Source organism: Pseudarthrobacter arbutini (genome assembly GCF_054510915.1).
In genome coordinates, this window is record NZ_JBTNDQ010000007.1 from 1 (window position 1) to 57,218 (window position 57,218).

At 64.8% G+C, this 57,218-nt stretch carries 53 protein-coding genes (1 of these 53 running past the window's edge); 29 read left to right on the plus strand and 24 right to left on the minus strand.

Annotated elements, in window-relative coordinates; genetic code table 11:
• Positions 1-149 precede the first annotated feature (149 nt).
• Positions 150-752, plus strand: coding sequence for a dihydrofolate reductase family protein (locus ACX80V_RS09305; protein ID WP_058931793.1), 603 nt, complete (start codon positions 150-152; stop codon positions 750-752).
• A 125-nt stretch (positions 753-877) separates the two neighbouring features.
• Here the strand turns inward: ACX80V_RS09305 and groL are convergent, their stop codons facing one another.
• The 3 genes from groL to ACX80V_RS09320 form a co-directional block, all read right to left on the minus strand.
• Positions 878-2,488, minus strand: a complete 1,611-nt coding sequence (gene groL, locus ACX80V_RS09310; protein WP_058931792.1) for a chaperonin GroEL — start codon at positions 2,486-2,488, stop codon at positions 878-880.
• A 77-nt stretch (positions 2,489-2,565) separates the two neighbouring features.
• Positions 2,566-2,862, minus strand: coding sequence for a co-chaperone GroES (gene groES / locus ACX80V_RS09315; protein WP_018773735.1), 297 nt, complete (start codon positions 2,860-2,862; stop codon positions 2,566-2,568).
• 209 nt (positions 2,863-3,071) lie between these two features.
• Positions 3,072-3,455: a hypothetical protein gene (locus ACX80V_RS09320; protein ID WP_485842925.1), complete on the minus strand. Its 384-nt coding sequence runs from the start codon at positions 3,453-3,455 to the stop codon at positions 3,072-3,074.
• Positions 3,456-3,510: 55 nt separating this feature from the next.
• Here ACX80V_RS09320 and ACX80V_RS09325 point away from each other — a divergent pair, with 55 nt between their 5' ends.
• The gene (locus ACX80V_RS09325) at positions 3,511-4,740 is read left to right on the plus strand and encodes a class I SAM-dependent methyltransferase (protein ID WP_056344184.1); all 1,230 of its coding nucleotides are present in this window, start codon (positions 3,511-3,513) and stop codon (positions 4,738-4,740) included.
• Positions 4,741-4,767: 27 nt separating this feature from the next.
• Here the strand turns inward: ACX80V_RS09325 and ACX80V_RS09330 are convergent, their stop codons facing one another.
• Both ACX80V_RS09330 and ACX80V_RS09335 read right to left on the minus strand, forming a co-directional pair.
• Positions 4,768-5,586 carry a shikimate 5-dehydrogenase gene (locus ACX80V_RS09330; RefSeq protein ID WP_485842926.1) on the minus strand — a complete coding sequence of 273 codons (819 nt, stop codon included), beginning with the start codon at positions 5,584-5,586 and terminating at the stop codon, positions 4,768-4,770.
• A 50-nt stretch (positions 5,587-5,636) separates the two neighbouring features.
• A complete protein-coding gene (locus ACX80V_RS09335) occupies positions 5,637-7,088 on the minus strand; it encodes a glycoside hydrolase family 3 protein (RefSeq protein ID WP_485843069.1) in 1,452 nt (483 codons plus the stop codon).
• 341 nt (positions 7,089-7,429) lie between these two features.
• Here ACX80V_RS09335 and ACX80V_RS09340 point away from each other — a divergent pair, with 341 nt between their 5' ends.
• Entirely contained in the window at positions 7,430-8,581 is a 1,152-nt protein-coding gene (locus tag ACX80V_RS09340; RefSeq protein ID WP_485842927.1) for a glutamate--cysteine ligase, read from the plus strand.
• A gap of 90 nt (positions 8,582-8,671) precedes the next feature.
• Here the strand turns inward: ACX80V_RS09340 and tsaD are convergent, their stop codons facing one another.
• From tsaD to ACX80V_RS09370, 6 genes are all read right to left on the minus strand, one after another.
• Positions 8,672-9,820, minus strand: a complete 1,149-nt coding sequence (gene tsaD / locus ACX80V_RS09345) for a tRNA (adenosine(37)-N6)-threonylcarbamoyltransferase complex transferase subunit TsaD (protein WP_485842928.1) — start codon at positions 9,818-9,820, stop codon at positions 8,672-8,674.
• Positions 9,817-10,359 carry a ribosomal protein S18-alanine N-acetyltransferase gene (gene rimI / locus ACX80V_RS09350; protein WP_485842929.1) on the minus strand — a complete coding sequence of 181 codons (543 nt, stop codon included), beginning with the start codon at positions 10,357-10,359 and terminating at the stop codon, positions 9,817-9,819. The genes tsaD and rimI overlap by 4 nt, the downstream gene beginning before the upstream one ends.
• Entirely contained in the window at positions 10,356-11,027 is a 672-nt protein-coding gene (tsaB, locus tag ACX80V_RS09355; RefSeq protein WP_058931774.1) for a tRNA (adenosine(37)-N6)-threonylcarbamoyltransferase complex dimerization subunit type 1 TsaB, read from the minus strand. Before tsaB ends, rimI begins: the two co-directional genes overlap by 4 nt.
• Positions 11,027-11,605, minus strand: a complete 579-nt coding sequence (gene tsaE, locus ACX80V_RS09360) for a tRNA (adenosine(37)-N6)-threonylcarbamoyltransferase complex ATPase subunit type 1 TsaE (RefSeq protein WP_485843070.1) — start codon at positions 11,603-11,605, stop codon at positions 11,027-11,029. The genes tsaB and tsaE overlap by 1 nt, the downstream gene beginning before the upstream one ends.
• 17 nt (positions 11,606-11,622) lie before the next feature.
• Positions 11,623-12,831, minus strand: a complete 1,209-nt coding sequence (alr, locus tag ACX80V_RS09365; RefSeq protein WP_485842930.1) for an alanine racemase — start codon at positions 12,829-12,831, stop codon at positions 11,623-11,625.
• A gap of 85 nt (positions 12,832-12,916) precedes the next feature.
• Positions 12,917-14,008, minus strand: coding sequence for a carbohydrate kinase family protein (locus ACX80V_RS09370; protein WP_485842931.1), 1,092 nt, complete (start codon positions 14,006-14,008; stop codon positions 12,917-12,919).
• A gap of 70 nt (positions 14,009-14,078) precedes the next feature.
• Between ACX80V_RS09370 and ACX80V_RS09375 the strand changes: the two genes are divergently transcribed.
• The gene (locus ACX80V_RS09375; RefSeq protein ID WP_485842932.1) at positions 14,079-15,509 is read left to right on the plus strand and encodes a family 4 glycosyl hydrolase; all 1,431 of its coding nucleotides are present in this window, start codon (positions 14,079-14,081) and stop codon (positions 15,507-15,509) included.
• Here the strand turns inward: ACX80V_RS09375 and ACX80V_RS09380 are convergent.
• The gene (locus tag ACX80V_RS09380) at positions 15,506-16,030 is read right to left on the minus strand and encodes a GNAT family N-acetyltransferase (protein WP_485842933.1); all 525 of its coding nucleotides are present in this window, start codon (positions 16,028-16,030) and stop codon (positions 15,506-15,508) included. The genes ACX80V_RS09375 and ACX80V_RS09380 overlap by 4 nt on opposite strands.
• A 119-nt stretch (positions 16,031-16,149) precedes the next feature.
• Here ACX80V_RS09380 and mshA point away from each other — a divergent pair, with 119 nt between their 5' ends.
• From mshA to ACX80V_RS09395, 3 genes are all read left to right on the plus strand, one after another.
• Positions 16,150-17,415 (plus strand): D-inositol-3-phosphate glycosyltransferase, encoded by a 1,266-nt coding sequence (mshA, locus tag ACX80V_RS09385; RefSeq protein ID WP_058931769.1) that lies wholly within the window; start codon positions 16,150-16,152, stop codon positions 17,413-17,415.
• A 54-nt stretch (positions 17,416-17,469) separates the two neighbouring features.
• Positions 17,470-19,152 (plus strand): formate--tetrahydrofolate ligase, encoded by a 1,683-nt coding sequence (locus ACX80V_RS09390; protein WP_485842934.1) that lies wholly within the window; start codon positions 17,470-17,472, stop codon positions 19,150-19,152.
• Positions 19,153-19,305: 153 nt separating this feature from the next.
• The gene (locus tag ACX80V_RS09395; protein WP_485842935.1) at positions 19,306-20,223 is read left to right on the plus strand and encodes a DUF559 domain-containing protein; all 918 of its coding nucleotides are present in this window, start codon (positions 19,306-19,308) and stop codon (positions 20,221-20,223) included.
• 84 nt (positions 20,224-20,307) lie between these two features.
• Here the strand turns inward: ACX80V_RS09395 and ACX80V_RS09400 are convergent, their stop codons facing one another.
• The 8 genes from ACX80V_RS09400 to ACX80V_RS09435 form a co-directional block, all read right to left on the minus strand.
• Positions 20,308-21,393: an inositol-3-phosphate synthase gene (locus tag ACX80V_RS09400; RefSeq protein ID WP_485842936.1), complete on the minus strand. Its 1,086-nt coding sequence runs from the start codon at positions 21,391-21,393 to the stop codon at positions 20,308-20,310.
• 158 nt (positions 21,394-21,551) lie between these two features.
• Positions 21,552-22,589 carry an L-glyceraldehyde 3-phosphate reductase gene (gene mgrA / locus ACX80V_RS09405; RefSeq protein WP_485842937.1) on the minus strand — a complete coding sequence of 346 codons (1,038 nt, stop codon included), beginning with the start codon at positions 22,587-22,589 and terminating at the stop codon, positions 21,552-21,554.
• A 50-nt stretch (positions 22,590-22,639) separates the two neighbouring features.
• Complete coding sequence (locus ACX80V_RS09410; RefSeq protein WP_485842938.1) at positions 22,640-25,288, minus strand: hypothetical protein; 2,649 nt, start codon at positions 25,286-25,288, stop codon at positions 22,640-22,642.
• Between the two features lie 128 nt (positions 25,289-25,416).
• Positions 25,417-27,207: a malto-oligosyltrehalose trehalohydrolase gene (gene treZ, locus ACX80V_RS09415; protein ID WP_485842939.1), complete on the minus strand. Its 1,791-nt coding sequence runs from the start codon at positions 27,205-27,207 to the stop codon at positions 25,417-25,419.
• Positions 27,204-29,552: a malto-oligosyltrehalose synthase gene (gene treY, locus ACX80V_RS09420; protein ID WP_485842940.1), complete on the minus strand. Its 2,349-nt coding sequence runs from the start codon at positions 29,550-29,552 to the stop codon at positions 27,204-27,206. Before treY ends, treZ begins: the two co-directional genes overlap by 4 nt.
• Entirely contained in the window at positions 29,549-31,813 is a 2,265-nt protein-coding gene (gene glgX / locus ACX80V_RS09425) for a glycogen debranching protein GlgX (protein WP_485842941.1), read from the minus strand. Before glgX ends, treY begins: the two co-directional genes overlap by 4 nt.
• A gap of 76 nt (positions 31,814-31,889) precedes the next feature.
• Positions 31,890-33,503, minus strand: a complete 1,614-nt coding sequence (locus ACX80V_RS09430) for an NAD(P)H-hydrate epimerase (protein ID WP_485842942.1) — start codon at positions 33,501-33,503, stop codon at positions 31,890-31,892.
• Between the two features lie 37 nt (positions 33,504-33,540).
• Entirely contained in the window at positions 33,541-33,888 is a 348-nt protein-coding gene (locus tag ACX80V_RS09435) for a holo-ACP synthase (protein ID WP_058931759.1), read from the minus strand.
• A gap of 136 nt (positions 33,889-34,024) precedes the next feature.
• On the opposite strand from ACX80V_RS09435, the gene ACX80V_RS09440 reads away from it, so the two are divergent.
• The gene (locus ACX80V_RS09440) at positions 34,025-34,252 is read left to right on the plus strand and encodes a helix-turn-helix domain-containing protein (protein WP_200950725.1); all 228 of its coding nucleotides are present in this window, start codon (positions 34,025-34,027) and stop codon (positions 34,250-34,252) included.
• Positions 34,245-35,510 (plus strand): type II toxin-antitoxin system HipA family toxin, encoded by a 1,266-nt coding sequence (locus ACX80V_RS09445; protein WP_485842943.1) that lies wholly within the window; start codon positions 34,245-34,247, stop codon positions 35,508-35,510. The genes ACX80V_RS09440 and ACX80V_RS09445 overlap by 8 nt, the downstream gene beginning before the upstream one ends.
• A gap of 98 nt (positions 35,511-35,608) precedes the next feature.
• Here ACX80V_RS09445 and glmS read toward each other — a convergent pair whose 3' ends face one another.
• Complete coding sequence (gene glmS / locus ACX80V_RS09450) at positions 35,609-37,501, minus strand: glutamine--fructose-6-phosphate transaminase (isomerizing) (protein ID WP_485842944.1); 1,893 nt, start codon at positions 37,499-37,501, stop codon at positions 35,609-35,611.
• An 88-nt stretch (positions 37,502-37,589) separates the two neighbouring features.
• On the opposite strand from glmS, the gene coaA reads away from it, so the two are divergent.
• The 3 genes from coaA to mscL all read left to right on the plus strand — a co-directional run bounded on the left by coaA (position 37,590) and on the right by mscL (position 39,906).
• Positions 37,590-38,555 (plus strand): type I pantothenate kinase, encoded by a 966-nt coding sequence (gene coaA, locus ACX80V_RS09455; protein ID WP_058931756.1) that lies wholly within the window; start codon positions 37,590-37,592, stop codon positions 38,553-38,555.
• 5 nt (positions 38,556-38,560) lie between these two features.
• A complete protein-coding gene (locus ACX80V_RS09460) occupies positions 38,561-39,430 on the plus strand; it encodes a M15 family metallopeptidase (RefSeq protein ID WP_485842945.1) in 870 nt (289 codons plus the stop codon).
• Positions 39,431-39,516: 86 nt separating this feature from the next.
• On the plus strand, positions 39,517-39,906 hold the full coding sequence (gene mscL, locus ACX80V_RS09465; protein ID WP_485842946.1) for a large conductance mechanosensitive channel protein MscL: 390 nt from the start codon (positions 39,517-39,519) through the stop codon (positions 39,904-39,906).
• Between the two features lie 78 nt (positions 39,907-39,984).
• Here the strand turns inward: mscL and glmM are convergent, their stop codons facing one another.
• The 3 genes from glmM to rplM form a co-directional block, all read right to left on the minus strand.
• Entirely contained in the window at positions 39,985-41,346 is a 1,362-nt protein-coding gene (gene glmM, locus ACX80V_RS09470) for a phosphoglucosamine mutase (protein WP_485842947.1), read from the minus strand.
• A gap of 140 nt (positions 41,347-41,486) precedes the next feature.
• A complete protein-coding gene (gene rpsI, locus ACX80V_RS09475) occupies positions 41,487-41,993 on the minus strand; it encodes a 30S ribosomal protein S9 (RefSeq protein WP_056344277.1) in 507 nt (168 codons plus the stop codon).
• A 38-nt stretch (positions 41,994-42,031) separates the two neighbouring features.
• Positions 42,032-42,475 carry a 50S ribosomal protein L13 gene (rplM, locus tag ACX80V_RS09480; protein ID WP_058931751.1) on the minus strand — a complete coding sequence of 148 codons (444 nt, stop codon included), beginning with the start codon at positions 42,473-42,475 and terminating at the stop codon, positions 42,032-42,034.
• 340 nt (positions 42,476-42,815) lie between these two features.
• Between rplM and ACX80V_RS09485 the strand changes: the two genes are divergently transcribed.
• The 17 genes from ACX80V_RS09485 to ACX80V_RS09565 all read left to right on the plus strand — a co-directional run.
• Positions 42,816-43,439: a prepilin peptidase gene (locus ACX80V_RS09485; protein WP_485842948.1), complete on the plus strand. Its 624-nt coding sequence runs from the start codon at positions 42,816-42,818 to the stop codon at positions 43,437-43,439.
• Between the two features lie 279 nt (positions 43,440-43,718).
• Positions 43,719-43,913, plus strand: a complete 195-nt coding sequence (locus ACX80V_RS09490; RefSeq protein WP_254747081.1) for a Flp family type IVb pilin — start codon at positions 43,719-43,721, stop codon at positions 43,911-43,913.
• 146 nt (positions 43,914-44,059) lie between these two features.
• Complete coding sequence (locus tag ACX80V_RS09495; protein WP_485842949.1) at positions 44,060-44,263, plus strand: Flp family type IVb pilin; 204 nt, start codon at positions 44,060-44,062, stop codon at positions 44,261-44,263.
• On the plus strand, positions 44,263-44,700 hold the full coding sequence (locus ACX80V_RS09500; RefSeq protein ID WP_485842950.1) for a TadE/TadG family type IV pilus assembly protein: 438 nt from the start codon (positions 44,263-44,265) through the stop codon (positions 44,698-44,700). Before ACX80V_RS09495 ends, ACX80V_RS09500 begins: the two co-directional genes overlap by 1 nt.
• A complete protein-coding gene (locus tag ACX80V_RS09505) occupies positions 44,688-45,737 on the plus strand; it encodes a pilus assembly protein TadG-related protein (RefSeq protein WP_485842951.1) in 1,050 nt (349 codons plus the stop codon). Before ACX80V_RS09500 ends, ACX80V_RS09505 begins: the two co-directional genes overlap by 13 nt.
• A 49-nt stretch (positions 45,738-45,786) precedes the next feature.
• Positions 45,787-46,545, plus strand: a complete 759-nt coding sequence (gene cpaB, locus ACX80V_RS09510; protein ID WP_485842952.1) for a Flp pilus assembly protein CpaB — start codon at positions 45,787-45,789, stop codon at positions 46,543-46,545.
• On the plus strand, positions 46,542-47,738 hold the full coding sequence (locus ACX80V_RS09515) for a CpaE/TadZ family protein (protein WP_485842953.1): 1,197 nt from the start codon (positions 46,542-46,544) through the stop codon (positions 47,736-47,738). Before cpaB (ACX80V_RS09510) ends, ACX80V_RS09515 begins: the two co-directional genes overlap by 4 nt.
• Positions 47,739-47,875: 137 nt before the next feature.
• The gene (locus tag ACX80V_RS09520; RefSeq protein WP_485842954.1) at positions 47,876-49,180 is read left to right on the plus strand and encodes a TadA family conjugal transfer-associated ATPase; all 1,305 of its coding nucleotides are present in this window, start codon (positions 47,876-47,878) and stop codon (positions 49,178-49,180) included.
• Complete coding sequence (locus ACX80V_RS09525; RefSeq protein WP_485842955.1) at positions 49,177-50,124, plus strand: type II secretion system F family protein; 948 nt, start codon at positions 49,177-49,179, stop codon at positions 50,122-50,124. The genes ACX80V_RS09520 and ACX80V_RS09525 overlap by 4 nt, the downstream gene beginning before the upstream one ends.
• A gap of 9 nt (positions 50,125-50,133) precedes the next feature.
• Positions 50,134-51,021 carry a type II secretion system F family protein gene (locus ACX80V_RS09530; RefSeq protein WP_485842956.1) on the plus strand — a complete coding sequence of 296 codons (888 nt, stop codon included), beginning with the start codon at positions 50,134-50,136 and terminating at the stop codon, positions 51,019-51,021.
• A gap of 278 nt (positions 51,022-51,299) precedes the next feature.
• Positions 51,300-51,515, plus strand: coding sequence for a Flp family type IVb pilin (locus ACX80V_RS09535; RefSeq protein ID WP_485842957.1), 216 nt, complete (start codon positions 51,300-51,302; stop codon positions 51,513-51,515).
• 124 nt (positions 51,516-51,639) lie between these two features.
• Complete coding sequence (locus ACX80V_RS09540) at positions 51,640-52,014, plus strand: TadE/TadG family type IV pilus assembly protein (RefSeq protein ID WP_485842958.1); 375 nt, start codon at positions 51,640-51,642, stop codon at positions 52,012-52,014.
• A complete protein-coding gene (locus ACX80V_RS09545; RefSeq protein WP_485842959.1) occupies positions 52,002-53,033 on the plus strand; it encodes a pilus assembly protein TadG-related protein in 1,032 nt (343 codons plus the stop codon). Before ACX80V_RS09540 ends, ACX80V_RS09545 begins: the two co-directional genes overlap by 13 nt.
• Before the next feature lie 43 nt (positions 53,034-53,076).
• Positions 53,077-53,847, plus strand: a complete 771-nt coding sequence (gene cpaB / locus ACX80V_RS09550) for a Flp pilus assembly protein CpaB (RefSeq protein ID WP_252598385.1) — start codon at positions 53,077-53,079, stop codon at positions 53,845-53,847.
• The gene (locus ACX80V_RS09555) at positions 53,844-55,049 is read left to right on the plus strand and encodes a CpaE/TadZ family protein (protein WP_485842960.1); all 1,206 of its coding nucleotides are present in this window, start codon (positions 53,844-53,846) and stop codon (positions 55,047-55,049) included. Before cpaB (ACX80V_RS09550) ends, ACX80V_RS09555 begins: the two co-directional genes overlap by 4 nt.
• Complete coding sequence (locus ACX80V_RS09560; protein WP_485842961.1) at positions 55,046-56,611, plus strand: TadA family conjugal transfer-associated ATPase; 1,566 nt, start codon at positions 55,046-55,048, stop codon at positions 56,609-56,611. Before ACX80V_RS09555 ends, ACX80V_RS09560 begins: the two co-directional genes overlap by 4 nt.
• Positions 56,608-57,218: the 5' portion of a type II secretion system F family protein gene (locus ACX80V_RS09565; RefSeq protein ID WP_485842962.1), read on the plus strand. The gene runs 322 nt beyond the window's last position; 611 of the gene's 933 nt are visible here — the first part of the coding sequence; its start codon is at positions 56,608-56,610; its stop codon lies beyond the right edge, outside the window. Before ACX80V_RS09560 ends, ACX80V_RS09565 begins: the two co-directional genes overlap by 4 nt.

Consider the following 57,218-nt stretch of genomic DNA (forward strand, 5'->3'; position numbering starts at 1 on the left):
CAGCCCTACCCCCACCGGCGAACCGGCAGCCGCAGACACCCCGCTACGCGCGCATTACCAAATGATTCTTCGATACCCACTACGCGCGCATCTTCCATGAGTCAACGCGAAGGCTGGACAGCACCGGGACGCCGTTCCAGAATGGACGCGTGGGCATCATCGTCGCGAACCTGTTCATCACTCTCGACGGCGTCTACCAGGCGCCCGGCGGTAGCAAGGAGGACACCGAGGGCAGTTTCGCCTTCGGTGGCTGGCAGATGCCGGTGTCCGACGACGAAGCCGACGCGGCCATTGGCGCCGAGATCGCCCTCATCGACGCCCTGCTCCTCGGCCGGAAAACCTACGACATCTTCGCGGCCTACTGGCCGCACCAGTCTGACGACATCGGCGGGACACTCAACCGGGTGCCCAAATTCGTCGTCTCCGGCACCCTGACCGATCCAAGCTGGGCGGGCACCACGGTGCTCCCTGATGCCACGGCCGCGGGACGGCTCCGCGAGGAGTACAACCAGGTGCACATGTTCGGCAGCGGCGTCCTCATCCGTTCACTGCTGGCGGCAGACGTGATCGACCGCCTCCACCTCTGGCTCTATCCGATCACTCTCGGGCAGGGCAAGCGCCTCTTCGACGCCGGGACCATTCCCGCGTCCTTCCGCCTCGCCGAGCCGGCGCGCAGCTTCCCGAAGGGGGCGGTGTCGCTGGTCTACGAGCGTGCGGGCGACGTTGAAACACAGGACATGCCGGGCGCATAGTGCGGGAAAGCTCACCGCGATTGATTTGTGGCACAAAAAACCGGCCCAGCGGAAGCTGGACCGGTTCTTTGTTTGGAGACTTTGTGCGGAGGCTCTAAGCCCTCACCGTCAGGGGACGGTGGGGATTAGTGGCTGTGGCCTGCGTGCTCGTCTTCGTTTGCGGGCTTCTCCACTACGAGGGTCTCGGTGGTGAGAACCAGCGCAGCGATGGATGCCGCGTTGCGCAGGGCTGCACGGGTGACCTTGACCGGGTCGATGACACCGGCGGCGATCAGGTCCTCGTACTCGCCCGTCTTGGCGTTGAAGCCGTTGTTGGTTTCGAGCTCGGCAACCTTGGCGGTGACAACGTAGCCGTCGAAACCGGCGTTCTGGGCGATCCAGCGAAGCGGCTGGACCAGCGCGCGGCGGACGATGCCCACAGCAGCGGCGGCGTCGCCTTCGAGTGCCTTGACTGCAGGGTCCTCGTCGAGGGCCTTCAGTGCGTGGATCAGTGCGGAACCGCCACCGGCCACGATGCCCTCTTCGAGGGCGGCGCGGGTGGAGGACACCGCATCTTCGATGCGGTGCTTCTTTTCCTTCAGCTCAACTTCGGTGGCTGCGCCGACCTTGATGACACCGATGCCGCCGGCCAGCTTGGCCAGGCGCTCCTGGAGCTTTTCGCGGTCCCAGTCGGAGTCGGTGCGGGTCAGCTCGGCGCGCAGCTGGGAAACCCGGGCTGCGACGTCTTCTGCGGAACCGGCGCCGTCAACGATGGTGGTGTTGTCCTTGGTGACCGTGATGCGGCGGGCGGTACCCAGCACCTCAAGGCCAACCGAATCCAGGCTGAGGCCCAGTTCCGCGGAGATGACCTGCGCACCGGTGAGGGTGGCGATGTCCTGCAGCATGGCCTTGCGGCGGTCGCCGAAGCCCGGAGCCTTGACGGCAACAACGTTGAGCGTGCCGCGGATGCGGTTGACGATCAGCGTGGACAGGGCCTCGCCCTCAACGTCTTCGGCAATGATGAAGAGCGGCTTGGAGCTCTGCAGCGCCTTCTCCAGCAGCGGCAGGAAGTCCTGCACGGAGGAGATCTTGCCCTGGTTGATCAGGATAAGGGCGTCTTCGAGGACGGCTTCCTGGCGTTCGGAGTCGGTCACGAAGTACGGGGACAGGTAGCCCTTGTCGAACTGCATGCCTTCGGTGAGGACCAGCTCGGTCTGCGTGGTGGAGGACTCCTCGATGGTGATCACACCATCCTTGCCGACCTTGCCGAATGCCTCGGCGAGGAGCTCGCCGATTTCGTCGCTCTGGGCCGAGATTGCTGCCACGCTGGCAACCTGCGTGCCTTCAACCGGGCGTGCGTTCTCGAGCAGGCGGGCTGCAATGGCTTCTACGGAAACCTCGATGCCACGCTTGATCTGGCCCGGAGCGGCGCCCGCCGCAACGTTGCGCAGGCCTTCCTTAACCAGGGCCTGGGCGAGCACGGTGGCCGTGGTGGTGCCGTCGCCGGCAACATCGTTGGTCTTCGTGGCTACTTCCTTGGCCAGCTGCGCGCCAAGGTTTTCGTACGGGTCATCAAGCTCAATTTCGCGGGCGATGGTGACGCCGTCATTGGTGATGGTGGGTGCCCCCCACTTTTTGTCGAGGACAACGTTGCGGCCGCGGGGGCCGAGCGTCACCTTGACAGTGTTGGCGAGCTTATCGATGCCGGCTTCAAGCGACCGGCGTGCAGCGTCGTTAAACGCAAGCTGCTTTGCCATGGTTTTGTCCTTTCAAAGACAGAACCCCGCACTGTTGTTCGGTCAGGGACGGAACAGCAGTACGGGGATCCAAAGAGTTACTTTACGACGATCGCCAGAACGTCGCGGGCGGAGAGCACGAGGTACTCGGTGCCACCGGTCTTGACTTCAGTTCCGCCGTACTTGGAGTAGATAACAACGTCGCCAACGGCAACATCGATCGGAACGCGGTTGCCGTTGTCGTCAAAGCGGCCGGGGCCTACTGCAACAACTTCGCCTTCCTGCGGCTTCTCCTGTGCGGAGTCCGGGATAACCAGGCCGGAAGCCGTGGTCTGCTCGGCTTCGAGCGGGCGGACAACAATACGATCCTCAAGAGGCTTAATAGAGACCGACACTCGGACCTCTCCTTCTACGTCAGCAAATTCATGGACAGTTGAGCTGCTTCGCCGTGGCTGGCAAACCGTCGTCGCGGTGCCGGCAGCAGCCTGGCTGGCAGCTCTTCATGTGTTAGCACCCTCCTAGGGAGAGTGCTAATGATGACTCTATGTATTGGTTAGCACTCGGTCAAGGCGAGTGCCAGAATTATGTCGCCGGCGAACAGCTGTTACCGGCCGGTGAGGTCCTCGAGATCGACGTCCTCGTCGCCGTCGTCCCCTTCCTCAAGGGTGCCCCGCCGCAGGTACAGCACCACGGCGCCGCCCACGGCAGCCAGCAGCGAGACCACCAGCAAGATGATGCCGCCTATGCGCGCCCCGGCGTAGAGGCCGCGGATCTCCCCTGCCTCGTCCGTGACGTCCTGGATGTTCTTGCCGCCCACGGAGTAGACAGTGGCGTTGAACGTGTCCAGGAAGAAGATGATCACGAGCAGCGCGACGCAGACCACGGCCACTGCGGATCCTGCAATCAGCGCGGGGCGGGCGAACTTCACCAGGTCCGGGTTGCTGGCTTGGGGTAGTCCGGACGGCTGGGTGCCTGCGCTGTCTTCCATGCCTTCAACCCTAGCCGGATCTGGCCGCCGGGCTACCTCCACTAGGCTTGAACCCATGGCTCAAGCACCGCAGGACCAGATCGCCCCACTGCTCACGAGCGAAGGCTGGGAGCTCCTGGCGTCCCTGGGCCCGTACCGCGAGGACAAGTCCTTCGAGCTCAACGCGGCCCTCCGCAAGGCCGGGCACTCCCCCGCACTGGTCTCCGCCGTCCTCACCCAGTCCCGGCTCCGCACCAAGGCCGAGCTGAAGTTCGGCGAGTTCGCCCGGAGCATGCTCTTCACGCAGGCCGGGCTGGAACAGGCCACGCGCCTCACTGTTGCTGCTCGGCATGCCGAGCGCTTTGCGCAGGCCGGCGTCCGCCACGTGGCCGACCTCGGCTGCGGCCTTGCCGCGGACTCCCTGGCACTGGCATCGATGGACATCACGGTCACGGCCGTGGAAATGGACGAAACCACGGCCGCCTGCGCCACGGTCAACCTCATCCCCTTCCCCAACGCCACCGTGGTGCACTCGGACGCCACCACCGTCCCGTTGGACGGAGTCGACGGCGTCTGGCTGGATCCCGCACGCCGGGTCACCTCCACGTCGGGTACAAAACGGATCTGGGATCCTGAGGCGTTTTCGCCGCCGCTGTCCTTTGTGGAATCGCTCGCGGCCACCGGGCGCGCCGTTGGCGTCAAAATGGGCCCCGGCATGCCGCACGAGTCAGTTCCCGCCGGCTGCGAGGCGCAGTGGGTATCGGTGGGCGGCGACGTCACCGAGGTGGCCCTGTGGTTCAACTCCGTGCGCCGGCCCGGAATCCGCCGGGCGGCGCTGCTGCTCGGCCCGCAGGGTGCCGCCGAGCTGACCAGCGCTGAAGACTTCGACGGCGGTCCCGCCGCGCCGGTGGGTCCGGCAGAGGGCTACCTGTATGAGCCCGATGGCGCGGTGATCCGCGCCGGACTGGTGGCCGACGTCGCGCTTCAACTGCGCGGGCACCTGCTGGACGAGCACATCGCCTACATCTGCGCTCCGGAGCTGGTGGACACGCCGTTCGCCCGCGCCTACAAGGTCCTGGAAGTGATGCCGTACAACGTCAAGGCGCTCAAGGCCTGGGTGAAGGAGAACGGCATCACGGTGCTGGACATCAAAAAGCGCGGCACCTCAGTAACTCCGGAGGAACTGCGCAAGCAGCTGTTCGCCGGAAGCAAGGTGGCCGGGAAGAAGGCCGGACAAAAAACAGCCACCCTGGTCCTAACCCGCATTGGGGAGGACCGGGTGGCCATCTCGGTGGAACCTGTCTAAGGCAGCGAACGGTCCTGAGGCCCGGCCTTACTGGGCGCGCATAAAGTCCTCGGCGGCCCGGACCTGCTCGTCGGTGGGCCGGACACCGGTGTAGAGCACAAACTGCTCGAGCGCCTGGATGGTGGCCACTTCGGCTCCCGTGATCACCTGTTTCCCGGCGGCGCGGGCCGCCTTGATCAGCGGCGTTTCCGCAGGCAGCGCCACGACGTCGAAGACCACCTTGGCTGCCGCGATCGCAGCTTCCGGGAAGGACAGCGAGTCCACTTCCGGGCCGCCTGCCATACCGATAGGCGTGACGTTGATGATCAGGTCCGCCGTCCCGACGTCGAGCGTTGCCCGCCACTGGAACCCGTACTGCTCAGCGAGCACCCGGCCGGTGTCTTCGTTCCGGGCGATGACGGTGACATCCGTGAAGCCGGCGTCCCGCAGGGCCGCGACGGTGGCCTTGGCCATGCCGCCGGCACCTTGGACCAGCACCGAGTAGTCCGTGGGCACGGCGTTGCTTGCAAGGAGCTGCTCGATGGCGGTGTAGTCGGTGTTGTAGGCCAACAGACGCCCGTCAGTGTTCACGATGGTGTTGACCGAATCGATGGCTTTAGCGGAAGGATCCAGCTCATCGACGAGGGCCATCACGTCCTCCTTGTACGGCATGGACACCGCACAGCCGCGGATTCCCAGGCCCCTGACACCGGCGATCGCCTGGGCCAGGTCGGTGGGGGCGAAGGCCTTGTAGATCCAGTTCAGGTCCAGCTGGTCGTAGAGGTGGTTGTGGAACCGCGTCCCGTTGTTGCTGGGCCGGGCCGACAGCGAAATACACAGGGTCATGTCTTTATTCAGAATGGGCACCTGTCCATTAAACCGCCGCTGACCGATTCGGCGATGTGTTGCGGGCCAAGTTACGGGCAGCCCGTCCCGGCTGGATAGCTTCCGACGGCGGCGGGCAGCTTTCCCGGGGCAGTTGCCTTGCCTGCCAGCACGGCAACGAGGGCGTCAAAAGCGCCAGGCGTGCGGCCGTACAGCGCAATCTTCACCGGGGCAGTGGAATCCTGCAGCGGCCACGGCGCATCCAGTGCCACGGCGATATCGCCCCCAACCGGCCGACTGGCGTAACCGATGAGGCTGACCAGGGGGCCCGCCCCGGTGCCGAGCCCGGCCTTCGCTGCGGCAGCCTCAAACCGCGCCCGGTCCTGCGCTGATCCGCCGGCAATCCGGATGCTTCCCTCGACGATTGGCGCGCCGCAGTGTCCGGACAGCACCGTGACGGCGGCCGCGGAGACCCGCGCCGAGATGTCGGCGCCGCTGCCGGGGGCTGCGCTGGCGGGGGTCGACCCGGCAGGCGGCGACGTGACGCGGCCGCGCCAGGTCATCATGGTGGCCACGCGAACAGCTGCTTCGTCCAGGCGGGCCGCCGGCAGTGTTCCGGCCGCGACAGCGCTAACGATGGCTGCGTGGGCCTGCCCCACGTCCGTGGGCATCAGGAGCAGGTCCGCGCCCGCGGCGAGCGCCGCCGTTGCTGCGGAGCCACCCGGGTATTGCTGCTGGACTGCGCCCATGTTGAGGGCATCGGTCACGGCCACACCCTTGAAGCCCATGCCGCGCAGCGCAGCATAGGTGGGGCCGGACAACGACGCCGGGACGCCGGGTTCCAAGGCCGGTACGGCGATGTGCCCGGTCATGACCATGGGCATACCGGCGGCGATGGCCGCCCGGAACGGCTTCCAGTCCCGGGCTTCGAGTTCCGCGATGCCCGCGGGCTGCACCGGGAGGTCCTGGTGCGAGTCAACGGTGACGGAGCCGTGGCCGGGGAAATGCTTGACGGCGGGCAGGACTCCGGCCTCCTGCATGCCCTGGGAAAACGCCACCGCCAGCGCTCCCGCTGCGTCCGGGTTGCCGGACATTGACCGGGCACCGATGGTGGGATCTGCTGGGCCGATGGTCACGTCCGCATCGGGGGCGAAGTCCACGGTGAAGCCCAGTGACGCGATCTCCGCGGCCAGGGCGCGGCCGGCGTCCTTGGCGAGTGGCGCATTGCCGGCAGCCCCGTAGCTCAGGGCCGTTGGCCATTCGGTCAGGGGCGCACCCAGCCGCGCCACAATCCCGCCCTCCTGGTCCAGGCCGATGAGCCCGGGCCAGGGCCTGCCGTCGGCCTTGGCGGCCTGGGCCAGCCGGGCGTTGACAGCAGTCATGGCAGCCGGATCCGCCTGACCGCGCGCGTCGAGCGGGATGTTGTCGCCCATAATGATGGACCCGGCAAGATGGAGGCGCTCAATTGTGTCGGCCTGGGCTTCGGCGTCCGTGCCGGCGTACACGGGCATCAGCACCTGGCCGGCCTTCTCCTCGACCGACATCGCCGCCACGGCGGCCGCGGCGACATCCTGGTCCCGCTGCTCGGGGCCCCAGCCCAGCGGCAGCAGCCCGGGGTCAGGTGAGGGAGAAGCGGACGGAGGTGCCGTCGTCGGCCGCTCTGATTCCGGGGTTGAGGCCGGCGCAGGGCCGGAGGTCGCCGGGGCGGTGGCGGGAACCGCCGTGCAGGCAGTCAGGGCGGCCACGGCAGCGGCCGCAATAAGGAGGGTGGTTTTGTGAATACTGTCACGGGTCCAAAGGAACAAGGCCATCAAGACGATGCTACCCCTGCATTAGACTTGAATGCGGCGCGTGCCCAGGGATATCTGAACAGTTAGGGGAACGCATGAAGATTGATTTCGCTTCATCGAAGCAATCAACTCTTGGTGTGGAATGGGAGCTGGCCCTGGTGGACGGCCAGACCGGCGAACTGGCATCGGTAGCCAACGAAGTGCTCAGTGGCGTGGTTGCCAAGCACCCCGAACTCAACGAAGACGACGAACACCCGCACATCAAGCAGGAACTCCTGCTCAACACCGTGGAGCTGGTCACCGGCATCTGCGAGACTGCCGCCGAAGCCAAGGAAGACCTCAGCCGGTCCCTGGCTGCGGTGCGCGAAATCACCGATCCCATGGGCGTGGAGGTTTTCTGCGCCGGCAGCCACCCGTTCAGCCCGCCGCAGCTGCAGCCCGTGACGGACAAGGCCCGGTATGCCAAGCTGATCGACCGCACCCAGTGGTGGGGCCGGCAGATGGTCATCTACGGCGTGCACGTCCACGTGGGCCTGGACCGGCGCGAAAAGGCACTCCCCGTGCTGGACGGCCTGGTCAATTACTTCCCGCACTTCCAGGCGCTCTCGGCGTCGAGCCCGTTCTGGGGCGGCGAGGACACCGGCTACGCATCGCACCGCGCCCTGATGTTCCAGCAGCTGCCGACGGCGGGCCTGCCCTTCCAGTTCCCGTCCTGGAACGAATACGAGTCCTACGTCCAGGACATGTTCACCACCGGCGTGATCGACACACTGTCCGAGATCCGCTGGGACATCCGGCCCGTTCCCAACCTCGGCACCATCGAAATGCGCATCTGCGACGGCCTGGCCACGCTGGAGGAGGTGGGAGCGATTGCCGCGCTCACCCAGTGCCTGGTGGATGAATTCTCCACCACCCTGGACAACGGCGGCACCATCCCCACCATGCCGCCGTGGCACATCCAGGAGAACAAGTGGCGTGCCGCCCGTTACGGCATGGAGGCCATCATCATCCTCGACGCCGCCGGCAACGAACAGCTGGTCACCGACCACCTCCTGGAGACCCTGAACCGGCTTGAGCCGGTGGCCGCGAAGCTCGGCTGCCCCGACGAATTGGCCGACGTCGAGAAGATCATCCGCCGCGGCGCCGGGTACCAGCGGCAGCGCCGCGTCGCTGCAGAGCACGGCGGCGACCTGCAGGCCGTGGTGCTGGACCTGGTCAAGCAGATGCGGAACGGCCCGACGGGCTAAATCCCACCCGTTGCTCTATCAGTTGTGGTCCCTAACCCGGCGGTTTGGGGACCAGAACTGATAGAGCAAGTTGGGTTTTCGGCAGTCGGGTCAGGCGGGGAGGGAAACCGCGGTGACGGGCATCGAGGAGTCCGGGGCGAAGCGGATGCCGCTGGGCCCGATCCCGGCCATCACCAGCTGTGCACCGAGTGCCGCCACCATGGCGCCGTTGTCCGTGCACAGGTCAAGCGGTGGCACGTGGAGTCTGATTCCGGCGGACGCACAACGCTGGCCGGTGAGTTCGCGCAGCCTGGAGTTGGCCGCCACGCCCCCGCCTAAAAGAACGTCTTTTATGCCGTGCTCCCGGCAGGCCAGGACGGCCTTGGACGTGATCACATCCACCACTGCTTCCTGGAAGGCTGCGGCGATGTCGGCCACCGGCACGTCTTCGCCGCGGGCCTCGAACTGCTCGACACACCGCGCCACCGCCGTCTTCAGGCCGCTGAAGGACCAGTCGTAGCGGTGTTTTCCAGGCTCCTCGGCAGTGCCCATGTACTTGGGCTGGCTGAGGCCGCGCGGGAAACGGATGGCTTTGGCGTTGCCGGTGCGGGCCAGCCTGTCGATGGCCGGGCCGCCCGGGTAGCCAAGGCCCAGGATGCGGGCCACTTTGTCGTAGGCCTCGCCGGCGGCGTCGTCGATGGTGGAGCCGAGGAGCTGGACGTCGCTGGTGATGCTGTTGATCTTCAGGATTTCGGTATGCCCACCGGAGACCAGCAGGGCGCCCAGGTTCTCCGGGAGACGGCCACCGTGGCCGAGCCCTGCGGCCAGACTGGCGGGACGGCCGGCCCCGCGGCCGGCGGCAGCACCGCCGTCGGGGTTTCCGTCCAGCAGTCCGACGCCGACATGTGCCACCAGGTGGTTGATGGCATACAGCGGCTTGCCGGTGGCCACGGCCAGGGCCTTAGCCGCGCAGACCCCCACCATCAGGGCGCCCGCAAGCCCGGGCCCGGAGGTGACGGCAAGGGCGTCCACGTCGTCCAGCGACACGTCGGCGTCGGCCAGGGCTTGGCGCAGGGTGGGCACAAAGGCGTCAAGGTGTGCGCGAGAGGCGATTTCGGGGATCACGCCGCCGAAGCGGACGTGCTCGTCCATCGAGGAGGACACCGTGTTGGTGAGCAGCGTGGTGCCGCGGACGATGCCGACGCCGGTTTCGTCGCAGGAGGATTCGATGCCCAGCACCAGGGGCTGCGAGCGGTTCATGGCTGGCCTGCTTCTGCTGTGTGATCCTGGGCTGGTGTGTGACCTGGTGCGGCGTCGGCTGGTGCGCCTTCGGGGGCCAGCTGCAACCGCATGATGAGGGCGTCAACGCCGTCGCGGTAGTACCCGCGGCGGACGTGGATCTGTTCGAAGCCGAAACGTACATACAACTGCTGGGCCCGCGGGTTGTCGGCCCGGACCTCCAGGAGGACGTCCGCCGCCCCGCGGAGACCGGCTTCCGTGATCAGCCTGGTCAGGAGCGTAGAGCCGATGCCCCGGCCTTCGAATTCAGGCACGACGGCGATGGTCTGGACGTCCGCGATGGGCTCGATGCACATCAGCCCGGCGTAGCCCACGATGCTCCCACCGCTTTCCGCCACCAGGTAACGGCGCGTTTCCGGCTGGGACAGTTCGGACAGGAACATGTGCAGCGGCCACGCGTCCGCAGGGAACAGCCGCTGTTCGAGGGCGTCCACAGCGGGCACGTCCTCCAGGGTCATGTCCCGGAACACCACTCCGTCAGCGCTGGTCGGCATGCTCATAGGGCCCGCTTCCGTGGGCCGGGGACCTGGGCATCCGATTCCCGGAGGTACAGGGGTGTGGAGTCGAGCAGCTGCCCGCCGGCTGCCAGCCGGGCCAAGGCGAACTGTCCGAGGTAGAGGGCGTCCGGTTGTTCGTTGCTGAAGCCCGGGTCTGCGCGCAGCACGTCACTGTAGAGTCCGGCGCCGGCGCCGTAGGCCGGGAGGTCCGGAAGGTCGGCCGCGAAGCTGACGTGCGGGCCGTCCTCGAGCTGCGGCAACTGGCCGTCGGCGAGGCTGTACCGCGCCCAGTAGACCTCTTTGCGCCGGGCATCCGTGACCACCAGGAATTCGGCCGCGGCATCGGTGGACTCAGCCACTTCCAGTGCCACGGCGTCCAGGCTCATCAGCCCGTACAGCGGTTTGTCCCAGACGAAGGCGAGCGTCCGGGCGGTTGCGATCCCCGAGCGCAGGCCGGTGAACGGGCCGGGGCCCACGCCTGTCACGATCGCGTCAATGTCCTGGCCGGTGACGCCCGCAGAGGCCAGCAGGTCCTCGATGCCGGGTGCAAGCACTTCGGCGTGGCTGCGCGTGTCCTCGGTGGAGAAGCTGGCCACCACGCCTTCGAGTGCGTCGTCCGAGACGAGTGCCGCACTGGCCACGGCGGAGGTGTCGATGGCAAGAATGAGCATCACGGTGTCCCTTCGAAGGCGCCGCCGAGGACAGGCTTGGTGCTCCAGCGGGGACCAAACCCGCGCAGCACGATGGTGCGGGGCTCGTCGAAGTCCTCTGTGTCAAAGTCGAGGATTTCGGTGTGGCCGGGCATTGGTTCCGCGGCGCCTATGGCGTCCAGTCCGATCGCCCGGTGCAGGTCCACTTCCAGCCGGCTCTCGCTCAGGTGCTCCACCCGGCCGCGCCCCCATTCCACCACGGTCACGGACGAGTCCAGCGTGTTTTCCAGGTCAATATCGTCAATTTCCGACGCCGATCCCAGCCGGTACGCGTCCACGTGCACCAGATCAGGGCCACCGGGCCGCGGGCCGTCGGGCAGGTTGGGATGGATGCGGACCAGGACAAACGTGGGCGAAATAATTCCTGCGCGCACGCCCAGGCCTTCGCCGAGCCCCTGCGTGAAGGTGGTTTTCCCGGCGCCCAGCTCGCCGGTCAGCACCAACAGATCCCCGGCCTGCAGCTCGGCCCCTAAAGCGGCACCGAGCGCGTGCGTCTCATCCGCCGTCGTGACTCTCAGCGTCTGTTCCCAGGTGGGCATCTCTGCCGTGAGCACGCTCACGGCGTTGCCTGCTCGACGGCGGGACTGTCGTTGATGTACCGGCGCGGCACCCGCGGGCTGATCCGGGTCACGATCTCGTAGTTGTTGGTGCCGGCGGCGATCGCCCAGTCATCCGCCGTGGGCCCGCCGTCGTCCCCGTTGCCGAACAGCACCGCCTCGGCGCCGAAGAGCTCCGCGCCGGCGGGGCCGATGTTGCCGAGGTCGATGACCATCTGGTCCATGGCGATCCGGCCCACCACGGGATAGGTCCGGCCAGCCACCCGGACGGGACCGCCGGTGGCAATGCGGGGCACACCGTCGGCGTAGCCCAGCGGGATCAGCGCCAGGGTGCTGGGGCCGCTGGTGCGGTAGCGCAGGCCGTAGGAGACGCCTTGCCCGTCGGGGACCTGCTTGCATTGGGACACCAGGGTGCGCAGCGTCATCGCGGGCCGGAGGCCCAGTTCGGCGGACGTCTGGCCTTCGAAGGGCGAGAGACCGTAGATGCCCAGACCCACGCGGACCAGGTCAAAGTGTGTATCGGGGCGGGACAGCGTGGCGGGGGTGTTTGCCAGGTGACGGACTTCAGCGTCCACGCCGGCGTCCTCGGCCACAGCCAGCACCTCGCGGAAGGCCGCCAATTGTTCATCGGTTTCCGGCCGTTCGGGTTCATCTGCCACGGACAGGTGGGAGAAGATGCCCACCACACGCAGGAGGCCCTGGTCCTGGTACTCCATGGCTTCGCCCAGCAGCTGGTCCCAGGCATCGAGCGCTACGCCGTTCCGGCCCAGGCCCGTGTCCACTTTCAGGTGGATCCGCGCGGGACGTTCCTGGTCACGCGCGGCGGCCACAATCCGGTCCAGTTCCCAGCCGGAGCAGCCGATGTCGACGCCGGCAGCCACCGCTGCGGCGAAGTTGCTTTCCGCCGTGTGCAGCCAGGCCAGCAGGGGGGCGTCGATGCCCGCGGCCCGCAGCGCCAGCGCCTCGGAGATATGTGCGACGCCCAGCCAGGATGCGCCGGCTTCGAGGGCGGCCCGGGCCACCGGAACCGCGCCATGTCCGTAGGCGTCGGCCTTCACCACGGCCATGACCTTGGCGGGTGAGGCCGCGGCTGCCAGCCGCCGCACGTTGTGGCGGATGGCGTCCAGGTCGATGACGGCGGACCGCTCGTACAGAGGATCAGGTCCTGAGGCCGCGCTGATGTCACCGGTTGTTACGGGATAAGTCACCCTAGTGATTCTAGTGCGGGGGCTCGGGGCGGGATAATCGCGCCGCGTTCCGGGCGCACTGTCCGGGCGCCCCCCCGCGCTGCGCTCAGGCGTCGGACAGGTGCGCGATGGTGGCGGTGGCCCGGCGCTGCGCTGCCAGCGGGACGTCGCTGACAATGTCTTCCAGGAAACCGAAGCGGCGAAGCCACTGGCTGCTCTGGCGTTCCGGCCGGGAGTTGGCCCGCTTCCACCAGTCGGCGATGTCTCCCCAGCCAGGCGCCGCCAGCGATCCACCCACCTCCTGCACGGCCAGGGAGGCGCAGAGGTTGGCAAAGCGGAGCCGGTTGCCCAGCGGCCAGCCGGCCAGGCTGCCCACGATGAAGGCCGCGTCAAAGCAATCGCCGGCCCCGGTGGGATCGTAGGCGGCCACCGGCAACGACGGCACCCACTCTTCCTCCCCGGTTTCCGAGTCCACGGCCATCGCACCTTGCGCACCGAGCGTCACCACGGCCACGGGCACGCGGTCCGCCAGCGCGTACAGCGCGGACCACGGATTGTCCTTCCCCGTGAACGCCATGGCCTCACGCTGGTTGGGCAGGAAAGCATGGAAATACTGCAGGTTCTCCAGCCGCACCGGAGCCCACTCCCCGCTGGGATCCCAGCCCACGTCCCCGAACAGCTTGACCCCCGCCTGGTGCGCGGCCACCGCCCACGGCTCGATCTCAGCGTCCAATGCGGCAATGCCGGCGAGCGCCTGCGGCGGCGAACCGATCAGTTCCGACGACGTCACGGGGGCCGGGTGGCCATGCGTCACCAGCGAACGGTCGTTCTGGACGCTGAGCGAGACTGTGACCGGGGAATGCCACCCCGGGATGCGGCGGGACAGGCTCAGGTCCACGTGTTCCTGCCCGGCCAGGATCTTCCAGTTGTAGTCCCCGTAGCCGTCGTCCCCGAAGGCGGCAGCCAGCCCCGTGCGCAGTCCCAGCCTCGCCGCGGCGATGGCCTGGTTCGCGACGCCGCCGGGGCAGCTGCCCATGCCCTCGCTCCAGATTTCCGTGCCCGGCTCGGGCGCGTGCGGCAGGCCCGTGAAGATAATGTCCTGGAAAACCGTGCCGGCCAGGAGCAGGTCGAACCCGCCGTCGGACGGTGTGCGGACGGTTGAGAGCGGATCGAAGCGGCGGTCCGGAATAGCGTCCATGTCCGGCAGACTACGCCCTGCCGCGGCCCCACGGTAGGGGCGCGCCCGGCGGCGCCCTAGACTGCTGACTATGCGGCTTATGATTGCCGGCGGCGGCGGATTCCGCGTGCCGCTTGTGTACCGGGCTCTGGCGTCCGGCGCGTTTGCGGGGCTGGTCAGCGAACTGGTGCTGTTCGACGTCGACCCCGCCCGCCTCAGCGCCATCAGAGCGGTTCTGCGCGCCATGCCGGAGTCCGACGGCGGTGCTGCCGCCGGCGCCAACGCGCGTGCCCAGCCGCCCGCAGTGCGCACCACCACGTCCCTGCCGGAGGCCCTGGCGGGTACGGACCTGGTGTTCGCGGCCATCCGTCCCGGCGGCACGGCCGGCCGGATCAAGGACGAACGGGTGGCCCAGGACCTTGGCCTCCTCGGCCAGGAAACCACCGGCGCGGGCGGCATCTCCTACGCCCTGCGAACCATCCCCGAGATGCTGCATCTGGCGCGGAAGATGAAGGAGTTCTGCCCGGACGCCTGGCTGATCAACTTCACCAACCCGGCCGGCATGGTCACCGAAGCCCTGCTGCCGGTCCTTGGCCAGCGGGTCATCGGGATCTGCGATTCCGCCGGCGGGCTGGTGCACCGGGCGGCCCGCGCCGCCGGCCTGCCGCTGCCGGACGGAACGCTCGACGGCGTGGGCTACTACGGTCTGAACCATCTGGGCTGGCTCTACCGGCTGGAGGCCGGCGGCCAGGATCTGCTGCCCGCACTGCTGTCAAACGCCGCTGCCCTCATTACCTTCGAGGAAGGCCGGCTCTTCCCGCAGCCGTTCCTCAAAAACCTTGGCGCCCTGCCCAACGAATACCTCTATTACTACTACCAGCGGGAGAGCGCCGCGGAGGCCATGCGCGCCATGGCCCAGACCCGCGGCGAGTCCATCCACCACCAGCAGGCCGAGCTGTACCCGCTGCTCGCCTCAGCCGGAATGGATGCCTACAGACTGTGGGACGCCGCCCGGCGCTCGCGCGAGGAAGGCTACCTCGCCGAGGCGCGGACCCACGGCGAGCAGCGCGACGAGGACGACCTCGCCGGCGGCGGCTACGAACGCGTCGCCCTGGCGGTGATGCGCGCGTTGGCGGGGGCCGGGGACGCCCAGCTCATCCTCAACACCCCCAACACGCTTCCGTCCGGTCCTGGCGGGGCGACCGCCCCCGGCAGCACCACCCCGGAACCGGCCATTCCGGGATTGCCGGCGGACGCCGTCGTCGAAGTCCCCTGCACCGTAACGCCCCACGGCGCGGTGCCGCTTCCGCAGTCAGCCCCGGGACCGGAGCAACTCACCCTCCTCCAGCGCGTCAAGGACGTTGAGCGGCTCACCGTCCGGGCAGCGACGCACGGAGACCGGGCGGCCGCCGTCGACGCTTTCGGCCGGCATCCCCTGGTGGACTCCCCTGCCCTCGGCGCCAAGCTGCTGGCCGGCTACGAGCGCGCGTTCCCTTCGCTGCTGGAGCTTTGGCGCGGCTAGAGCTTCCGGTACATCACGTGCAGGCCAACGTATCCCAGCGTCGGGTACTTGAACGCCTCGGGAATGGTGGCGAGGATTTCGAAGCCCATCCCCTGCCAGGCGGCCACCGCGCGGACATTGCTTTCCACCACGGCGTTGAACTGCATGGCACGGAAGCCCGCGTCCCGGGCCGCCTCCAGGGAGTATGCGCACAAAGCCCGTGCCACGCCTTTGCCGCCGTGGCCGCTGTGGACCATGTAGCCGGCGTTGGCCACGTGGCTGCCCGCGCCGCCCTGGTTGGGATGCAGCTCGCCGGTGCCGATCACGCCGCCGTCGGCCGTCACGGCCACAAACGCCTGGCCGGGGGCATCCTTGAACCAGCGGGCCCGGGCGTCGGCCTCAGTTGTGTCCCGGTCCCAGGTGAACGTCTCGCCCGACCGGATGACTGGCTCCGATACGGCCCACATGCCGGGCCAGTCGGCGTCCGTGGCGGGGGGGATCGAATATTCTGCGGAACTGTGCGGTGTTGTGGCTGCATTCACCCGCGCCACGTTAGCAGCCGGCCACGTGCCGGGAGGCCGCCCGGGAGCGGCTGGAGTAGTGTTTTACCGAGTGGGCAACAGCGGGGCCCACGCCGCGCCAGCGGTGGGAAGGAGAAGCCATGACATTGATCCGCAGGGTCGCGTTACTCTCCCTCCACACCTCCCCGATGGAGCAGCCAGGCTCCGGCGACGCCGGCGGCATGAACGTCTACATCCGGGAACTGGCCTCCGCGCTCGCCGAGACCGGCGTAGAGGTGGAGATCTTCACGCGCTCCACGTCAGCCAAGCAGGCCGCCGTCGAACATCCGGACCCCGGCGTGTGCGTCCACAACGTGCTGGCCGGGCCGCCGCGGAAGATCCCCAAGGAAGAACTGCCGGGGCTGCTGCACCACATGGTGGCCGAGATCGAGCAGATCCGCCAGCGCCAGCCGCACGGCCGCTACGACGTCATCCATTCGCACTATTGGGTGTCCGGGATCGCCGGCCTGGAGCTCTCGGAGCTCTGGGGTGTGCCGCTGGTCCACACCATGCACACCATGGCGAAAGTCAAAAACCTCCTGCTGGAGTCAGGCGAACAGCCCGAGCCGCGGCGGCGCGAAGAGGGCGAGCACCGGATCGTCGACGGCGCCGCCCGCCTGATCGCCAACACCACCGCCGAAGCCGAAGAGCTGGTGTCCCACTACGATGCCGATTACGACCGGATCGACGTCGCACCGCCGGGCGTGGACCTCAGCACCTTCACTCCCGCCTTCCGCGCGCGGTCCCGGGCCGAACGGGGTGTTTCGCCGGAGACGTTCCACCTGGTCTTCGCCGGCCGCATCCAGCGGCTGAAGGGCCCGCAGGTCCTGCTCAAGGCCGCGGCCCTGCTGCGCGCCCGGCGGCCCGAGATCGATCTCCGGCTCACCATCCTGGGCGCCCTCAGCGGCAACAAGGACTTCAACCTCCGGCACCTCATCGCTGAGTCTGGGATGGACGACGTCGTCACGCACCTTCCCCCGGTCAGCGCGGCTGACCTGGCGTCCTGGTTCCGGGCGGCCGACGTTGTGGTGATGCCTTCCTACAGCGAATCGTTCGGGCTGGTGGCCATCGAAGCGCAGGCCTGCGGGACGCCCGTGGTGGGCACCCGGGTGGGCGGGCTGTCCCGCGCCATCTGCCATGGTCGGACCGGGCTGCTGGTGGACGGGCACCATGCCAAGGACTGGGCGGACGCGCTCGAAGCGATGTACGACGATCCGGACACCCGTGCCGACATGGGGCGGGCCGCGGCCATCCGGGCGGAGAACCTGGGGTGGAACCGCACGGCCGCCATCACGCTGGAAACGTACCACGCCGCCGTCGAACAGCAGCTGGCCAGCCGGCTGATCCCGGCGGTGCCGGCACCTTAGAGACGGGCAGCCGCCGTCGGCCTTTAGTACCCCGACCTAACCAAAAGGACAAGGATGTCTGAACGGAATTCCCTCAGTGACCTCGAGATCGCACGGCAGGCCACCATGAGGCCCATCGAGGAGATTGCGGCTGCCGCCGGCATCAACGCCGCCGCGCTGGAACTCTACGGGCGGTACAAGGCGAAGGTAGATCCTTCCCTCCTGGCGGCGCCGGAGCCCGCCGGGAAGGTAGTGCTGGTTTCGGCGATGTCGCCCACGCCCGCCGGTGAGGGGAAGTCGACCACCACGGTGGGTCTGGCCGATTCGCTGGCCCGGGCCGGGCACAAGGTGATGATCGCGCTGCGGGAACCGTCGCTGGGCCCCGTCCTGGGGATGAAGGGCGGGGCTACCGGGGGCGGCTACTCCCAGGTGCTGCCGATGGACGAGATCAACCTGCACTTCACCGGTGATTTCCATGCTGTGACGTCTGCGAACAATGCCCTGATGGCGCTCGTGGACAACCACATCTACCAGGGCAACGAGCTGAACATCGACCCCCGGAGGATGACGTTCAAGCGGGTCCTGGACATGAATGACAGGTCGCTCCGCGAGGTGATCATCGGCCTCGGCGGGCCCACCCAAGGTGTCCCCCGGCAGGACGGCTTCGACATCACGGTGGCCTCGGAGATCATGGCGGTTTTCTGCCTGGCCACCAGCCTGGCTGACCTCCGCGAGCGCCTGGGCAGGATCACGTTCGGCTACACGTACTCGCGGGATCCGGTCACCGTGGCGGACCTCGGCGTCCAGGGTGCCCTGACCCTGCTCCTGAAGGAAGCCATCAAGCCCAACCTGGTGCAGACCATCGCCGGCACTCCCGCGCTGGTCCACGGCGGGCCGTTCGCCAACATCGCGCACGGCTGCAATTCGCTGATCGCCACCCAGACGGCCCGGCGGCTCGCGGACATCGTGGTCACCGAGGCCGGCTTCGGCGCCGACCTCGGCGCCGAAAAGTACATGGACATCAAGGCACGGATCGCGGACGTGGCGCCGTCGGCCGTGGTGGTGGTGGCCACCGTCCGTGCGCTCAAGATGCACGGCGGCTTGCCCAAGGACAGGCTGACGGAACCCGACCTCGAGGCGCTGCAGGCCGGCGTCGCGAATCTCCGGCGGCACCTACACAACGTGGAGAAGTTCGGGGTGGCACCGGTCGTGGCCATCAACAGGTTTTCGTCCGACACCGAGGAGGAATTGGACTGGCTGTTGGAATGGTGTGCGGCGGAGGGCGTCCAGGCCGCCGTGGCGGACGTCTGGGGCCGGGGCGGTGGCGGAGACGGCGGAGACGAGCTGGCCGCGAAGGTAGCGTCAGCGGTTGCTGCGCCGAACAGCTTCCACCATCTGTATCCCCTGGACCTGCCTGTGGAGGAGAAGATCCGGACCATTGCGCAGGAGATCTACGGGGCCGACGGCGTGGACTTCTCCGTCCCTGCCCTGAAGCGCCTGGCCGAGATTGAAAAGAACGGCTGGACCGGGCTGCCCGTCTGCATGGCCAAGACCCAGTATTCCTTCACCGATGAGGCCTCCCGGCTGGGGGCTCCCAAGGGCTTCACTATCCATGTGCGCGACCTCATCCCCAAGACCGGCGCAGGTTTCATCGTGGCCCTGACCGGTGCCGTCATGACGATGCCCGGCCTTCCCGCCGCCCCCGCCGCCATGCGCATGGACGTGGACGACGCCGGCAACCCGGTAGGCCTCTCCTGACCGCGCCTGCCCTCCCCTCCCTTCAAATCCACCACACGTTGCTCTATCACTTTGAGGTCCTATTCCGGGGGCAAAGCGACCACGAGTGATAGAGCAACTGAGCCTGTGGATAACTTCTGCGGGAAAGATTGGCTTCGGGCAACAATGGTGCACATGCGCCCATCCTCGCCACTGCCGGATCACCTTACGTCCGTTCCGTTCACTGTCCATGAGGCGCGAGCTGCCAACCTGAGCAGCGGCAGACTTCGTTCCTCCGACCTCGCCTCAGCCGGACGGTTGCTGTATCTGCCCACGGGCTGGGACTTTGAGATCCGAGGACTTGCCAGGGCACTCTCAGCTGCCACACCGGGCGCCTGGATCTCGCATCTGACGGCCGCCGTCGTGCTCGGGCTCTGGCTTCCTACCTGGTTCCGCGACTGCCGGGAACTCCATTTGAGCAAGCCCAGGAACCTGCCGCCTGTGCGGCGCGAGGGTGTAGTCGGCCACACTGTCCTGGCCTTTGATGGGGAGGTCATGGTGCTGGACGGGATGCGGATCTCCACCCCGGCCCGGACTTGGCTTGACCTTGCCAGCCTCATACCGCTGGAGGATCTGGTGGCTGTTGGTGACCAGCTGATCCGTCAGCCCCGGCCCGGCCTCGAAGCCCGGCTGGCGACTTGGTCAACGCTTCCCGAGCTGCACGAAATGCTGAGGCGGCACCCGAAGCTCAAAGGTATCGTGAAGGCCAGGGAGGCCGCCGAACTCATCCGTTCCGGTGCCGATTCCGCCCCCGAGACGTTCCTACGCCTCGCTCTGACTTCCGCAGGCCTGCCGGAGCCGGAACTGCAACTGCGGATTGTGGAGTCTGACCCCTACTCGCCGGCGGCAGACCTGGGCTACCGCGCCCAGCGGATCGCCATACAGTACGACGGCGGCCATCACCTGACCCGCGAGCAGCAGTCGCGCGACAATCGCCGCGACGAACTCTTCAATGCCGCCGGCTGGAGGTACTTCAAATTCAACGGGGACGATTTGGCTCACGACCTCCGCCGTGCCGTCAATCAGGTCCGGCTTACGCTCCAGTCCTCTTAAATGCCTGTTGCCCTATCAGTTGTAGTCGCCAAACCATAGATTTGACGACTACAACTGATAGAGCAACTAGGGGGTGGAGCTTGGTTAGCGCTCCAGGTCGCCGCGGATGAAGGCCTCTACCTTTTCACGGGCGAGGTCGTCGTTGAACTGCTCCGGCGGGGACTTCATGAAGTAGCTGGAGGCGGAGAGCAGCGGGCCGCCGATGCCGCGGTCCAGGCCGATCTTGGCGGCACGGATGGCGTCGATGATCACGCCGGCGGAGTTGGGTGAGTCCCAGACTTCGAGCTTGTATTCCAGCGACACGGGGGCGTCACCGAAGTTGCGGCCCTCGAGGCGGACGAAGGCCCATTTGCGGTCGTCGAGCCACTGGACGTAGTCGGACGGGCCGATGTGGACGTTGCGCGGTGCAATGTCGGCTTCAACGTTGGAGGTCACGGCCTGGGTCTTGGAGATCTTCTTGGACTCGAGGCGGTCGCGCTCCAGCATGTTCTTGAAGTCCATGTTGCCGCCGACGTTCAGCTGGTACGTGCGGTCCAGGGTGACGCCGCGGTCTTCGAAGAGCTTGGCCATAACGCGGTGCGTGATGGTGGCACCGATCTGGCTCTTGATGTCGTCGCCCACGATCGGGACGCCGGCGGCGGTGAACTTGTCGGCCCATTCCTTGGTGCCGGCGATGAACACGGGGAGGGCGTTGACGAACGCCACGCCGGCGTCGATGGCAGCCTGCGCGTAGAAGTGGGCAGCATCCTCGGAACCAACCGGGAGGTAGCAGACCATAACGTCGGCCTTGGATTCGCGGAGCGCGGCGACGATGTCAACGGGCTCTTCGGTTGACTGTTCGATGGTCTCGAGGTAGTACTTGCCGAGCCCGTCCAGGGTGTGGCCGCGCTGGACGGTCACGCCGGTGGGGGGCACATCGGCGATCTTGATGGTGTTGTTCTCGCTGGCCAGGATGGCGTCGGCGAGGTCCACGCCCACCTTCTTGCCGTCAACATCAAAAGCGGCAACAAACTGGACATCGTTGACGTGGTACTTGCCGAACTCCACGTGCATCAGACCCGGGATCGTGGCCTGGGGATCGGCGTCACGGTAATACTGCACGCCCTGGACGAGCGAGGCGGCGCAGTTACCCACACCAACGATGGCAACACGAATCGGATTTGCAGACACGGAGCTCCTTTGAAGACAACTTCAGCCGCCAGGACGGTCAGTACCGGAAAGTACGACGGCGGCACGCTGGCAGTGCGCCATTCGGCGCCTTTTCATCTTACCCAACCAAGCGGGGGCCGGGATTGTTCCCGGCCCCCGTCAGTTGAAGCGTTACGTTGTTACTTCTGCTTCCACAGGTTGATGTCCGACTCGACGGCGAACTCGTCGATGGCATTGACCTCGTCTGCGGCGAAGTCCAGGTTGTTGATGGCGGACAGGGTGTCTTCCAGCTGCCGGACGCTGGAAGCGCCGACTAGTGCGGATGTCACGGAGGAGCCCTTGCCCTGCTCGCGGAGGATCCAGGCGATCGCCATTTGGGCGAGGGTCTGGCCCCGCCCCTCGGCGATCCGGTGGAGCCCGCGGACGCGGTCCAGGTTCTCGGGAGTGATCATGGCTTCGTCCAGTGACTTTTGCTGCGCTGCCCGGGAATCCGCGGGCACACCGTTGAGGTAGCGGCCCGTGAGCATCCCCTGGGCCAGCGGCGAGAAAGCGATGCAGCCGGCGCCCACCTGCTCCAGGGCCTCGTACAGGTTGGGGCTGCCGTTCTCGGTCCAGCGGTTCAGCATGGAGTAGCTCGGCTGGTGGATCAGCAGCGGCGTGCCCAGTTCCTTCAGGATCCGCGCGGCCTCGAGGGTCTGCTCCGGGGTGTAGGACGAGATGCCCGCGTACAGCGCCTTGCCCGAGCGGACTGCGTGTTCCAGCGCGCCCATGGTCTCTTCCATCGGCGTTTCCGGGTCCGGGCGGTGGCTGTAGAAGATGTCCACGTAATCCAGGCCCATGCGCTCCAAGGACTGGTCCAGGCTGGCCAGCAGGTACTTGCGGGAGCCGAAGTTGCCGTAAGGGCCCGGCCACATGTCGTAGCCGGCCTTGCTGGAGATGATGAGTTCGTCGCGGTACGGCTTGAAGTCGTCCTTGAAGTGGCGGCCGAAGTTGGTTTCGGCGGCGCCGTAGGGCGGACCGTAGTTGTTTGCGAGGTCGAAGTGGGTGACGCCCAGATCGAAGGCGCGGCGCAGGATGGCGCGCTGCACTTCGAAGGGCTTGTCGTCGCCGAAGTTGTGCCACAGGCCAAGGGAAATGGCCGGCAGCTTCAGTCCGCTGCGTCCGACGCGGCGGTAGGGCATGGATTCATAGCGGTCTTCCGCGGCTGAATAAGTCATACATACCATCCTGCCATCTGTGACGCGCGCTACAGACCGCAAGGCCCGGGTTACGTCTCCGGGGCCGGCAGGGAATTGACGACGGCGGCAATCGCCGCGTCGTATTGGGGCGCCTGCAGATAGTCGCTGTGGCTTACGACGAGGAACTGGTACGTGAAGGGATCCATCTCCTGCGCGTAGGGGTCTGTCCCGACGTTCTCGGCGCCTCCCGGCCCCTTGTAGAGAACCGGGAAGCCGAGGTAATCGGTCTTGCGGTACAGATTCACCCATCGATTCGGACCGGCCCCGAGGACGTGGCTGAGGTTCACGTCGAACTGAACGGCCGGTTCGCCGGTCACAATGCGCTCATCGTCCGGGCTTCCGGCCGCGGTGAGCTTTGTCCGGCCTACCGGGGCGGTGGCGAGCACGGCCGGACCCAGGAGTTCCGGGAAGAACCGACCGAAATAGGACCTCAGCTGAGTGCCGTAGGTCAGCAGCCCGATCCGGTTGAAAGGCAAGTCCGGCCGCGTTGACTTCAGATGGAACAGGGCGCTGACGGCGATCACCGCGCCAAGGCTGTGCGCCGAGATCGCCACCATGCCGGTTTTGGCAGGGGGCGCGCCGTCCGTGCCATCCAGCCACGCCGCAATCCTGGCGGCAAATTCGGGGACCGCCCGCTCGCCGTAGCTGGGGGGACCGAACGGGTGGGCGGTCTTGGGCATAAAGCACATCAGGTCCCAGAGCAGTGCCAGTGGCCGGGAGTTCGGTTTGGCCGACATCACGGCAAGCGCAACAATGGTGGCGCCCGCCGCAGCGAGACCCAGGACGCCCATGCTTTCGATCAGCCCGTAAAGCCCTGCCACCGGACCGGAATTCCACCAGTCCTTGAAGGTGCCCAGAATCAAGGCTGACAGCAGCCCCAGGAAAATGAGGACGGCCAGCAACGACACCACGGCCTCCGCCCGGTGAGCGAGGGACGCGGTCCGCCGGGCGGCCACCAGTTTGCGGCCGGCCGCTTCCTGCTCCGGCAGGGGCGGATCGGCAGAGTAGGCCGACAGCAACTCCGAGACGGCGGCTTCCTGCGTATTCCAGGTCATCGAACGCACGGCCCGCCACGTGCACAATCCCCAGGCGACGGCGCCCGCGACGATGACTCCCAGCAGCAGCCCGCTGAAGAGCGAAAACACCGACGGCGGCATCAGGACGTCACCGGCCATGGACCCGTAGCGCCACATCCCGTCAGCCGTGGCAGCCCGCCGCTCGAGGTTGCGCTGGAGCACGGTGGCGGCAGCCCCCACAATCGCGCAGCTCAGAATGGTTGCCGCTCCCAGGGCAAGGGTGGAGAAGACCGCCGAGCCCTTGCCCCGCCAGCCGAGAGTCCGTTTGTCGTAGCCCTCCCTTCGGAGCCGGCCCATGGTGAGGACCAGCACCAGCATCACGAACATGAGCCCGGCCGGGGCGGTGCCCAGGCCCAGCATTCGCGTTGCGCCCGGGACCCCGCCGTCGGGAGCACCTGAGAGAACGGCTGCCAGCCCGGCCGCGAGGACACTGATGATGGCTCCGCCGGAAATCCAGCCCATCAATGATGATCCGTCCCGGGACGGCATGTCCGGATTGTCCGGGGACTTCCGGACCGTCTCAATCCCCGCCAGCACCACCGCGCCGGCCGCGACCAGCCACGCGAAGACCATCGCGATGCCAGTCGGGCCCATTCGCCCGGGCGCCACACGAAGGGCGCACTCCGTGAAGAATGTGCCCAGGCTTCCACAGGCAATGCCGTCGATCCGTGTCCAGAACCCGTCCCAGGCGATGATGGCGCCAACCGCGGCAAGCGCCGCCCACACGTGCAGCCACCCGTTGTAGCGGATCTCCTTGCGCGCTTCCCACAGATTCCGGATCATCAGCGTAGGAAGCGCTGCTATTTCCTCGACACTGCTGCCGGCCACCTCCTGGGTACCATCGCCGAGGTTCGGCCGGGGATGGAACCGGGTCCGCGCCAAGTAGGCGGTGGCTGCCAGGGCGGCCACCGACACGATGGGTATCAGGGCAAACATGACGATTCGTTGTCCGCGGGTCCAGCCGGCCAGGCCGTCCAGGAAGGCCGGCAGCGCGGAGCAGACGCGGCGTTCCTGGTCCGGGATGTCGGCGGGAAAACACTGGACCGCGATCAGGTCCATCGAGACCACGGCCGCCGTCACCACAAAGTACAGGGTCAGACCCAGCGCGAAGAGCCTGATCCGTCCCGCTCCGTCGTGCCCGCGAGGCTTGTTGTCCGCGTAGTCGATGTGCGGTTCCGCCTGCCCGGTCACTGGATCGGTAAGCGCCTGCTGCTTAACGGCGGGCAGCGGCCGGCTCCAGTAGGCGGCGTTGGTCAGCCCGAAGGGCATCAGCAGGAACCAGGCCGTCCGGACTGCGGCGTCGGCGACCTTCCCGGCCATTCCTACTCCAGTGAAGCGGGCCAGCCGCCCCCACGAATACGCCTCCACCACCCGGGGGCTGCCACAGTTTGCCGCGGCACCGGCACCTGCACCTGCACCTGCACCGGAGTCCACAACGGCGCCTTCGGCTCCGGCGCCCACCCCCGCTTTGGGCCGGTAAAAGCCCGCGAGCTCGTCACCCCAGGAGAGCTCCACGTCGTCGGGCTTGAGTGACCGCTTCCCCGATCGGAGGAGCTCGTGGGGCGGGGTGTTGCGGATGCCATGGATCCGCAATTCAAGCATGGGCGGAACCTTCGACGCGCTATTCGCTGGGTCACCCATAACGGCCTCCATCGCCCGCACACCACCTAGCCGCCCATCACGGCTGGTCAGTACGCGAATAGTATGCCCGGGTAACTCCAGTGTCTACGTTAACTCGAGGTTACTTCTGCCCCAGTAGTCAGAACCGCCCCACTGTGTGCCGAAAGCAGGAACGCATCCGCGTCCAGCGACGAGTCCTGGTCCGTCGAAAGCAGCACAGTGCCCCGCACACCGTCCAGGCGCACCGGCGAGGCGGAGAAGTTCAGCAGCACCTCCACGGACCCGCGCCGGAACCGCAACCAGCCGGCGTCGTCGTCGAACGTCACGTCCGTTTCCGCGAACCCCAGGCCGGCCAGTTCAGGGTAAGCGCGCCGCAGCGCGGTCAACGAGCGGTAGAGCGAGAGGAGGCGAGCATGGTCACCGTCAGCAGCCTCCACCCAGTTGAGTTTGGACCGCCGGAACGTTTCGGGATCCTGCGGATCAGGGACGACGGCGGGATCCCACCCCATGCGCTCGAACTCGCGGATCCTGCCCTCCGCCGTCGCCTTGCCCAGCTCCGGCTCGGGATGCGAAGTGAAAAACTGCCAGGGCGTGGAGGCCCCGAATTCCTCACCCATAAACAGCATGGGCGTAAACGGCGAGGTCAGCGTCAGCACCGCGGCCACAGCCAGCGGACCGAACGGCAGGGACTGGGACAGCCTGTCCCCGATGGCCCGGTTACCGATCTGGTCGTGGTTCTGGCTGCACACCACCAGGGCCGCGGGGTGGACCAGCGAGGTGTTGATGGGCCGGCCGTGATGGCGTCCGCGGAAGCTGGAATAGCTGCCGTCGTGCAGAAAACCGTCCTTGAGGACCTTGGCCAGGACGCCGAGCGACGCGAAGTCGCCGTAATACCCAGCGGTCTCGCCGCTGACGCTGACGTGCACCGCGTGGTGGAAGTCGTCGCTCCACTGCCCGGCGAGGCCGTAGCCGTTGGCGTCGCGGGGGTAGATCAGCCGCGGATTGTTCAGGTCCGATTCCGCAATGAGCGTCTTGGGAAGCCCGGTCTCCGCCGAAATGACATCGCCCAGCGCGCCGAACTCTTCCAGAAGGTGCACGGCCCGCTCGTCGCGCAGCGCGTGGACGGCATCCAGGCGCAGGCCGTCCACGTGATAGTCGCGAAGCCACAGCGCGGCGTTGTCCAGGATGTATTCACGCACGACGTCGGACCCCGGGCCGTCGAGGTTGACCGAATCGCCCCACGTGTTGGCGTCGCCCTGCTTGAGGTATGGGCCGAATCTGGACAGGTAGTTGCCGCTGGGTCCCAGGTGGTTGTAAACCACATCCTGGATGACTCCCAGCCCGGCGGCGTGGGCGGCGTCCACAAAACGCTGGTAGGCCGAGGGACCGCCGTAGCCTTCGTGGACCGCGAACCACTGGACGCCGTCGTAGCCCCAGTTGTGGGTTCCGTTGAATCCGTTGACCGGCAACAGCTCGACGAAATCGATGCCGAGGTCCGCGAGATAGCCGAGCTTGTCCGCGGCTGCATCGAGTGTTCCCGCGGGCGTGAAGGTTCCCACGTGGAGTTCGTAGATGACCGAGCCGCGCAGTCCCTTCCCCTGCCAGCCGGCGTCCTGCCAGGCGTAGGAGGCGGGATCGTACGTGCGGGACAGCGCGTGGACGCCGTCCGGGAGGCGGCGGGACCGGGGGTCGGGCAACGGGTGGGCGTCGCCGTCGAGCAGGTAGCCGTAATCCACATCTGCGTCAGCCGGCGCTTCCGGCGCGGACCACCAGCCATCTGCGCCGGGGACTCCAGCCACCTGCTTCATTGGGTATTGGTGCCCGTTGGCGAGCAGCGAGACGGCCGAGGCGTCCGGGGCCCAGACATCGAACCGGCCGGAACCGTGGTGCGTCAGGCTCATGCGTTGTCTCCGATCACGGGCGCGAGAAGCGCCACAGGGTATTGCTGGAGGATGCCGGCCACCGGCACCGGGCCGGGGCCGTGCGTCCGTCCCGTGAGTTCGTCCCGCATGGCGGTGGAAAGTTCGACGGCGGTATCCCGCCACCCGCCGGCGCGTTCCAGTCCGACGGGAAGCCGCGTCGCAAGGGTCAACGCACCGGGCGCGCCGCCAGCGCTGTCCGCCCCGCGGTCGAAGGCCACCAGGTGGTCCGCTGCAGCGTGGGAAGCGAGAACGGGCCGGTAGCCCTCGAAGAGTTCGGGCCGATCCCGGCGGAGGCGCAGCGCCCGGGAGGTCAGCAGCAGTTTCGCGGCCTCGTCCCGGAAGTCCGCCGGACTTGTGCCGGCATCCAGTGCGGCAAGGGCGGTTTCGCGGCGCTTGAAGTCAACAGCGCGTCGGTTATCCGGGTCGGCCAGCGAGCGGTCCCGGAATTCGGTGCCCTGGTAGACGTCTGGCACTCCCGGCATGGTCAGCTGGAGCAGCTTCAGGGACAGCGAGTTGGAAGCGGCAAAGGCATCCGTCGTGGCGACGAAGTCTTCGATCACCGTGGTGACCCGGACGTCGTCGAACACTGCGTCCACCGCTGCCTTGACCCGTGATTCGAACTCCTCGTCCGGATCCGTCCAGGTGGTGGAGTTGGCTGCTTCCCGCGCAGCCTTCTCCGCATAGGCCTGCAGCCGTTCCCGCGACGCCGGCCACGCACCGATGACCGCCTGCCACAGCAGGTTCTCGAACGGGCCGTCGGGCACCGGGGCGAGCCCGCGAAGGCTGTCCAGGGTTGCGGCCCACTCGTCCGGCAGCTCGGCGATCACGGAGATCCGTGCCCGGGTGTCCTCGCTGCGTTTGGTGTCGTGCGTGGTCAATGTGGTCATGGACAGCGGCAGGGACTCCTGGCGCTCGGCCATCCGCCGGTGGAATTCGTCCGGGGCGAGCGAGAAGTGGGACGGGTCCGCCCCCACTTCGGTCAGTGTCCCCAGCCGGGTGTAGCGGTAGAAGGCCGTGTCCTCAACGCCCTTGGCCATCACCATGCCGGACGTCTGCTGGAAACGTCGGCCCAGTTCAGTCTCGGGCTTGAGCAGCAGGGGCAGCAGCACGTCCAGCACGTCGGCCAGGTCAGGGCGCTGGCGGGCCGCAGCCGCGCAGGCCTCGCGCAGCACATCCTCACCGGTGGGCAGGTACGTGCGGTACACAGGAAAGGCCGCAATGACCTGGGCCAGGGCATCCGCCGCAACGTCCTCGGACAGACCCAGCGGCAGGCCCGCGTCAGAAGGGACAAGGCGGGCCAGCCGCAGGATCTCGGACCGCAGCATGCCGTCCGCCACGGCGCGCTTGGTCCCCAGAATCATGGCCTCATAGTCCGCAGGCTCGCCGGAGCGCAGCCGTGCATCCAACGCGTCCAACGCAGCCTCGCCGGCCGGGTCCACCAGCAGGCGGTCCAGGTCGGCCAGGGCGTCGTAGCCGGTAGTTCCTTCGCAAACGAATTCCGCCGGCAACTCCTCCCCCGGCTCCAGGATCTTCTCCACCAGGACGTAGGCTCCGCCGCTGAGGTCCTTGAGCCAGCGAAGATACCCGGCAGGATCCGCCAGGCCGTCCGGGTGGTCCACACGCAGCCCGTCAACCAGGGCGTCGTCGAACCAGCGCTTCACCTCGGCATGGGCCTGGTCGAAGACCCAGGGGTCCTCCACCCGGATGCCCGCGAGGGTGTTGACTGCGAAGAACCGACGGTAGTTCAGCTCGCTGTCGGCCCGGCGCCAGGAGACGAGTTCGTAATGCTGCCGGTCATGCACCACCCGCAGGGAGTCGCCGTCGGCGTGTGAACCTGCGGCCAGCGGAAAGCGGTGGCCGTAATAGTGGAGCTCGCCATCTGCAACCTCCAGCACATCAAGGTCGTCATCACTGCCCAGGACGGGGATCCGGATCCGGCCGGCACCAAAGTCCCAGTCGACGTCGAACGCTTCGGCGTAAGGCGAACCGCGCCCTTCCTGCAGCAGCGACCACCACCACGGGTTCTGTGCCGGCGAGGCCACGCCCACATGGTTGGGAACGATGTCTACCAGCACGCCCATGCCGTGCTCCCGCGCGGCTGAAGAGAGTGCCAGCAGGCCTTCCGGGCCACCCCGTTCCGGGTCCACCGACGACGGATCCGTCACGTCATAGCCGTGATCGGAACCGCGTTCCGCCGTCAGGATCGGAGACAGGTAGACCCAATCAACGCCCAGTGACTTAAGGTACGGAACCGTTTCGGCAGCATCAAAAAGCGTGAAGCTGCTGCGGATCTGGAACCGGTAGGTGGACGCCGGAACCTTCACTTCGCGGCGTCCTTCCGCTGCCGGGGCTTCCTTGTCTTCCGGGGCTCAGGCACCGTGGGCGCGGTGGGCGCGGTGGGTGCAGTGGTTTCGGTTGCCGCCGTCTGGGAGAGGGCGGCAAGCGAGGCGGCCACGGAGTGGTCAGGATCCGTTTCCGGGGCGCTGTGGGCGCGGAGCACGACGAGCGACTTGGAGTCCACCTTCAACGTGCTGCCGGCCGCCACGGGCTTGGAATCGGCGCCGTGCCCGGCGGTGTCGATGATGATGTCCCAGGCGGGCGCATATTCGTCGGCGGGCACCTTGAACTTCACTTCCTCAACGTGGGCGTTGAAATAGAGCAGGAAATTGACGTCGGTGATGCGCCGTCCCCGCTCGTCGCTGCCTCGGATGCCGTCGCCGTTCAGGAACACGCCGAAGGAGCGGCCCAGCCCGCTGTCCCAGTCTTCGGGCTGCATGGTGGTTCCGTCCACGTCCAGCCATACGATGTCCGGAAGCCGCTCGCCTTCGCCTCGGCGCACGGGCCTGCCGTCGAAGAATTTGCTGCGGCGGAAGGTGGGGTGCTTGTGCCTGAGCGCATTGACGGCGGCGGTGAACTCCACCAGCGGCCGGTCCACGCTGTCCCAGTTGATCCAGGTCAGTTCGGAGTCCTGGCAGTAGCCGTTGTTGTTGCCCTGCTGGGTGCGGCCCAGCTCGTCACCGTGCAGCAGCATGGGCACACCCTGGGACAGGAGCAGCGAGGCGATGAAGTTCCGCTGCTGCCGGGCGCGCAGCCCCAGGACAGCAGGATCATCCGTGGGGCCTTCCGCCCCGCAGTTCCAGGACCGGTTGTGGGATTCGCCGTCGTTGTTGTCCTCGCCGTTGGCGTCGTTGTGCTTCTCGTTGTAGGAAACCAGGTCCGCCAGCGTGAAGCCGTCATGGGCGGTGACAAAGTTGATCGATGCCACGGGCCGGCGGCCCGAGTGCTCGTACAGGTCGGCGGAGCCGGTGAGGCGGGAGGCGAATTCCCCCAGCGTGGCCGGTTCGCCGCGCCAGAAGTCGCGGACGGTGTCGCGGTACTGGCCGTTCCACTCCGTCCACTGCGGCGGGAAGTTACCCACCTGATAGCCGCCGGGACCCACATCCCAGGGCTCGGCGATCAGCTTGACCTGGGAGACCACAGGATCCTGCTGGATGAGTTCGAAGAAGGTGGACAGCTTGTCCACGTCATAGAACTCGCGGGCAAGCGTGGACGCCAGGTCGAAGCGGAAGCCGTCCACATGCATTTCGGTGACCCAGTACCGCAGGGAATCCATGAGCAGCTGCAGTGAATGCGGCTGGCGGACGTTGAGCGAGTTGCCGGTGCCCGTGTAGTCCATGTAGTGCTTGAGGTCGCCGTCCATCAGCCGGTAGTAAGAGGCGTTGTCGATGCCCTTGAACGACAGGGTGGGGCCGAGATGGTTTCCCTCTGCTGTGTGGTTGTAGACGACGTCCAGGATGACCTCGATGCCGGCCCGGTGCAGCGACCGGACCATGGCCTTGAAATCCTGGACCTGCTGTCCCGTGTCACCGGTGGAGCTGTAGGTGTTGTGCGGGGCGAAGAAGCCGATGGTGTTGTAGCCCCAGTAGTTGTTCAGGCCCTTGTCCTGCAGGATGCCGTCGTTCGTGAACTGGTGCACAGGCATCAGTTCGATGGCCGTGACGCCGAGTTTCTGAAGGTGCGAAATAACGGCCGGGTGTGCCACGCCGGCGTAGGTGCCGCGTTGTTCCTCGGGGATCTCGGGGTGGAGCTGGGTGAGTCCCTTGACGTGGGCCTCGTAGATGACCGACTTGTGGTACGGAATGCGGAGGTTGTGGTCGCCGTCCCAGTCGAAGAACGGGTTAATGACGACGCCCATCATCATGTGCGGGGCCGAATCGGCGTTGTTCTGGGAGTCGGGGTCGCCCATGTTGTACGAGAAAAGCGCGGGATCCCAGTCGATCTGGCCGTGAACAGCCTTCGCGTAGGGGTCTAGGAGCAGCTTGTTCGCGTTGAACCGGTTGCCGGAGTCGGGGTCGTAGGGCCCGTGGACGCGGTAGCCGTATTTCTGGCCCGGCTGGACCTGCGGGAGGTAGCAGTGCCACACGTAGCCGTCCACTTCATCGAGCTTGTACCGCGTTTCCACGCCGTCGTCATCGAAGAGGCACAGCTCCACTTTTTCGGCGCGTTCGCTGAACAGCGCGAAGTTTGTGCCGGTCCCGTTAAAAGTGGCGCCAAGCGGATAAGCCGTTCCGGGCCAGATTTCCATACGTGCTCCTCATCGTCGTTCGACAGCGGGGGCCGTGGAATCACAAACCGCGCCCCTGCCTGTGCAGAACCTATGCCTACGGTAGCGGGTGGGTGTGACTATTACGTTTCTGGCCCGCCTGTTTACTAAGCAGGCTGACTTTACTCCAAACCTCTGGTACGGCGTCCGCAATCCGCCCGGCGCTTAACGGTCCCCCGCCAGCTGCGGCAGCTCCCGCGAGACCGTGGAGGCTGGCCCCGAGTGCGGCAATGGCCGCCCAGCGCTCGTCCGGATCTATGCCCGCATCACGGAAGCGCCCGACGTCGGACCCCAGTTGAGCGAGCAGCGCACCGATGATCCCGGCCAGGACATCGCCGCTTCCGGCGGTGGCGAGCCACGCCGTGCCGTCCGCCTGGCTGTAGAAATCCTGGAAGGGCGAGGCGACCAGGGTGGTGGCACCCTTCAGCAGGACGGTGGCCTCGGTGAGCACGGCGGAATGCCGGGCCGCGCCAAGGGTGGAGGACTCGACGGCGGTACGGTCCGGGGCGGGATCAAAGTCCGGGCTGTCCGGGGACGAGGCGAGCCGCTGGAGGAGGGCCGCCAGCTCGCCGGCGTGCGGCGTGAGAATCACTTGCGGCGCCAGGACCGCAGGCAGGGCAGGCAGCGCCCCGGCGTCGGCGATCACGGGCAGGCCGGATTCCACGGCGTCACGGGCGCGCCGGAGCTGTCCGGTGTCACCGGGTCCCATACCCGAACCCACTAGCCACGCCTGGACGTGCGCCTCCGCGACAGAGCCCATGCTGCACACCACCTCCGGGCAGGACTGCCGCACGAGGTCGGCCACCTCGGGCGGGCCCAGGTAGCGGACCATCCCCGCGCCGGCAGCCAGCGCACCCCGGCAGGCCAGCACGGCGGCGCCCGGATAGTCGGCGGATCCGGCCACGACGCCCAGGACGCCGCGGGAATACTTGTGTGAGCGCCTCCCGGGCTGGGGCAGGAGCCGGGCCAGGTCCACCGGCTCAAACCTGCGCAGCGCCGGCCAGGGCAGCTCGTCTTCGATACCGATAGGCACCACGTGGATGTGGCCGGCGTGATCGGCGCCCGGGTCCGCCAGGAGCCCCACTTTGGCCGCGGCGAAGGTGACGGTCAAGTCCGCGGACAGGACCGGCGCATGGGCTTCCCCGGTGTCGGCGTCGACGCCGCTGGGAATATCGCAGGCCACCGCAATCCCCGGCTCCCCGGCCACCAGCCGCAAATCCGAAAGGCCGCTCACGAGATCGGCTGCAGCTCCGCGAAGGCCGCCGCGGGCGCCCGTCCCCAGGATTGCGTCAATTACGACGTCGGCACCCGCCACGTGTGCGGCCAGTTGGCTGGCGTTCGAGTCGGTGAGGAGGTATACGCGACCACCGGCGCGCTCAAAGGCACCCAGCGCCTCGGCGTGGGCCGTTCCGGCGGTGAGTACCGCCGTCGTACGCATCCCCCTGGCGGCCAGGAACGAGGCGGCGAAGAGGCCATCTCCCCCGTTGTTGCCTTTGCCTGCGAGGACGGCCACGCTGGCGCCGTAAAGCCGCCGGCCCCGTGCCTTCAGCTCGTGCACCACAGCATTGGCTAGCCCATGGGAGGCCCGCTGCATCAGGACAGCGCCCATCCCTGCAGACAGGAACGGCTGTTCGGCCGCCCTGATCTGGGTTCCGGTATAGGCGCTGATCATGGTGTCAGGTCCGTCGGTGGGTTGAGCAGTAAGTGGCTCAGCCTTCGGCCAGAACCGTGGCGGTGGCGATCCCGCCGTCGTGGCTCATGGAGACGTGCCAGCGTTTGACGCCCTTGGAATCGGCCACCGCAAGGACGGTGCCCTTGACCTGGATGGTGGGGCCGTGCTGGTCCAGGCCGATCCAGCAGTCCTGCCAGTTCATGCCGGCCGGCGCGCCGAGAACCTTGGCCACGGCTTCCTTGGCGGCGAACCTCGCGGCGAGCGAGCGGGTGTTCAGCTCACGTTCCGCGGGTACGAACAGCCGGTCCCGGAGCCCCGGGGTCCGCTCAAGCTGGCGGCCGAACCGCTCGATGTCTACAACGTCTACGCCAATGCCAACGATCATGGCGCTATTCTACGGGGACGCTCACCGCCTGCCGTGCACACAGGGCCCCGCCATTACGTTTTCGTAATCACGCTGGTATGATTACGAAAAGGTAATCACCACGAACCTATTACGAATAACTCATCAAGGAGGCCGCGTGCACGGCGTCATGAAGTCAGTAGCCGACCTGGGCCTGATGGTCTACGGCGTCCGGCAGCGCAGCGGGCTCTCCCAGCGCGAGCTTGCCAGCCGGCTCGGCGTCAGCCAGCGGTACCTCTCCGAGCTGGAGACGGGCAAGCCCAAGGTGCTCAACGACCAGTTCTTCGCCGTCATGGAAAAACTCGGAATCGAACTGACGTTCCGGGAAGGCGCCGACCGTGGCTGAAGCGCAGGATGTCCACCTCTACGGCACCGTCATCGGCCGCATGGTCCGCAACGGCCCGACCACAGTAACGTTCGAATCCTCCGACGCCGGGATGGCCCGGTTCGGGATCGGCTCGCGGATCCTGTCCGCCAATCTGCCTCTCGGACCACGCGCCTCGACCCCGGAGGCGGCCACAGCATTCTTTGGTGGACTGCTGCCGGAAGGCTCTGGCAGGTCCAACCTAGCCAAACAGGCGCAGGCCAGCCGCGATGATGTCTTCGCCCTGGTGTCCTATGCCGGCCGCGACGTCGCCGGCGCGATCCGCGTGGGTGGGGACCCCGGGGAACCGGCCGAATCCTATGAGGCATTGACCGATGAACAGATCGCCGACCGGTTGACCCTCATCAACGACTACGCGCTTGGCGCCGTCGGCGGCGGCGGCTCCCTTGCTGGCTACCAGCCCAAGACCACGCTTGCCCTGCTGGACGGGGTGTGGCACGCGGGCATCGACGGCGCCGCATCCACGCACATCATCAAGCCCGTAGCCGCGGGGAACGAGCACGCCCTGCACGCCGAGGCGTACTGCCTGGAGCTTTCGCGGCGGATCGGGCTGAGCACGTTCGCCAGCGATGTGCGAACCTTTGCAGGCCGGTCCGTCCTCGTCCTGGAACGCTACGACCGCCGCGTCTCTGGCCGGAGCGTGGAGCGTATCCACCAAGAGGACGGCGCCCAAGCCCTTGGCCTGGCTTGGGACACGGACAGCAAGTTCGAAGGTGTCAATGCCGCCGCAAACCTGAAGAACCTCGCCGGACTTCTGCGACGACGCCGGGACATCCTCGGCGCCGGGCCCGACGACCGCGAGACGCTGCTCGCGCACACGGCCTTCAACACCGCCATCGGCAACACCGACGCCCACGCCAAGAACTTTTCCACCCTCCGAAGCCCCGACGGTGCCGTCAGGCTGGCGCCGCTCTACGACGTGTCAACGCACGCCCTGGCGCCCAACGGCCAGCTGAACATGTCCCTCCGGATCAACTCCCGCGCCTATCAGCCGTCGTTAACAATGGAGGACCTGGTTGCAGAAGGCGTCTCCTGGGGACTCGATGAACGGCATGCATGGCGCGCAGTCACCGGAACGCTCGAAGAGCTGGCGCACGCCCTCGAACAGGTCGACGGATCGGCCGTCGGGGAAAAAGTCGCACAGTACATCGGCCACGGGACGAGGAATCTTCTGGACGGCAAGGCCGCCGGGATCGGCGGCGCACACCCGCGCAGCTGAAACTCGAGCCTGCGCACCAAGCACGGAAGCCCCGAGTCTAAGGCTCGGGGCTTCCGTTTCGCACGGCACCAACCGGCTCTTGGCCGGTCGGTCCGCGATTACTCTACGGTGACGCTCTTGGCAAGGTTGCGAGGCTGGTCCACGTCGTAGCCCTTGGCCGAGGCGAGGGCCAGTGCGAAGATCTGCAGCGGGACGGTGCTGAGCAGCGGGGCCAGCAGCGTGGGGGTTTCCGGGATGTAGAAGACGTGCTCGGCGTAGGCCTTGACTGCTTCGTCGCCCTCTTCGGCGATCACAATGGTCTTGGCGCCGCGCGCCCGGACTTCCTGGATGTTCGAGACCACCTTGGCGTGCAGCGAGTCGCGGCCGCGCGGGGACGGGACCACCACAAACACGGGCTGGCCTTCCTCGATCAGCGCGATGGGGCCGTGCTTGAGTTCACCTGCGGCGAAGCCCTCGGCGTGGATGTACGCGAGCTCCTTGAGCTTCAGCGCACCTTCCATTGCCACCGGGAAGCCAACGTGGCGGCCCAGGAACAGCACAGACTTCGCATCCGCCATGGAAACGCCGAGTTCCTTGATCTCCGCCTCGTTGTCCAGGATCCGCTGGATCTTGGCGGGGATCTTGTTCAGGTCCGCCAGGATGTCCTTGATCTCGCCCTGGAACTTGTTCCCGCGCAGCTGCGCCAGGTACAGGCCCAGCAGGTACGCCGCGGTGATCTGCGCCAGGAACGCCTTGGTGGAAGCCACGGCGATTTCCGGGCCGGCGTGCGTGTACAGCACGGCGTCGGATTCACGCGGGATGGTGGAACCGTTGGTGTTGCAGATCGAGACCGTCTTGGCGCCCTGTTCCTTGGCGTAGCGGACGGCCATCAGGGTATCCATGGTCTCCCCGGACTGGGAGATCGAAACGATCAGGGTGTTCTCGTCCACGATCGGGTCCCGGTAACGGAACTCGTGGGAGAGCTCAACCTCGGTGGCAATCCGGCACCAGTGCTCGATGGCGTACTTGGCCACCTGCCCGGCATACGCCGACGTGCCGCAGGCCAGCACAATGATCTTGTCGACGTTCTTGAGCAGCTGCGGGTCAATGCGGAGCTCATCCAGGGTCAGTTTGCCGTTGACGTCCGAGCGGCCCAGCAGGGTCTGCAGCACGGCGTCGGGCTGGTCATGGATTTCCTTCTCCATGAAGGACGGGAACCCGCCCTTTTCCGCCGATTCCGGGTCCCAGTCAACGTGGTATTCCTTGCCCTCGGCCGGGGCGCCATAGAAATCGGTGATCTCCACCGTGTCAGCGGTGATGGTGACAATCTGGTCCTGGCCCAGCTCCACTGCGCGGCGGGTGTAATCGATGAACCCGGACACGTCCGAGCCCAGGAAGTTCTCGCCCTCGCCCAGGCCCACCACCAGGGGTGAGTTACGGCGGGCAGCAACCACAACATCCGGCTGGTCCGCGTGCACGGCCAGCAGCGTGAAAGCACCCTCGAGGCGCTGGCAGGCGAGCTGCATCGCCAGCGTCAGACCGCCGTCGGACGCAACACCACCGAGCTTGTTGCGGAAGATATCACCCAGCAGCACGGCGGCGACCTCGGTGTCCGTCTCGGACTCGAACGCGTAGCCCTTGGCCACCAGCTCCAGCTTCAGCTCGGCAAAGTTCTCGATGATGCCGTTGTGGATCAGGGCCAGCTTGCCGCCGTCGGACAGGTGCGGGTGCGCGTTCTGGTCCGTGGGGCCGCCGTGCGTGGCCCAGCGGGTGTGGCCGATACCGGTGAACGTCTCCGGCAGCGGGTGCGCCTCCAGCTCGGCGAGGAGGTTGCTCAGCTTGCCGGACTTCTTCCGGGACTCGATGGACCCCGCGGAGACCACCGCCACCCCTGCGGAGTCGTAACCCCGGTACTCCAGACGGCGCAATCCCTCAAGGACTACATCCAACGCACTGTGACCGGCATTCACACGGCCAGCAGAATGGCCCACATATCCAACGATTCCACACATGGGCTCCAGCTTATCGGCAGCGGCGTTGAGATCTAAACTTAGGGTGCTCCATTTCGCTCTGGGCCGCGCGAGGGGCAGAATCTCTAAAGTGACTTTGCAACGCAATGAAGCGAACGGTGAGGGTGTCTCCCCGTTCGTTGAGCTGGACCGCCAGACCTGGTCCCGGCTCGCCGCCCAGATGGAGCAGCCCCTTAACGAAGAGGACATTGTCCGTCTGCGTGGCCTCGGCGATCCCCTGGACATGAAGGAGATCCGCGAGGTCTACCTGCCCCTGTCCCGGCTCCTGCACCTTTACGTTGAGGCCGCGGGCCAGCTTCATTCGGCCACCACCACCTTCCTGGGTGAGCAGACCCAGCGCACACCGTTTGTCATCGGCGTGGCGGGCTCGGTGGCCGTGGGCAAGTCCACCATCGCCCGCGTGCTCCGGGAGATGCTGCGGCGCTGGCCCGGCACCCCCAACGTTGAGCTGATCACCACGGACGGCTTCCTCTATCCCCTGGCCGAGCTCAAGCGCCGCCAGCTGCTGGAACGCAAGGGTTTCCCCGAGTCCTACGACCGCCGCGCGCTGCTGCGCTTTGTGAGCGAAGTCAAGGGCGGCGCCGAGGAAGTCCGGGCGCCCTGGTACTCCCACGTTACGTACGACATCGTGCCGGAGAAGGAAGTGGTGGTCCGCCGCCCGGACGTGCTGATTGTGGAGGGCCTGAACGTGCTGGCCCCGGCCCGCCCGCGCCACGACGGCAAGCAGGGCCTCGCGGTGAGTGATTTCTTCGACTTCTCCATCTATGTGGACGCCAAGACCTCCTACATCGAGGAGTGGTACGTGGAACGGTTCCGCAGGCTCCAGAGCACAGCGTTCGCGCAGCCGGAGTCCTACTTCCACCGCTACGCAACGCTCTCCCCCACCGAGGCCGAGAGCACGGCCCGGGACATCTGGAAGCGCATCAACGAGCCCAACCTGGAGGAAAACGTCCTCCCCACGCGTGGCCGCGCCCAGCTGGTGCTGACCAAAGACGCGGACCACTCCATCCGCCGCATGCTTCTGCGGAAGGTTTAACACACGTGTGCCACGACTGCGTGGCAGGCGGCTCCTCGGGGGCCAGCCGCCGCTCCTTCGCCCGCTTCCTCGCCGCCGGAGCCGGGCTGACGGTCCTGGCAGCGTGCACGCCGGAGGCACCCGCCGCGGTGACGCCGTCGTCCTCCTCCCCCGCCCCAGCGGTGACTTCCGCATCCCCCACGGCAGACGCGGTCCCTTCAGTGGAAAGCCCGACGGCGGCAGCTGAGCCGCCGCCGCAGGCTCCCGTCCCGCCGTCGGCAGCGCTGCCCCGTCAGTTCTCCCTGACGGATCCGGCCAGCCCGTGGCTGGTGGTCAACAAGCGCCGTCCGCTGGCGCCGGCGGACTACGTTCCGGCAGATCTGGTCCAGCCCAACGTCACGCTGGCCGTTTCGGGCGAGGCGGCCCTGCTGAACAGCCCGACGGCGGCAGCCGCGGAAGCGATGTTCGCCGCGGCCGCGCAGGATGGTGTGGTCATGACGCTCGCCAGCGGTTACCGCTCGTACGGTACGCAGGTGGCCACGTACAACGGCTATGTGGCGGCGCGCGGCCAGGCCGATGCCGACACGGCCAGCGCCCGGCCCGGCCACTCGGAACACCAGACAGGCTGGTCGTTCGACATCGGCGACGGCGGCGGCGCGTGCGGCTTCCAGCCATGCTTCGCGGATCAGCCGGCTGCCGTGTGGGCGAAGGCGAACGGGCACCGCTTCGGATTTGTAGTGCGGTATCCGTGGATGTTCCACCCGATCACCGGCTACTACTACGAGCCGTGGCACCTGCGGTACATCGGCATGGAAGCCGCCACCGACATGGCGAACCGGGGCATCAGCACGGTGGAGGAGTACTTCGGGGTGGAAGCGGCGCCGGGGTACCCCTGACGCGTACAGTGCCCAAGGTCCCGGCACGCCAAAGGGATTACGCCCTTGTCATCAGCCGTTCACAACCGTGCGCTAGCTTGGTTCCTATGCTTACAGGATTCAGGAATTTCATTATGAAGGGCAATGTCGTTGACCTTGCCGTAGCCGTTGTGATGGGCGCCGCATTCAGCGCCGTCGTCACCTCAATCGTCGAAGGTCTGCTCACACCCCTCATCGGACGCCTTTTCAGCGCGAAGGGCATGGCGGAAATGCAGTGGGAGGGCTTCATGTATGGGTCCGTGATCTCCTCCGTCATTTCTTTCCTGCTGGTGGCCGCCTCCATCTACTTCGTGGTGGTACTTCCCATGAACCACATGATCGAGCTCCGTAACCGCAAGCTGGGAATCAACAAGGACGTCAAGGAAGAGGCTGCGGAAGATCCGCAAATCGCCCTCCTCACGGAAATCCGCGACTCGCTGCAGAGCCGAACCCCGTAACTTCACGGCAACCAACTGTGGCCCGCTTCCATGGAGGCGGGCCACACTTGGTTGTGTCGGGGATCAGTTGTTCAGCGGTCAGTCGGTGACCAGTTCGAGCGCGAGCTCGGTGCGGACAACCTGGGCCAGGCGTTCAGCGATGGAGTGGGCTGTTGCCTCATCCCCTGCTTCCACCATGACCCGCACTACGGGCTCGGTGCCTGAGGGGCGGAGCAGGACACGTCCGGTATCGCCAAGCTCGGCTTCGGCCAGAACCACGGCCTGCGCCAGTTCGTCGGAACTACCCACACGGGTGCGGTCAACGCCCTTGACGTTGATGAGTACCTGCGGGAGCTTGGTCATCACAGTGGCGAGCTGCTTGAGCGACCGGCCCGTCAGGGCGACCTGCGCGGCAATCTGGAGCCCGGTGAGGACGCCGTCGCCTGTGGTGGCGTAGTCAGCGAAGATCACGTGGCCGGACTGCTCGCCGCCGAGGTTGTATCCGCCGTCGCGCATCTCCTCAAGGACGTAGCGGTCCCCAACACCTGTTTCGCGGATCGTGATGCCTGCTTGGCGCAGTGCGATCTTGAGGCCGAGGTTGCTCATGACGGTGGCCACCAGGACGTCGTCGATGAGCTTGCCTGAGGCTTTGAGGGCGACGGCCAGGATCGCCATGATCTGGTCACCGTCCACCGCTGTGCCTTCGTGGTCTACGGCGAGGCAGCGGTCGGCGTCGCCGTCGTGGGCGATGCCGAGGTCGGCTCCGTACTTCAGCACGGCGGCTTTGAGCGGACCGAGATGGGTGGAGCCCACGCCGTCGTTGATGTTGTGGCCGTCCGGTTCCGCGCCAATGACGATGACGTCAGCGCCGGCGTCCTTAAAGACCTGGGGTGAGCAGCCGCTGGCGGCCCCGTGAGCGCAGTCCAGCACAACCTTCAGGCCGTCGAGTCGGTGCGGGAGCGTCTGCAGGAGGTGGACGATGTAGCGGTCCTCAGCATCGGAGAAGCGCTGGATCCGTCCAACATCGCTGCCGACGGGCCGCTGCGGCTCCTTGCCCATCTGCTCCTCGATGGCGTTCTCCACATCATCAGGAAGCTTCTGGCCACCGCGGGCGAAGAACTTGATCCCGTTATCAGGGGCAGGATTGTGGGAGGCCGAGATCATGACGCCGAAGTCGGCGTCGAGGTCTGCCACGAGGTAGGCCGCGGCCGGCGTCGGGAGAACCCCGGCGTCGTAGACGTCAATACCGGAACTGGACAGCCCTGCCTCGACGGCAGCGGCGATGAATTCCCCGCTGGCGCGGGGGTCACGCGCCACGACGGCACGGGGCCGCGTGCCACTGGTACTGCGGTCATGACCAAGCACGACGGCGGCCGCCTGGGCCAGGTTCATCGCCAGCTCGGCAGTCAACAGGCCGTTAGCCAGGCCCCGGACACCATCTGTTCCAAATAATCTAGACATCGTGGACAAGTCTAGGTGATGGACGCACGGGGGCTCGAACCGACTGGTCAGAGTGACGCCAGCTTCACTGGGACGGAGCCCGGCATTAAAAGCAGAAGCCCGCCCCACCGACGGTGGGACGGGCTTCCGTGCAAGCGGGTTTAGCGCTTGGAGTACTGCTGAGCCTTACGGGCCTTCTTGAGACCGGCCTTCTTACGCTCGATGACGCGTGCGTCACGGCGCAGGTATCCGGCCTTCTTCAGGGTGGCGCGGTTGTTCTCGGTGTCGATCTCGTTCAGTGAACGGGCGATGCCGAGGCGCAGGGCACCGGCCTGGCCGGAGATGCCACCACCGTGGATGCGGGCAATGACGTCGTAGGCGCCGTCAAGATCGAGGATCTTGAAGGGCTCGTTGACGTCCTGCTGGTGCAGCTTGTTCGGGAAGTAGTTGTCCAGCGCGCGGCCGTTGATGGTCCACTTGCCGGTGCCGGGCACGATGCGCACGCGGGCAACAGCTTCCTTGCGGCGGCCAACTGCGGCGCCGGCGACCGTCAGTGCCGGGCGTTCCTTCTTCGGCGCTTCTGCTTCTGCAGGACCGCTTTCCGAGGTGTAGCTGGTCGGGTTTTCCTCAGCCACAACGGCCTCGGTGGTCTCTTCGTTCTGAGCCACGATTCTCCTTGTATAGATAAGTTGTTTGGTGGCCAGGACTACTGGGCGACCTGGGAAATTTCGAACGTCTTGGGCTGCTGGGCGGCGTGCGGGTGCTCTGCACCGCGGTACACCTTCAGCTTGCCCAGCTGCTGAGCAGCGAGGGAGTTCTTGGGAAGCATGCCCTTGATGGCCTTCTCAACGGCGCGGACCGGGTTGGATTCCAGGAGTTCCGCATAGTTGACGGAGGTCAGGCCGCCCGGGTAGCCGGAGTGGCGGTATGCGCGCTTCTGCTCCAGCTTGGCGCCGGTCAGGGCTACCTTCTCAGCGTTGATGATGATGACGAAGTCGCCCATGTCCATGTGGGACGCAAAGGTGGCCTTGTGCTTGCCGCGCAGCAGGATTGCGGTCTGGCTCGCGAGACGACCAAGGACAACGTCTGTGGCGTCAATGACGTGCCACTGGCGGTTGATATCGCCGGGCTTCGGGGTGTACGTACGCACGGTTTTTGCCTCGTTCTTGTTCTGGCGTTCTTGTTTAGGTGTCACTCAAGCGTGTGCACCTACTATCTATGCGCTACCGGAACAGAGGTGAGGGCTCCATGTAACCAGTCATCCTGAAGTCCCGAATGTGCTCGTTGAGTAGTTATCCTGCAACCGGATTCTCAAGCGGGCACGCATCATCGAGAAAGGACACGCACAACGACTACCAATGTTAGCTTGAACCGGGCCTCAGGGTCAAAATGGGGTAGCCGGACGCTCCGTCGCCACCCGCCGGCCCGACGCATGCAGGGGGACTTCAGTGATTTCTTGGGGCAATGCCGGTTCCGCCGGACCGCTGTTTGTGGCCGTCATCGGACTCCTGGGATTCATCCTTGCACCCCTGGCCGAGCTGGTCATAGCCAGACTCCTCCCCCGGATTGGCGGACTGCCTGCTACCCGGGTCCGGGTTACGACGGCGATCATCACCTCGTTGGTGTGCGCCGCTTTTGCGTTTCGCTTTGGGCTAGATACCGCGCTGCCGGCTTTTATTCTTCTTGCCGTTATAGGCGTGCAGCTGGCAAGAATTGATTTCTCGCTTCATTTGCTGCCGAACCCCCTAGTCCTGTTCGTGTTCCTGGGTGGCCTTTCCTTGTTCCTCGCCTCGGTTTTTGCAGAGTCGCAGTGGGCTAGCCTCCTCCGAGCCTTGGCCGGGGCGTCAATCCTGTTCGTGATCTACCTGATTCTGGCGTTAATTTCACCCGGCGCCATCGGAATGGGCGACGTCAAGCTCGCGGGACCGGTCGGTCTCTACTTGGGGTACCTAGGTTGGACCCAACTGCTGTACGGCGGTCTGTTGGGGTTCGTACTGAACGGCGTTGTCACCTTGCTGGTCGTGCGCAGAAACCGTGTTGAGCGGGCCTCGGAAGTGGCCCACGGGCCCTCCATGCTCGCCGCAGCCGCGGGTGTTGCCCTCTTCATGCTCTAGCCTGGGGGCCCTGGCAGGCTACTCCCGTCGAGATGCCGCGCTCGGCAATCCAAGTAGTGGTTTCCTAAAGGACTCCTGTCGTGTGAGTACTCGCCCGCGGTGGTTCGAGTACGCCCGCAAAACACACCTCAGAAAGTCGAGTACCACTACGCATTGTTGGCCCGGAACGCCGGTGCCAATCTTTCCTTAGCGAAGTCCAGCCGCTAAGGAATTAGGGGGCAGCTGGAGATTCGTTGAAAAAAATATCCCAATCAATTTCATCGAATTAAGGAACCTAAAATGACTTCTCTTATGGTCTCAATGACTGCGTACATCGCCGGACTCCGGGATCGCCTCGCGTCCGAAAAGGGTGCGACCGCAGTTGAATACGGACTTCTTGTAGCTCTGATCGCGGCTGTGATCGTTGTCATGGTCGGCCTGGTAGGCCAGGACGTTCTGACAGCCTTCACCACCATCGAGACTGCACTGCCGTAATAGCAGCCTTTATTAGGGAGCCCAGTGGTGCGGCCGGATGGTTCGAGCGTCTGCTCTACGATTTCGGTTCCGCCGCTGGGCTCCCTATTTTCGACAGCCCTATTTTGTTCATCCGTCCTCTTTTCTCATTTCCACAAGGAGGGGTTATGCACGGTTTCAGGTTTCAGCTTCGAACACTCGCGGCGCGCTTGACCACCAGCATGCGTCAAGCCTTTTTGAGCGAGGGCGGCGCCACGTCCATTGAATACAGTTTCTTAGTCGTATTAATCGGGGCCATCATCGTCACAGTTGTTGGGCTCATTGGCCAGCATCTCTTGCCTGGATTTCAGATAGTTGAGGCTGGTTTCTGATGCGTTTCCTTCAGAGATTTCGCGACAGCCGTTCACGCGAGCGAGGCGCAGTAGCGGTCGAGTTCGCACTCGTACTTCCCATATTTGTCCTGCTCGTATTTGGCATCGCCGAGTATGGGCGTGCTTTCAACATCCAAGTTTCGTTGAGTGCAGCGGCACGAGAAGCGTCCCGCTACGCCGCCATTCATTCGTCTGATACGGGGTATACGCCAGCAGATGCCCGCTCAGCTGGCATCGCCGCGGCACCTTCGGTTCCGCTCGTCCCTGCTGATATAGCCATAGCCTATTCGCCGGGTTCTGCGTGCGCGGCTGACAGCAACGTGATCGTGACCATAACCTATTCAGTTCCTTACATGACGGGCCTGCCGAACATGGTCCCAGGCATGTCACCGAATCTCACCGTTTCAAGCAGAGGTGTAATGCGATGCGCAGGATAAAGACGGATGAATCTGAACGGGGTGTAGTTGCCCCACTAACTGCGATCCTGCTGGTCTTTCTTTTGGGAATGACTGCGCTGGCAGTAGACGTCGGGATGATGTATTCGGAGCACGCCCAATTGCAGAACGGTGCCGATTCATCTGCTCTGGCCATCGCCCAGGCATGTGCCGCCAGCCCGCCGGCTGCCGCCTGCAGCACGCCCCTCTCGTCGGCGTCTGTTTACGCCAACGGGAACGCCGTCGACGAACACAGCAACGTCGTGACGGCAACCGTAAATGCGGGCACTGTCGATGTGACAACTGAGTCCCGCGACGACGCTGGCAACAATCACCTGTCCTTGGTGTTCGCGCGAGTGCTAGGAATCGACACCACCGTCATCCATGCGTCGGCTCAGGCGAAGTTCGGCGGTTTTATGGCCGGCAACGTCTTCCCGCTTTCGTTCTCGAAATGCGAATCCGATCCGGGATTCTCAAAAGGCCTTCAGTTCTTTCCGGAACATGGAAACGCGATAGCGGATATGCCCGGTTATGAGTGCGTCAATCCGTCATCGGGCCTTGAAGTTCCCGGAGGCTTTGGCTGGCTCGATCATCCGGCAGGATCCTGCAACGTCACGGTCGACATCGCAGATCCCTGGGTCGGCACCAACACCGGGCACAACTATGACAGCGACTGCGCAACCCTGCTAAACAAATGGGGCGCGACTCTATCCCAGCCTGGCGGAACGGTGGACATTCTCATTCCGATCTTCGACGATGTGCGGGGTACTGGCGCTAATGCGGAGTTTCATATTGAAGCGTTCGCGCAAATTTCGCTACGGGGATGGAACTTCGGAGGCGGAACCAAGTTGCCTAAGGACTACATGACCGCAGATGCCACGGTTCTCCACGATCAACTTGTTGCTGACAAGGACATAAAGCTCAAGAACAGCGATAACGGAATCTACGGTGAATTCATAAAGAAAGTTTCGCTTGCGGAAGTGGGCACCCTAGGAGGGCCCACAACCTACGGGTCCCTAGGGGCAAAACTCTCTAATTAGCACGAAAAGTCAGTCCTACACAATCAATGAATGAAGAGGAGACCGAAAAGTGAAAACTCGCCTACTGGGAGGCATTGTCGCACTTGTGTTAGCAATAGTCGGCACTTTGCTACTAGTCGCATATGTTCAGGGCACTGAAGCCCGAGCTCAAAAAGACCTGCAACCCATCGAAGTTCTAGTCGTCCAGTCACAGATTCCGGAAGGCTCAGATCTTGAGAAGATCAAGGCCTCCGTCAAACTGACTTCCATGCCCTCCGCTTCGGTCCCTAACGGGGCTTTGAAAAGCTTGGACGGCATCGAAGGAAAAGTGGCGTCGGTTGAAATCTTGCCTGGGGAAGCCCTCCTCGGAGCCCGGCTGGTCGATCCCCAAAGTCTCTCCGCTCCCGGATCGGTTCCTGTTCCGGCTGGAATGCAGGAGATTTCAGTCCAGCTGGAGGCGCAGCGTGTAGTCGGCGGCCGGATAGCTGCCGGCGACACGGTAGGGGTAATAGTTCTCTTCGACAAGGGTGCCAACAGGGAAGCGCCTGACGCTGAGACAGCCCAACAGGTATTCCACAAAGTGCTTGTGACCAGCGTCCAAAGGTCAGTGGCGAAATCCACCACCAAGCCGAGTGAGACGGACCCCGCGGAGCAGGCAAATACAGAACTCCCTTCGGGCCAGCTTCTTGTCACCCTAGCCAGGAACGACGTTGACTCAACCAAGATTGCGTTTGGGGCCGAGTTCGGTTCAGTCTGGCTGACGAAGGAGCCAGACACTTCCGTGGAGAGCGCCGGAGGGGTCATCAAGAAGGTGGAGCTGTACCGATGAGCAGATTCGTGTTGGTCACAGCTGATCATGAGTTTTCGCAACGCACAGAGAAGGCGGTCTCAGGACTTCACGGAAACCTCCACTCCATCACCGCCGACTATCTCCCGCCGAGTCCAGATCACATTCTGGGGGTCCTTTCGGGGGAGCTGGTTGAAGTAATCCTGTTGGGTCCCGGTTTGCCCCAGGAAGATTCAATCCAGCTGGCCAGTCTCTTCGATCTGCAGTATCCGGAAATTAGCATCGTATTGGTTGCGGGCAACGACTCGGAGGTTGCATTGCCCGCAATGCGTGCTGGCATCCGCGATCTGCTGCATCCAACTGCCAGCGTGGACGCTATCCGCATGATGCTGGAAAGGGCCAGCCTAGCGGCGGCCGGACGTCGGCGTGGCCTGGGCAGCAGTGTGGAGGGCCAGCCGACGGGAGGGCGGGTGATAGCCGTGATGTCCCCGAAGGGTGGAGTTGGCAAGACAACAGTCGCAACAAATCTGGCCGTCGGGTTGGGGAAGATAGCACCGATGAGCGTTGTGGTTCTCGATCTGGACCTGCAATTCGGCGACGTGGCGTCAGGGCTAATGCTGGAACCCGAACGGACGCTGTCGGACGCGGTTACAGGTGCTGCCGTCCAGGACAGCATGGTCCTTAAGTCCTACCTCACTGTCCATCCGGCCGGGATCTATGCCCTCTGTGCTCCGCTAAACCCTGCTGATGCGGACCGCATCAGCGGGGAGCAGGTTGGCCATCTGATCAGTCAGTTGGCCAATGAGTTCCAGTACGTGGTGGTCGATACTGCACCTGGGCTCGGTGAACATGTCCTCGCGACACTGGAGCTAGGAACAGATGCCGTCTGGGTCTGTGGTATGGACATTCCCAGCATCCGGGGACTGCGAACAGGGTTCGGCATTCTCCGGGAGCTGAACCTCCTTCCGGAGCAACGGCACGTTGTCCTCAACTTCGCTGATCGTCGGACAGGTCTCTCCCTGGGAGACGTTGAGGCCACCATCGGGTGTCCAGTAGATGTCGTCCTTCCTCGGTCTAGGGCGGTGCCCTTTTCCACTAACAAGGGTGTTCCGCTGCTACAGGGCGGATCAAGGGACGGCGCAGGGAAGGGCTTGGGACAGCTCGTGGAGCGTTTTAGGCCGGATTGGGAGCAAAGACCACACAAGAAACTTCACAGAAGGGCGATAGTCCAATGAGCCTGTCCCAGCGACTGGAAGCCGCTCGCGGCTTCGACAAACCCACGAGTGCGACGACGACGGTTCAGAACGGGCCATGGGCTGGGCAAGCCGGAGGCTCATCTGACCTGCCGGGGGGCAACCCAGAACCGAAAACTATGGGCTCCGAAACCAATGAAGCCCTTAACGCCGTCAAGGAACGTGCTGGTGCCGCGCTTTATGAGCGCATGGGTAGCCGGATCACCGATTCTTCCATGGACGATACCGAGCTCCAGCAGTATGTCAAAGACGAGTTGCGGGCGATTATTGAGGAAGACGAAATCCCCCTCAGTCCTTCCGAACGTCAGCGCCTCGTTCAGGACATCATCGATGACGTGCTGGGTCTGGGGCCCCTGGAGAAGTTTCTCAACGACGTTGACGTGACTGAGATCATGGTCAATGGGCCCAGCAAGATATACGTAGAGAGCCGGGGAAAGCTATTCCTCACAGGTGCCAAGTTCAACAGTGAAGAGCATCTCCGCCGCATCATTGAGCGGATCGTCACGAAAGTGGGCCGGCGAATTGACGAATCATCCCCCCTCGTAGACGCCCGTCTTTCCGACGGATCCCGAGTCAATGCAATTATCCCGCCATTGGCAGTGAGCGGATCCACGCTGACAATCCGCAAGTTTGGACGTGTGCCGCTCACGGTCAATAACCTGATCTCGTTCGGGACCCTTTCCCCGGAAATCGCCGAGTTACTCCACGCCTGTGTCCAGGCTCGACTCAACATCATTGTTTCTGGTGGCACTGGTACGGGAAAGACCACGCTTCTGAACGTGCTCTCATCGTTTTTGCCCCCGGACGAGCGCATTGTCACCATAGAGGACGCGGTCGAACTGCAGTTGCAACAGGAGCACGTGGTGCGGCTCGAAAGTCGGCCTCGGAACATTGAAGGGAAGGGCGAAGTCAGCATCCGCGAGTTAGTTCGAAACTCGCTCCGAATGCGCCCGGATCGCATCGTTATCGGTGAGGTCCGCGGTGGCGAGTCCCTGGACATGCTTCAAGCCATGAACACCGGTCATGATGGCTCGATATCCACCGTTCACGCAAACTCCCCCCGCGATGCCATCTCGCGGCTGGAAACCTTGGTACTGATGGCGGGTATGGACCTACCGCTCCGCGCCATAAGGGAACAGATAGCTTCGGCCGTCAACCTGATAGTGCACATCTCCCGGCTGCGCGACGGCACACGCCGCGTTACGCACGTCACGGAAGTGCAGGGTATGGAAGGCGACATTGTCACGCTGCAGGATGCTTTTGCATTTGACTACAGTGCAGGTGTGGACGCCGAGGGCAAATTCCTGGGGCGCCCAATTCCCACCGGCGTGCGGCCGCGGTTTGTAGATCACTTTGCGGAACTAGGCATCCCGCTGTCCCCGGCAGTATTTGGCAGTTCGCCCATCGGGGGGGGATTCCGGTGACGGTCGACAACCCTATCTTTCTCGCGGTCGGGATCGTCCTCTGCGTGATAGCCATTGCCGTTCTGTTCCTGGCAACGCTAGGTGGCGGTCACCGAGAGATCGCCTTATCGCGTCGACGGCCGGGTGCCACGAGCCAGCCATCAGTCCTGACTCGGGTCACCACTTCGGCTGCCACCTTCGTTGAGCGCAATGTCAGCGGCAATGCGCGATTCGGAAGTCGAGAGTCACTTGAACAGGCCGGGCTGAAGATGCGGCAAGCAGATTTCATCTTGCTCATCGCCTGCGTCGGCGTCGCAATGGGTGCGGTGGGATTCATCTTGGGAGGTCCGGTATTGGGTGTTCTCTTACTTCTTGCCACGCCCCTGGGCGCGTTGGTTTTCCTCAATATTTTGACAAGTCGGCGTAGAGCCAAATTCGAGGACCAGCTTGGTGACACGTTGCAAATGCTCGCTGGCGGCCTGCGGGCGGGCCATAGTCTTTTGAGATCAGTTGACGCGGTTTCCAAGGAGGCGGATGCTCCCACATCAGAAGAGTTCGCACGTTTAGTCAACGAGACCCGTCTCGGTCGCGATTTGCGGGAATCCATGTTGGACGCGGCTCGTCGATTACGGAGTGAGGACTTCGACTGGACCAGCCAGGCCATTGAAATTCACCGTGAGGTGGGAGGCGACCTCGCGGACGTGTTAGATCACGTGGGCGAGACAATCCGTGAACGCTCCCAAATTAAGGGACAGGTTCAAGCACTGAGCGCAGAGGGAAGGATCTCTGCTTACATTCTGATGGCTCTCCCGATAGGGATGTTCCTGTATCTCAGCGTGGCAAGCCCTGGGTACATTGGCACGCTATATACCAGTCTTCTCGGTTGGGTCATGATCGGGGCGTCCGTCTTTTTACTGATACTCGGTGGCTTCTGGCTCAGCCGTGTCATCAAGATCAAGTTCTAGGAGGTCGTTGTGAGCGCAATGGCGTGGGTAATTATTGCACTAGTAATTCTTCCAAGTTCGTTCATGGTGTGGTCGTTCGTCTCAGTCGATCGCCGGGGTTTTGCCGCTGTTCAAAGCAATCTTGGACGAGGCTTAAGGGTTGCAGAAGGCAGGGATTCCCCTGTCGATACGAAATCGACTATGGCCCTTGGTACACGACTGACGCCCAAGGGCTACGTGGCCTGGCTCGATAAGCTCCTGGCACGGGCGGGGCGCCCGACCAATCTGCCATTGGAGCGCTTGCTCATCGCAAAACCGGCATTGGCACTAGTAGTGGGCGTGCTGGGCATCCTTCTGATTCTGCGGTCGCCGGCTGGAACTACCGTATTGATGGCCTTGGCTTTGACATTGCTCGCGTACTTTGTTCCCGACATTCTCATTCACGGCCGAGGTGCAAAGCGCCAATCCGCGATTGAACTTGAACTGCCTAACACTTTGGATCAAATGCTGATCTCAGTTGAAGCCGGGCTGGGATTTGAAACCGCGATGACAAGAGCCGGACAAAATGGCAAGGGCCCCCTTGCAGAAGAACTGGTTCGAACCCTTCAAGATATGCAGGTGGGCCGGAGCCGTCGCGACGCTTACTTGGCGATGGCTACGCGCACAGATGTTCCCGACCTCCGGAGTTTCGTTCGGGCTGTGGTCCAGGCCGACATCTATGGCATAGCCATTGCCAACGTCCTGCGAACCCAGGCCAAACAGATGCGGGTAAAGAGGCGCCAAAGAGCTGAAGAGAAAGCAATGAAGCTACCGGTTAAGGTGCTCTTTCCGCTGATGTTCTGCATCCTTCCTGTCCTGTTCATCGTGATAATAGGTCCTGCCGTCATTAACGTGATGAATAACTTTTCGTCGCTTTAGCATCGATTCCCTACACGGCATGCCTTAGCGCGCCCACCGGCGCCCCAAAGACCGGACCCTCTCGGAACCCAGAACCGAGGGGGTCCGTTTGTGTGCCCAGACAATCAACGTTTCGCAGCGTCAGCACAGGATTTCCGCAGGGAAAGCGCATGAGACACGCAGCAGATGAAGACTTGGCGCAGGGTTCTGCAAGATCCGATCAAAGTCCCATCAAGGTTGCTAGTTTCGTGGTTGAGCTGGTGCAGGACCAGCCACCCATAACTCGCTCAGGAGTCCCCATGCTGTCTCTCTACACCAACCTCATGATCCGCTTTCGCAGTGAAGAAAAGGGCGCCACCGCCGTCGAATACGGCATCATGGTCGGCCTCATCGCTGTTGTCATCATTGTCGCCGTCAGCCTCCTCGGCGGGACCCTGAACCTGATGTTCGAAGAGGTCCAGTGCCGCGTGGCCGGCGACACCTGGGCAGCTGGTGCCTGCACGATTGTCCCGTAAGGCGGTCTCGCTGGCCAGCTGGACAACAGCACTCAGACTTCACCGTTGACGGAGTGGCGGCGGCCCCAAGCCGCCGCCACTTTCATTTCCCGAACTAGATTGGCCTGACCGAAAGGCACCCCTCATGTCCAGGGCATCCGAGCGTGGAGCCGTCGCGGTCGAGTTTGCGATCGTGGCGCCCCTCTTGGTCATGCTGCTCCTGGGCATCATGGAGTTCGGCCGGGCCTACAACGCGCAGATCTCCCTGACCAATGCAGCCCGAGAGGGCGTGCGGGTCATGGCAGTTTCCAACAACCAGACCTCAGCCCGGACAGCGGCCAAGAACGCTGCCGTTTCTCTCAGCCCAGGCCTTGCTGACGCAAGCATCATATTCAGCACAGCCAACTGCACCCCCACCGCGCAGATGACTGTGACCGTCAATTACACGCTCAGTACGCTGACCGGAATCGCGGGACCATTCGCCATGACAGGCAGAGGAGTGATGTTGTGCGGCGGCTGAACGTGGAGCAGGAAAGGGAACGCGGCGGCGTCAGCGTTATTGTGGCCCTTCTCATGGTGGTGCTCTTGGGATTCACCGCCATTGCCGTAGACGTCGGAATGCTCTACTCCGAGAAGGCACAGCTCCAGAATGGCGCCGACGCAGCGGCACTGCTGGTGGCCCAGAAATGCGCCAAGAGTGAAGTCGACCCGAACTGCGCCACGACCTCCACCCTGGCTGCCTCCGTTCTGAGCGGTAACGCCCTGGATGGCCGAAGCAACGTGAAATCGCTCGTCCTGGACAAGGTCAATCGGGCGGTCACGGTGACGGCCGGAGCCCAGGAGCAAGGCAAGGAACCCAACAAAGTGACGCTCCTATTCGCTAACGCGCTGGGCATATCCAGCGCCGAGGTAGACTCCAAGGCCAGCGTCCGCTGGGGCAGTCCGCTGGAAGGAACCACCCCCTTCCCCTTGGCCTTTTCGGTGTGCCAGGTTGCGGGGATGGTGGGTGGTGCAAGCCAACTGCTCCAGAACCACAGCTCAAATGCAAACACGGATTGTGGTCCGCTGGGGTCGGCGGGAAGCACCGTGCCCGGCGGCTTCGGGTGGATAGTTCAAGATCCGGGCAGCTGCGGCGGCAGCGTCAACCTGGCGATCCTTGAAAGCGGGAGCGACACAGGCAATGACGGTCCCTCGAACTGCGACGCCATCCTCAACAAATGGGCCGCCGAACTCACTGCAGGACGCGACATCACAGTTCTTCTTCCGGTGTACGCAGCAGTGACGGGCACCGGCTCCGGCGCCTCGTATGTCCTCACTTCGTTCGCGGCCTTCAATGTCAAGGGCTGGAAGTTCAGTGGCGGATCTGGCCTCCCCCTTGTCTTCCACAACGAGGCAGCCCACGTAGGAAGCACTATGGCCTGCACAGGAAACTGCCGAGGAATTATCGGAAGCTTCGTCAAATACGTGTCACTGTCTGACGGTTACGTGCTCGGTCCCGTCAGTCCCTACGGCGCCACCGTCGTCGAATTCACCAGTTAGCCCCCATGAATAACCTTGATCCGGAATACTACAGGAGCAGTCAGTGAAGTCACGCTTGTTGGCAGGAGTCGCGGCAGTGGTGCTGGCTATCATCGGCGCTGTGCTGATGTTCACCTACGCCCAAGGAGCCGACCAGCGCGCGGTGCAGGAGTTGGAGCCCGTCGGCGTGCTGGTGGTAAAACAGGCAATCCCTGCCGGCACTCCGGTGGAAGCCTTCAAGGCCTCCATCGCCACAGAGCAGCTTCCCGGTGCATCGGTTGCAAAAACATCGCTGACCACCCTCGACAGTGAAGCCGGGAAAGTAGCTGCAGTGGACCTCGTGCCTGGTGAACAGTTGGTGGCCGAGCGCCTGGTCGCACCGGAAGACCTCAAGACATCCGGATCGGTTAACGTGCCTGCCGGCCTCCAGGAGGTGTCATTCCAGTTGGAACCCCAGCGCGTCGTCGGCGGGCGGCTTGCTCCGGGCGACCACGTAGGCGTGTTTATCTCCATGAAGCAAGGCGGGCTGGAAGCGAAGACAGATAAGGAAACAACCCAGCTGTCCGTCCACAAGGCACTCGTGACAGCAGTCCAACGGGCACCCGAAGCAGCTGCCGCGAAACCGGCACCCTCTGAGAGCGCAGAACCGGCAACAGATCCCCGTGATTCAACCCTTCCCACAGGATCGCTGATGCTCACGGTGGCCGTGAACGACGTCGACGCCGCCAAGATCATTTTCGCCTCAGAGTTTGCCAGCATCTGGCTAACCCGTGAACCGCTCGATGCCCAGGACAACGGTCCGCGGGTCATGCAGCGGCCGGAGGTATACAAGTGAGCCGCTTTGTCCTGGTGACTCCCGACGTCAATTTTGACGGCCGCCTGCGCCAGGCTGTGGCAGGGGGCCTCCAAGGAGGAGTCCAGACCTTCTTCACGAGTGTCTTGCCCGCGGATCCGCATGAGCTATTCGCCCAACTGGATCAGGAATTTCCCGAAGTACTCATCCTTGGCCCTGAGGTTCCCGTTGACGACGCGCTCCGGCTGGCCACGGTGCTGGACGTGGGCTTTCCCGAGTTGAGCGTCGTCCTCGTCAGCGAACCGGATCCGGCATTCCTGCTACAGGCCATGCGCGCCGGCATCCGGGACATCCTTAGCCCCGCGTCGGACCCAGCCCAGATCCGGGTACTGCTGGAGCGTGCCTGCCAGTCCTTCGCCAGCCGCCACAGGTCCCAAGACCCAAAACAGCCCGGGACTCCTGGCACTCCCAAGGGCCTGGTGATCGGCGTGTTTTCGCCCAAAGGCGGGGTCGGCAAAACGACCATTGCTACCAACATCGCCATTGGCCTGGGGAAGATCGCGCCCATGAGCGTAGTGATTGTGGACCTTGACCTGCAGTTTGGCGACGTCGCCTCGGGGCTCTATCTCAACCCTGAGCACACCGTGACTGATGCCGTCTCACCGGCCGCAGCCCAGGATTCCCTTGTACTAAAGGCGTTTCTCACTGTCCACCCTGGGAGCATCTATGCTTTGTGTGCTCCCCCGAGCCCGGTGGAAGCTGATGAAATCGCTCCGGAACAGATCAGCCGCCTGCTTGAACAGCTGGCGGAGGAATTTCAGTACGTCGTGGTGGACACAGCGCCCGGCCTACCAGAGATCGGCCTGGCGGCCATGGAACGGTGCACCGACGTGGTGTGGGTCAGTGGCATGGACATCCCGAGTGTCCGTGGACTGCGGTCCGGGCTGGACGTCCTCCGCCAGCTCAACATCCTTCCGGAGACCCGCCATGTGGTCCTCAATATGGCGGACACGAAAGCAGGGCTGACAATCCAGGACGTGGAGTCCACCATAGGGGCGCCCATCGACGTCAACATCCCGCGTTCGCGTGCTGTCGCCTTTTCGACGAACCGCGGTATCCCTGTCCTCCAGGAGCCGGTGAAAGACCCGGCCACGAAAGGGCTGCGGCAACTGGTGGACAGATTTAATCCGACCTGGCGGGCCCAGGCCCAACGGAAGCTGCATCGAAGGGTGGTCGTCCAATGAAACTTTCAGAGCGTATCCAGGCTGCCCAGCAAAAGGGCCAGCCCCAGCAGTCCTCCGTCGCCCTGGCTCCCGCCCGGCAGTCCAAAGTCGATCCGGAGGTTGCCCCGGCGCGCACCAGCGCCGTCGAGCTCAAGAGGGCGGAGGTCAAGCGGCCTGACGCCAAAAGCGCGCCCGGCGGTTTGCCCGCCGTCCGTCCGGCGCCTGTGAGCGAGAGCTTCTCCGACCACCTTGAGCCACCCAAAGCGAAAACCCAACAACCCGTTGACGTTTTCGCTGCGCTCAAAGAACGCGCTGCCACCGCATTGTTCGAGCGCATGGGAACCCGTTTCAATGATTCAGCCGTCACCGAACACGAACTCAGGACCACGGCCCGCGAAGAGCTGACCCGGATCATCGACACGGAACAGGTCCCGTTGTCAGCCGACGAGCGAACGCGGCTTGTTCGCGACGTCGCCGACGACGTCCTGGGGTACGGACCGCTTCAGCGGCTGCTTGACGATCCCGAAGTCACCGAGATCATGGTGAACCGCATGGACCAGATCTATGTGGAACGTAAGGGCCAGCTGACGCTGACGGAATCACGCTTCAGTTCCGAAGCCCATCTCCGGAAAGTGATTGAACGCATCGTGTCCAAGGTGGGGCGTCGCATTGACGAGTCTTCACCCCTGGTTGATGCCCGCCTCGAGGATGGCTCACGTGTCAACGCGGTGATCCCGCCCCTGGCGGTCGGCGGGTCCTCCCTCACCATTCGTAAGTTCAGCAAAGTGCCCCTGACGGTTCGGAACCTCATCGATTTCGGGACGCTCACCCCGGAAATGGCGGAGCTGCTGAACGCCTGTGTGAAGGCGAAGCTGAACATCATCGTCTCGGGCGGAACGGGGACGGGAAAGACCACCCTGCTGAATGTGCTGTCATCTTTCCTGCCGGCGAACGAACGGATCGTCACCATTGAGGACGCCGTCGAACTCCAGATCCAGCAGGACCACGTGGTGCGGCTCGAAAGCCGCCCGCCCAACACCGAGGGCAAGGGCGAGGTGACCATCCGCGAACTGCTCCGGAACTCGCTCCGTATGCGCCCTGACCGCATTGTTGTGGGCGAGGTCCGTGGCGGCGAATCACTGGACATGCTCCAGGCCATGAATACCGGCCACGACGGCTCCCTGTCCACCGTTCACTCCAACTCCCCCCGCGACGCCGTGGCCCGGTTGGAGACGCTAGTTCTGATGGCAGGCATGGACCTGCCGCTGCGCGCCATCAGGGAACAGATTGCCTCAGCCGTGAACCTGATCGTCCAAATCTCACGGCTGCGCGACGGTACCCGGCGGATTACCCATGTCACGGAAGTCCAAGGCATGGAAGGCGACATCGTCACACTGCAGGACGCTTTTGTGTTTGACTACTCAGCGGGCATGGACGCACACGGCCGCTTCCTTGGCAGTCCGGTGGCCACGGGTATCCGCCCGCGTTTTATCGACCGTTTTGAGGACCTTGGAATCCACGTCTCGCCGGGAGTGTTCGCCACACCGGCGGCTCCTGCAGTTCCCGCTGTGAACCGGCCATGATGCTGACAGCCGGAGCGGTCCTCTTCCTGGCTGCTGCCGTCCTGCTGGGTGTTGCCTCCATCCTCCGGCCTGCTCCGGAGGTCCCGCTCGACAGACGGCGTCCCTATGAATCCGAGCCCGCTTCACAGCTGACACGCATCACTGGTTCGACAGTACGGATTTTTGACAAAGCCCTTGACGGCGGAAGCCTGCGCCTCTTCAGCCGGGACGCGTTGGAGAATGCCGGAGTCCGCATGACGCAGGCTGAGTTCCTCGTTTTGGTGGGGGCCGGAGCCGTGGTGGGGGCCCTGGTGGGGCTGATCGTGCTCGGCCCCATCCTCGCGATCCTCCTGTTCGCCGCGGCACCCTTTATAGGGCATGTTGTCCTCAATTTCCGCGCAGGCAAGCGACGTAACCGCTTCGATCAGCAGCTCGGCGACACCCTGCAGTTACTGGCTGGAGGCCTCCGTGCGGGCCACAGCATCCTCCGTGCCATCGATGCCGCGGCTGAAGAATCGCAGGCCCCGACGTCGGAAGAAATGCGCCGCGTCATCACGGAGACCAGCTTGGGTCGCGATCTCCTCGCGTCACTGACGGATACTGCCGAGCGGATGAAGAATGAAGACTT

Excerpts from the sequence above, each read along its gene's own strand:
- groL (WP_058931792.1), bottom strand. The coding sequence starts at position 2,488 with ATGGCAAAGCAGCTTGCGTTTAACGACGCTGCACGCCGGTCGCTTGAA.
- ACX80V_RS09320 (WP_485842925.1), bottom strand. The coding sequence starts at position 3,455 with ATGGAAGACAGCGCAGGCACCCAGCCGTCCGGACTACCCCAAGCCAGC.
- ACX80V_RS09325 (WP_056344184.1), top strand. The coding sequence starts at position 3,511 with ATGGCTCAAGCACCGCAGGACCAGATCGCCCCACTGCTCACGAGCGAA.
- ACX80V_RS09335 (WP_485843069.1), bottom strand. The coding sequence starts at position 7,088 with ATGTCGGTCGAGGAGAAGGCCGGCCAGGTGCTGATGCCCGTGTACGCC.
- ACX80V_RS09340 (WP_485842927.1), top strand. The coding sequence starts at position 7,430 with ATGAAGATTGATTTCGCTTCATCGAAGCAATCAACTCTTGGTGTGGAA.
- tsaD (WP_485842928.1), bottom strand. The coding sequence starts at position 9,820 with ATGAACCGCTCGCAGCCCCTGGTGCTGGGCATCGAATCCTCCTGCGAC.
- rimI (WP_485842929.1), bottom strand. The coding sequence starts at position 10,359 with ATGAGCATGCCGACCAGCGCTGACGGAGTGGTGTTCCGGGACATGACC.
- tsaB (WP_058931774.1), bottom strand. The coding sequence starts at position 11,027 with ATGCTCATTCTTGCCATCGACACCTCCGCCGTGGCCAGTGCGGCACTC.
- tsaE (WP_485843070.1), bottom strand. The coding sequence starts at position 11,605 with ATGCCCACCTGGGAACAGACGCTGAGAGTCACGACGGCGGATGAGACG.
- ACX80V_RS09370 (WP_485842931.1), bottom strand. The coding sequence starts at position 14,008 with ATGGACGCTATTCCGGACCGCCGCTTCGATCCGCTCTCAACCGTCCGC.
- ACX80V_RS09375 (WP_485842932.1), top strand. The coding sequence starts at position 14,079 with ATGCGGCTTATGATTGCCGGCGGCGGCGGATTCCGCGTGCCGCTTGTG.
- mshA (WP_058931769.1), top strand. The coding sequence starts at position 16,150 with ATGACATTGATCCGCAGGGTCGCGTTACTCTCCCTCCACACCTCCCCG.
- ACX80V_RS09390 (WP_485842934.1), top strand. The coding sequence starts at position 17,470 with ATGTCTGAACGGAATTCCCTCAGTGACCTCGAGATCGCACGGCAGGCC.
- ACX80V_RS09395 (WP_485842935.1), top strand. The coding sequence starts at position 19,306 with ATGCGCCCATCCTCGCCACTGCCGGATCACCTTACGTCCGTTCCGTTC.
- mgrA (WP_485842937.1), bottom strand. The coding sequence starts at position 22,589 with ATGACTTATTCAGCCGCGGAAGACCGCTATGAATCCATGCCCTACCGC.
- ACX80V_RS09410 (WP_485842938.1), bottom strand. The coding sequence starts at position 25,288 with ATGCTTGAATTGCGGATCCATGGCATCCGCAACACCCCGCCCCACGAG.
- treZ (WP_485842939.1), bottom strand. The coding sequence starts at position 27,207 with ATGAGCCTGACGCACCACGGTTCCGGCCGGTTCGATGTCTGGGCCCCG.
- glgX (WP_485842941.1), bottom strand. The coding sequence starts at position 31,813 with ATGGAAATCTGGCCCGGAACGGCTTATCCGCTTGGCGCCACTTTTAAC.
- ACX80V_RS09430 (WP_485842942.1), bottom strand. The coding sequence starts at position 33,503 with ATGATCAGCGCCTATACCGGAACCCAGATCAGGGCGGCCGAACAGCCG.
- ACX80V_RS09435 (WP_058931759.1), bottom strand. The coding sequence starts at position 33,888 with ATGATCGTTGGCATTGGCGTAGACGTTGTAGACATCGAGCGGTTCGGC.
- glmS (WP_485842944.1), bottom strand. The coding sequence starts at position 37,501 with ATGTGTGGAATCGTTGGATATGTGGGCCATTCTGCTGGCCGTGTGAAT.
- mscL (WP_485842946.1), top strand. The coding sequence starts at position 39,517 with ATGCTTACAGGATTCAGGAATTTCATTATGAAGGGCAATGTCGTTGAC.
- glmM (WP_485842947.1), bottom strand. The coding sequence starts at position 41,346 with ATGTCTAGATTATTTGGAACAGATGGTGTCCGGGGCCTGGCTAACGGC.
- ACX80V_RS09490 (WP_254747081.1), top strand. The coding sequence starts at position 43,719 with ATGACTTCTCTTATGGTCTCAATGACTGCGTACATCGCCGGACTCCGG.
- ACX80V_RS09495 (WP_485842949.1), top strand. The coding sequence starts at position 44,060 with ATGCACGGTTTCAGGTTTCAGCTTCGAACACTCGCGGCGCGCTTGACC.
- ACX80V_RS09500 (WP_485842950.1), top strand. The coding sequence starts at position 44,263 with ATGCGTTTCCTTCAGAGATTTCGCGACAGCCGTTCACGCGAGCGAGGC.
- ACX80V_RS09505 (WP_485842951.1), top strand. The coding sequence starts at position 44,688 with ATGCGCAGGATAAAGACGGATGAATCTGAACGGGGTGTAGTTGCCCCA.
- ACX80V_RS09515 (WP_485842953.1), top strand. The coding sequence starts at position 46,542 with ATGAGCAGATTCGTGTTGGTCACAGCTGATCATGAGTTTTCGCAACGC.
- ACX80V_RS09520 (WP_485842954.1), top strand. The coding sequence starts at position 47,876 with ATGGGCTCCGAAACCAATGAAGCCCTTAACGCCGTCAAGGAACGTGCT.
- ACX80V_RS09535 (WP_485842957.1), top strand. The coding sequence starts at position 51,300 with ATGCTGTCTCTCTACACCAACCTCATGATCCGCTTTCGCAGTGAAGAA.
- ACX80V_RS09540 (WP_485842958.1), top strand. The coding sequence starts at position 51,640 with ATGTCCAGGGCATCCGAGCGTGGAGCCGTCGCGGTCGAGTTTGCGATC.
- ACX80V_RS09560 (WP_485842961.1), top strand. The coding sequence starts at position 55,046 with ATGAAACTTTCAGAGCGTATCCAGGCTGCCCAGCAAAAGGGCCAGCCC.